This is a genomic window from Vibrio campbellii CAIM 519 = NBRC 15631 = ATCC 25920 (genome assembly GCF_002163755.1).
Lineage (GTDB): Bacteria > Pseudomonadota > Gammaproteobacteria > Enterobacterales > Vibrionaceae > Vibrio > Vibrio campbellii.
This window is the reverse complement of record NZ_CP015863.1, coordinates 3112568-3170238: the sequence shown is the minus strand read 5'-3', so window position 1 is coordinate 3170238 and position 57671 is coordinate 3112568. Positions and strand designations below refer to the sequence as shown.

General features: G+C 47.4%; 38 protein-coding genes, 2 tRNA genes and 6 rRNA genes (2 of these 46 running past the window's edge). 22 read left to right on the top strand and 24 right to left on the bottom strand.

Translation table 11 applies throughout. From position 1 onward, the window contains the following. Positions 1 to 1150: the end of a DNA-directed RNA polymerase subunit beta gene (rpoB, locus tag A8140_RS15215; RefSeq protein ID WP_005533793.1), read on the top strand. Its footprint begins 2879 nt before the window's first position; 1150 of the gene's 4029 nt are visible here — the last part of the coding sequence; its start codon lies off the left edge, out of view; it ends in the stop codon at positions 1148 to 1150. Positions 1151 to 1256: 106 nt separating this feature from the next. Beyond that, a complete protein-coding gene (rpoC, locus tag A8140_RS15210) occupies positions 1257 to 5459 on the top strand; it encodes a DNA-directed RNA polymerase subunit beta' (RefSeq protein ID WP_005533794.1) in 4203 nt (1400 codons plus the stop codon). Positions 5460 to 5913: 454 nt separating this feature from the next. Here the strand turns inward: rpoC and A8140_RS15205 are convergent, their stop codons facing one another. Continuing rightward, positions 5914 to 6405: an Rsd/AlgQ family anti-sigma factor gene (locus A8140_RS15205; protein WP_005533808.1), complete on the bottom strand. Its 492-nt coding sequence runs from the start codon at positions 6403 to 6405 to the stop codon at positions 5914 to 5916. A gap of 178 nt (positions 6406 to 6583) precedes the next feature. Here A8140_RS15205 and nudC point away from each other — a divergent pair, with 178 nt between their 5' ends. Continuing rightward, positions 6584 to 7381 carry an NAD(+) diphosphatase gene (gene nudC / locus A8140_RS15200; RefSeq protein ID WP_038862990.1) on the top strand — a complete coding sequence of 266 codons (798 nt, stop codon included), beginning with the start codon at positions 6584 to 6586 and terminating at the stop codon, positions 7379 to 7381. Between the two features lie 247 nt (positions 7382 to 7628). Next, positions 7629 to 8696: a uroporphyrinogen decarboxylase gene (gene hemE / locus A8140_RS15195; RefSeq protein ID WP_005533809.1), complete on the top strand. Its 1068-nt coding sequence runs from the start codon at positions 7629 to 7631 to the stop codon at positions 8694 to 8696. A gap of 240 nt (positions 8697 to 8936) precedes the next feature. Here hemE and A8140_RS15190 read toward each other — a convergent pair whose 3' ends face one another. Both A8140_RS15190 and A8140_RS15185 read right to left on the bottom strand, forming a co-directional pair. Then, a complete protein-coding gene (locus tag A8140_RS15190) occupies positions 8937 to 9509 on the bottom strand; it encodes a uracil-DNA glycosylase family protein (RefSeq protein WP_005533810.1) in 573 nt (190 codons plus the stop codon). Between the two features lie 7 nt (positions 9510 to 9516). Further along, positions 9517 to 10440: a D-2-hydroxyacid dehydrogenase gene (locus A8140_RS15185; protein ID WP_005533811.1), complete on the bottom strand. Its 924-nt coding sequence runs from the start codon at positions 10438 to 10440 to the stop codon at positions 9517 to 9519. 66 nt (positions 10441 to 10506) lie between these two features. Here A8140_RS15185 and A8140_RS15180 point away from each other — a divergent pair, with 66 nt between their 5' ends. Further along, positions 10507 to 11094 (top strand): YjaG family protein, encoded by a 588-nt coding sequence (locus A8140_RS15180; protein ID WP_005433631.1) that lies wholly within the window; start codon positions 10507 to 10509, stop codon positions 11092 to 11094. A gap of 80 nt (positions 11095 to 11174) precedes the next feature. Here the strand turns inward: A8140_RS15180 and A8140_RS15175 are convergent, their stop codons facing one another. Beyond that, positions 11175 to 12308, bottom strand: coding sequence for a CNNM domain-containing protein (locus A8140_RS15175; RefSeq protein ID WP_005533812.1), 1134 nt, complete (start codon positions 12306 to 12308; stop codon positions 11175 to 11177). A 253-nt stretch (positions 12309 to 12561) separates the two neighbouring features. On the opposite strand from A8140_RS15175, the gene hupA reads away from it, so the two are divergent. Both hupA and A8140_RS15165 read left to right on the top strand, forming a co-directional pair. Next, a complete protein-coding gene (hupA, locus tag A8140_RS15170; RefSeq protein ID WP_005433627.1) occupies positions 12562 to 12834 on the top strand; it encodes a nucleoid-associated protein HU-alpha in 273 nt (90 codons plus the stop codon). 39 nt (positions 12835 to 12873) lie between these two features. Beyond that, positions 12874 to 13572 carry a DUF1481 domain-containing protein gene (locus A8140_RS15165; RefSeq protein WP_005533817.1) on the top strand — a complete coding sequence of 233 codons (699 nt, stop codon included), beginning with the start codon at positions 12874 to 12876 and terminating at the stop codon, positions 13570 to 13572. Between the two features lie 84 nt (positions 13573 to 13656). On the opposite strand, the gene purD is transcribed toward A8140_RS15165, so the two are convergent. Next, positions 13657 to 14946: a phosphoribosylamine--glycine ligase gene (gene purD, locus A8140_RS15160; RefSeq protein ID WP_005533819.1), complete on the bottom strand. Its 1290-nt coding sequence runs from the start codon at positions 14944 to 14946 to the stop codon at positions 13657 to 13659. 118 nt (positions 14947 to 15064) lie between these two features. Further along, positions 15065 to 16657, bottom strand: coding sequence for a bifunctional phosphoribosylaminoimidazolecarboxamide formyltransferase/IMP cyclohydrolase (gene purH / locus A8140_RS15155; protein ID WP_005533820.1), 1593 nt, complete (start codon positions 16655 to 16657; stop codon positions 15065 to 15067). 33 nt (positions 16658 to 16690) lie between these two features. Between purH and A8140_RS25410 the strand changes: the two genes are divergently transcribed. The 13 genes from A8140_RS25410 to rrf (A8140_RS15085) all read left to right on the top strand — a co-directional run bounded on the left by A8140_RS25410 (position 16691) and on the right by rrf (A8140_RS15085) (position 34725). Further along, the gene (locus A8140_RS25410) at positions 16691 to 16867 is read left to right on the top strand and encodes a hypothetical protein (RefSeq protein ID WP_005533821.1); all 177 of its coding nucleotides are present in this window, start codon (positions 16691 to 16693) and stop codon (positions 16865 to 16867) included. Positions 16868 to 16924: 57 nt separating this feature from the next. Further along, a complete protein-coding gene (gene zntR, locus A8140_RS15145; RefSeq protein WP_005433620.1) occupies positions 16925 to 17323 on the top strand; it encodes a Zn(2+)-responsive transcriptional regulator in 399 nt (132 codons plus the stop codon). Between the two features lie 165 nt (positions 17324 to 17488). Then, positions 17489 to 19060 carry a lysine decarboxylation/transport transcriptional activator CadC gene (gene cadC, locus A8140_RS15140; RefSeq protein WP_005533822.1) on the top strand — a complete coding sequence of 524 codons (1572 nt, stop codon included), beginning with the start codon at positions 17489 to 17491 and terminating at the stop codon, positions 19058 to 19060. Between the two features lie 768 nt (positions 19061 to 19828). Then, on the top strand, positions 19829 to 21175 hold the full coding sequence (gene cadB / locus A8140_RS15130) for a cadaverine/lysine antiporter (protein WP_005533823.1): 1347 nt from the start codon (positions 19829 to 19831) through the stop codon (positions 21173 to 21175). Between the two features lie 117 nt (positions 21176 to 21292). Beyond that, positions 21293 to 23428, top strand: coding sequence for a lysine decarboxylase CadA (locus A8140_RS15125; protein WP_005533824.1), 2136 nt, complete (start codon positions 21293 to 21295; stop codon positions 23426 to 23428). A gap of 819 nt (positions 23429 to 24247) precedes the next feature. Beyond that, positions 24248 to 25800: ribosomal RNA gene (locus tag A8140_RS15120) — 16S ribosomal RNA — on the top strand. Positions 25801 to 26073: 273 nt separating this feature from the next. After that, positions 26074 to 28963 (top strand): 23S ribosomal RNA (locus tag A8140_RS15115). An 87-nt stretch (positions 28964 to 29050) separates the two neighbouring features. Beyond that, positions 29051 to 29167, top strand: a 5S ribosomal RNA gene (rrf, locus tag A8140_RS15110). Between the two features lie 353 nt (positions 29168 to 29520). Next, positions 29521 to 31073: ribosomal RNA gene (locus tag A8140_RS15105) — 16S ribosomal RNA — on the top strand. A gap of 67 nt (positions 31074 to 31140) precedes the next feature. Continuing rightward, positions 31141 to 31217: transfer RNA gene (locus tag A8140_RS15100), tRNA-Ile, on the top strand. Positions 31218 to 31260: 43 nt separating this feature from the next. Next, a tRNA-Ala gene (locus tag A8140_RS15095) sits at positions 31261 to 31336 on the top strand. 295 nt (positions 31337 to 31631) lie between these two features. Next, positions 31632 to 34521, top strand: a 23S ribosomal RNA gene (locus A8140_RS15090). An 87-nt stretch (positions 34522 to 34608) separates the two neighbouring features. Beyond that, positions 34609 to 34725 (top strand): 5S ribosomal RNA (gene rrf, locus A8140_RS15085). The 16S, 23S and 5S rRNA genes sit together here with 2 tRNA genes alongside, the layout of an rRNA operon. A 367-nt stretch (positions 34726 to 35092) precedes the next feature. On the opposite strand, the gene A8140_RS15080 is transcribed toward rrf (A8140_RS15085), so the two are convergent. From A8140_RS15080 to A8140_RS15035, 10 genes are all read right to left on the bottom strand, one after another. Then, on the bottom strand, positions 35093 to 36082 hold the full coding sequence (locus A8140_RS15080; RefSeq protein WP_005530864.1) for a sensor domain-containing diguanylate cyclase: 990 nt from the start codon (positions 36080 to 36082) through the stop codon (positions 35093 to 35095). A 227-nt stretch (positions 36083 to 36309) separates the two neighbouring features. Beyond that, positions 36310 to 36606 (bottom strand): DNA-binding transcriptional regulator Fis, encoded by a 297-nt coding sequence (fis, locus tag A8140_RS15075; RefSeq protein ID WP_000462885.1) that lies wholly within the window; start codon positions 36604 to 36606, stop codon positions 36310 to 36312. A gap of 23 nt (positions 36607 to 36629) precedes the next feature. Then, positions 36630 to 37598: a tRNA dihydrouridine synthase DusB gene (gene dusB, locus A8140_RS15070; protein WP_005530866.1), complete on the bottom strand. Its 969-nt coding sequence runs from the start codon at positions 37596 to 37598 to the stop codon at positions 36630 to 36632. A gap of 139 nt (positions 37599 to 37737) precedes the next feature. Continuing rightward, complete coding sequence (gene prmA, locus A8140_RS15065) at positions 37738 to 38625, bottom strand: 50S ribosomal protein L11 methyltransferase (protein ID WP_005530868.1); 888 nt, start codon at positions 38623 to 38625, stop codon at positions 37738 to 37740. A 130-nt stretch (positions 38626 to 38755) separates the two neighbouring features. After that, entirely contained in the window at positions 38756 to 40099 is a 1344-nt protein-coding gene (gene accC, locus A8140_RS15060) for an acetyl-CoA carboxylase biotin carboxylase subunit (protein ID WP_005440401.1), read from the bottom strand. Between the two features lie 14 nt (positions 40100 to 40113). After that, the gene (gene accB, locus A8140_RS15055) at positions 40114 to 40578 is read right to left on the bottom strand and encodes an acetyl-CoA carboxylase biotin carboxyl carrier protein (protein WP_005530870.1); all 465 of its coding nucleotides are present in this window, start codon (positions 40576 to 40578) and stop codon (positions 40114 to 40116) included. 60 nt (positions 40579 to 40638) lie between these two features. Next, a complete protein-coding gene (aroQ, locus tag A8140_RS15050; RefSeq protein ID WP_005530872.1) occupies positions 40639 to 41088 on the bottom strand; it encodes a type II 3-dehydroquinate dehydratase in 450 nt (149 codons plus the stop codon). A gap of 307 nt (positions 41089 to 41395) precedes the next feature. Further along, the gene (gene acs / locus A8140_RS15045) at positions 41396 to 43348 is read right to left on the bottom strand and encodes an acetate--CoA ligase (RefSeq protein WP_005428764.1); all 1953 of its coding nucleotides are present in this window, start codon (positions 43346 to 43348) and stop codon (positions 41396 to 41398) included. A gap of 218 nt (positions 43349 to 43566) precedes the next feature. Beyond that, entirely contained in the window at positions 43567 to 44199 is a 633-nt protein-coding gene (locus A8140_RS15040; protein WP_005530874.1) for a 3'-5' exonuclease, read from the bottom strand. Positions 44200 to 44234: 35 nt separating this feature from the next. Next, positions 44235 to 46061: a DUF294 nucleotidyltransferase-like domain-containing protein gene (locus A8140_RS15035; protein ID WP_005530877.1), complete on the bottom strand. Its 1827-nt coding sequence runs from the start codon at positions 46059 to 46061 to the stop codon at positions 44235 to 44237. Positions 46062 to 46302: 241 nt separating this feature from the next. Here A8140_RS15035 and A8140_RS15030 point away from each other — a divergent pair, with 241 nt between their 5' ends. After that, the gene (locus tag A8140_RS15030; RefSeq protein WP_005530879.1) at positions 46303 to 47493 is read left to right on the top strand and encodes a 3-phenylpropionate MFS transporter; all 1191 of its coding nucleotides are present in this window, start codon (positions 46303 to 46305) and stop codon (positions 47491 to 47493) included. Positions 47494 to 47636: 143 nt separating this feature from the next. Beyond that, a complete protein-coding gene (locus A8140_RS15025) occupies positions 47637 to 51068 on the top strand; it encodes a hybrid sensor histidine kinase/response regulator (RefSeq protein WP_005530881.1) in 3432 nt (1143 codons plus the stop codon). A gap of 57 nt (positions 51069 to 51125) precedes the next feature. On the opposite strand, the gene A8140_RS15020 is transcribed toward A8140_RS15025, so the two are convergent. From A8140_RS15020 to A8140_RS14985, 8 genes are all read right to left on the bottom strand, one after another. After that, positions 51126 to 52511 carry a class II fumarate hydratase gene (locus A8140_RS15020; RefSeq protein ID WP_005530884.1) on the bottom strand — a complete coding sequence of 462 codons (1386 nt, stop codon included), beginning with the start codon at positions 52509 to 52511 and terminating at the stop codon, positions 51126 to 51128. Between the two features lie 16 nt (positions 52512 to 52527). Further along, positions 52528 to 52908, bottom strand: coding sequence for a hypothetical protein (locus A8140_RS15015; protein WP_005530885.1), 381 nt, complete (start codon positions 52906 to 52908; stop codon positions 52528 to 52530). A 214-nt stretch (positions 52909 to 53122) separates the two neighbouring features. Further along, the gene (locus A8140_RS15010; protein WP_005428765.1) at positions 53123 to 53608 is read right to left on the bottom strand and encodes a hypothetical protein; all 486 of its coding nucleotides are present in this window, start codon (positions 53606 to 53608) and stop codon (positions 53123 to 53125) included. A gap of 94 nt (positions 53609 to 53702) precedes the next feature. Continuing rightward, complete coding sequence (locus A8140_RS15005; protein WP_005530887.1) at positions 53703 to 55430, bottom strand: sodium:solute symporter family protein; 1728 nt, start codon at positions 55428 to 55430, stop codon at positions 53703 to 53705. Between the two features lie 12 nt (positions 55431 to 55442). Continuing rightward, a complete protein-coding gene (locus tag A8140_RS15000; RefSeq protein WP_005530890.1) occupies positions 55443 to 55706 on the bottom strand; it encodes a DUF4212 domain-containing protein in 264 nt (87 codons plus the stop codon). 200 nt (positions 55707 to 55906) lie between these two features. Beyond that, on the bottom strand, positions 55907 to 56533 hold the full coding sequence (locus tag A8140_RS14995) for a MarC family protein (RefSeq protein ID WP_005428797.1): 627 nt from the start codon (positions 56531 to 56533) through the stop codon (positions 55907 to 55909). A 129-nt stretch (positions 56534 to 56662) separates the two neighbouring features. After that, positions 56663 to 57298 carry a response regulator gene (locus A8140_RS14990; protein WP_005428786.1) on the bottom strand — a complete coding sequence of 212 codons (636 nt, stop codon included), beginning with the start codon at positions 57296 to 57298 and terminating at the stop codon, positions 56663 to 56665. A gap of 195 nt (positions 57299 to 57493) precedes the next feature. Next, on the bottom strand, positions 57494 to 57671 hold the 3' end of the coding sequence (locus tag A8140_RS14985; RefSeq protein ID WP_005530892.1) for a protein-disulfide reductase DsbD. 1658 nt of this gene lie beyond the right edge of the window; only the last 178 of its 1836 coding nucleotides appear in the window; the start codon falls outside the window, past its right edge; its stop codon occupies positions 57494 to 57496.

Sequence of the window (57671 nt, the reverse complement as noted above, 5' to 3'; positions counted from 1 at the left end):
AACTGAAGAATTCCAGATTCTTGAGGGTGGCCTTCTAAACCGTGTTCGCGCTGTATTGATCGATGGCGGTTACTCTGAAGCGAAACTAGACACAACTGATCGTAAGAAGTGGCTAGAACTAACGCTAGAAGATGACGCTCTACAAACTCAGCTAGAGCAACTTGCTGAGCAGTGGGACGAGCTAAAAGCTGACTTCGATAAGAAATTCGAAACTAAGCGTCGTAAGATCACACAAGGTGATGATCTAGCACCTGGCGTACTGAAGATCGTTAAGGTTTACCTAGCGGTTAAACGTCGCATCCAGCCTGGTGATAAGATGGCGGGTCGTCACGGTAACAAGGGTGTAATCTCTAAGATCAACCCTGTTGAAGACATGCCATACGATGAAAAAGGTCAGCCTGTAGACATCGTACTTAACCCACTGGGTGTACCTTCGCGTATGAACATCGGTCAGATCCTAGAAGTACACTTAGGTCTGGCAGCGAAAGGTATCGGTGACAAGATCAACCAGATGGTTAAAGAGCAGCAAGAACTAGCGAAATTCCGCGAGTTCCTTCAGAAAGTTTACGATCTAGGCGAAACTCGCCAGAAAGTAGACATTGCTTCTCTATCTGATGACGAAGTTCGTACTCTGATCAAGAACCTACGTGGCGGTCTACCAATCGCGACTCCAGTATTTGACGGTGCACCAGAAGCGTCTATTAAAGCGCTACTGAAACTAGCAGACCTACCAGAATCTGGTCAGCTAAAACTGTTTGATGGTCGCACAGGTGACCAGTTTGAGCGTCCTGTAACTGTAGGTTACATGTACATGCTGAAACTGAACCACCTTGTTGATGACAAGATGCACGCTCGTTCAACTGGTTCGTACAGCCTAGTAACTCAGCAGCCACTTGGTGGTAAAGCTCAGTTCGGTGGTCAGCGTTTCGGTGAGATGGAAGTATGGGCACTAGAAGCATACGGTGCTGCTTACACTCTACAAGAAATGCTAACGGTTAAGTCGGATGACGTTAACGGCCGTACTAAGATGTACAAAAACATCGTAGACGGTAACCACAGCATGGAACCTGGTATGCCAGAATCGTTCAACGTATTGTTGAAAGAGATTCGCTCGCTAGGTATCAACATCGAGCTAGAAGACGAAGAGTAATCTCTTTCTCTCTCGACCAAGGTTGAGAGAGATATAAAGCGATTATTTGGTAGAAGGTGCTCACTTTAGCGGGTGAGCTCCTTTTAACTCCTTACAGGAGCTGATTGTGAAAGACTTATTAAACTTTCTAAAAGCACAGCATAAGACCGAAGAATTTGATGCAATCAAAATCGGTCTATCTTCTCCGGACATGATCCGTTCATGGTCTTTCGGTGAAGTTAAAAAACCTGAAACGATCAACTATCGTACGTTCAAACCTGAACGCGATGGTCTGTTCTGTGCGCGTATCTTTGGTCCAGTTAAAGACTACGAATGTCTTTGTGGTAAGTATAAGCGCCTGAAGCACCGTGGTGTTATCTGTGAGAAGTGTGGTGTAGAAGTTACACAAACTAAAGTTCGTCGTGACCGCATGGGCCACATCGAGCTAGCTTCACCAGTAGCTCACATCTGGTTCCTAAAATCGCTACCGTCTCGTATCGGTCTACTAATGGATATCCCTCTACGTGATATCGAACGTGTTCTTTACTTCGAAATGTACGTAGTAACAGAACCAGGTATGACTGATCTAGAAAAATCTCAGATGCTTACTGAAGAAGAGTATCTGGATCGTCTAGAAGAGTGGGGCGACGAGTTCACTGCTAAGATGGGTGCAGAAGCAATCAAGGACCTACTAGGTTCTATGGATATGCACGCTGAAGCAGAACAAATGCGTGAAGAGCTAGAAACAACTAACTCTGAAACTAAGCGTAAGAAAGTAACTAAGCGTCTGAAACTGGTAGAAGCGTTTATTCAATCTGGCAACAACCCAGAGTGGATGATCCTTACTGTACTTCCAGTTCTTCCGCCAGATCTACGTCCTCTAGTACCACTAGATGGCGGTCGTTTTGCGACTTCAGATCTGAACGACCTATACCGTCGTGTGATCAACCGTAACAACCGTTTGAAGCGTCTTCTAGAGCTAGCTGCTCCGGACATCATCGTACGTAACGAAAAACGTATGCTGCAAGAGTCTGTTGATGCGCTACTAGACAACGGTCGTCGTGGTCGTGCGATCACAGGTTCTAACAAGCGTCCTCTGAAATCTCTTGCTGATATGATCAAGGGTAAACAAGGTCGTTTCCGTCAGAACCTTCTGGGTAAACGTGTAGACTACTCTGGCCGTTCTGTAATCACAGTAGGTCCATACCTTCGTCTACACCAGTGTGGTCTTCCTAAGAAGATGGCACTTGAGCTATTCAAACCATTTATCTACAGCAAGCTAGAGACTCGTGGTCTTGCGACTACAATCAAAGCTGCTAAGAAAATGGTAGAGCGTGAAGAAGCGGTAGTTTGGGATATCCTAGACGAAGTAATCCGTGAACACCCAGTACTATTGAACCGTGCACCTACACTTCACCGTCTAGGTATCCAGGCGTTCGAACCAGTACTAATCGAAGGTAAAGCGATCCAGCTACACCCACTAGTGTGTGCGGCGTACAACGCGGACTTCGATGGTGACCAAATGGCGGTTCACGTACCTCTAACTCTAGAGGCACAGCTTGAAGCTCGTACTCTGATGATGTCGACAAACAACATTCTGTCGCCAGCGTCAGGTGATCCGATCATCGTACCTTCTCAGGACGTTGTATTGGGTCTGTACTACATGACTCGTGACAAGATCAACGTGAAAGGTGAAGGCATGTACCTTTCTGGCCCAGCAGAGGCTGAGAAAGCATACCGCACTAAGCAAGCTGAACTTCACGCACGCGTTAAAGTACGTATTACAGAAACAGTTGTAGACGAAGACGGCAACAGCACAACAGAGACTAAGATGGTTGATACAACTATCGGTCGTGCAATGCTATGGCAAATCGTGCCAGCTGGTCTACCGTACAGCATCGTTAACCAAAAGCTAGGCAAGAAGCAAATCTCTAACCTACTAAACGAGGCGTACCGTAAGCTAGGTCTGAAAGACACTGTAATCTTCGCTGACCAAATCATGTACACAGGTTTCGCATACGCGGCACTATCTGGTGTATCTGTTGGTATCGACGATATGGTTGTACCGCCAGCTAAGTACACTGAAATCGCAGAAGCGGAAGAAGAAGTACGTGAAATCCAGGAACAATACCAATCTGGTCTTGTTACTGCGGGCGAACGATACAACAAAGTTATCGATATCTGGGCATCGACCAACGATCGCGTAGCGAAAGCGATGATGGCAAACCTTTCATCTGAAACGGTAGTTAACCGTGACGGTGAAGAAGAGCAACAAGAATCGTTTAACAGCATCTACATGATGGCTGACTCGGGTGCTCGTGGTTCTGCAGCTCAGATTCGTCAGCTAGCTGGTATGCGTGGTCTGATGGCTCGTCCGGATGGTTCGATCATCGAAACGCCGATCACTGCGAACTTTAAAGAAGGTCTAAACGTACTTCAGTACTTTATCTCAACGCACGGTGCTCGTAAGGGTCTTGCGGATACGGCACTGAAAACAGCGAACTCGGGTTACCTAACTCGTCGTCTAGTAGACGTTGCTCAAGACGTTGTTGTAACTGAACATGACTGTGGCACTCACGAGGGTGTTGACATGATGCCTCACATCGAGGGTGGTGATGTTAAAGTTGCACTAACTGAGCTAGCGCTAGGTCGTGTAGTAGCTGAAGACGTTCTTAAGCCAGGTACAGAAGATGTTCTGATCCCACGTAACACTCTAATTGATGAGAAGTGGTGTCAGATCATGGAAGAGAACTCAGTAGACAGCATGAAAGTGCGCTCTGTAGTTACTTGTGATTCTGACTTCGGTTGTTGTGCACAGTGTTACGGTCGTGACCTAGCACGTGGTCACCTAGTGAACCAAGGTGAAGCAGTAGGTGTTATCGCTGCTCAGTCTATCGGTGAACCGGGTACACAGCTTACGATGCGTACGTTCCACATCGGTGGTGCAGCATCTACCGCAGCAGCAGAGAACAGCATCCAAGCGAAGACAACTGGTACAGTTAAACTGCACAACGCTAAGTTCGTAGTCAACAAAGATAAGAAGCTAGTAATCACGTCTCGTGCATCTGAGCTAACTATCATTGATGAATTCGGTCGTACTAAAGAGAAGCACAAACTTCCTTACGGTTCGATGCTAAGCAAAGGCGACAACGACGCAGTAACAGCTGGTGAAGTTGTTGCTAACTGGGAAGCGCACACCATGCCAATCATCACTGAAGTGGCAGGTCGCATCCAGTTCGTAGACATGATCGACGGTGTTACGGTTTCTCGTCAAACAGATGACCTAACAGGTCTATCTTCAAGCGAAGTGACTGACCCAGCAGCTCGCCCAGCAGCAGGTAAAGATATGCGTCCAGCTATCAAACTTGTTGATGAGCAAGGTAACGATGTAATGATCCCTGGTACAGAAATGCCAGCTCACTACTTCCTACCTGGTAAAGCGATTGTAAACATCGAAGATGGTGCTGAAGTTGGCATTGGTGACACACTATCTCGTATCCCTCAGAAATCTGGCGGTAACAAAGATATCACCGGTGGTCTACCACGCGTAGCTGACCTATTCGAAGCTCGTAAGCCTAAAGAGCCTGCGATCCTTGCTGAGCACACAGGTACTGTGAGCTTCGGTAAAGAAACGAAAGGTAAGCGTCGTCTAGTTATCACTCGCGACAGTGGTGATACTTACGAAGAGATGATTCCTAAGCATCGTCAGTTGAACGTATTTGAAGGTGAGCGTGTTGAACGTGGTGACGTGATCGCAGATGGCCCAGAGTCTCCACATGACATCCTACGTCTACGTGGCGTACACGCTGTAACTCAGTACATCGCTAACGAAGTACAAGAAGTTTACCGTCTACAAGGCGTTAAGATTAACGATAAGCACATCGAGACTATCGTTCGTCAAATGCTACGTAAGTGTACAATTACTCACGCTGGTGACTCTGAGTTCCTACCTGGTGAGCAAGTTGAATACTCACAAGTTAAGATTGCTAACCGTAACCTAGAAGCTGAAGGCAAAGAGCCTGCACGTTTCGAGCGTGAGCTACTAGGTATTACTAAGGCATCTCTAGCGACTGAGTCGTTCATCTCTGCGGCATCGTTCCAGGAGACAACTCGCGTACTAACAGAAGCTGCGGTTTCTGGTAAGCGTGATGACCTACGTGGTCTGAAAGAGAACGTAATTGTTGGTCGTCTGATCCCAGCTGGTACTGGTTTCGCATACCACCAAGATCGTCAAGCTAAACGTGCTGAAGCGCAAGAAGGTCCATCTGCTGAACAAGCAACAGATAACCTAGCTGCACTTCTAAACGCAGGCTTCTCTTCTGACGAGTAATCGTTAAGAGCTTAAAAGAAAAGGCACCCGAGGGTGCCTTTTTTGTTTCTTGGAGGCCAAATAGAACGCTTACGTTCCGAGAGTCGAGAGCGCTCGCTTTAGGAGTCGAGGAGTGTTTGTTGGAGGGGGTTACAAGAAGCTTGCTCTCGAAAGGTGTTGACAGGACTTGTTCCTAAAAAGTCAAAATAGAGCCGAATCCCGAATCCCGAATCCCGAATCCCGAATCCCGAATCCCGAATCCCGAATCCCGAATCCCGAATCCCGAATCCCGAATCCCGAATCCCGAATCCCGAATCCCGAATCCCGAATCCCAAAAACCAAAAAGGGTTGACGTGCACACGCCAACCCTCAAGAATTTTCTCGCTTCTCGCTTCTCGCTTCTCGCTTCTCGCTTCTCGCTTCTCGCTTCTCGCTTCTCGCTTCTCGCTTCTCGCTTCTCGCTTCTCGCTTCTCGCTATGCGCCAGGCGGCATTGCTAAACTGTCGGCAATCAACTGAATCAAGTGGTCTTCTACCGCGAAACGTGTCTCAATGATTTCCCCGATCAAAGACATGTCCTGATCAAAATCAGCCAGTTCATCTTCGGCTGAAACATCAGAGTATTTGTCGGTAAAGTTCAACAACGGCTCAGTAGTGAGGACGATCTTCGCATAAGTCTGATTAATTTCATCTGTCGCGACAAAGCCAGTGGCTTTCCACTTATCCATCACCATATCGTAGATTTTAAAGTGACCTTCAGAGATATAATCAACGAGGTGTTGGCAGAAGTGCTGAAGTTCGTCAGGAGAAGGGAGTTCAATGACATTGGATTTCGAACAAGGTTGCAGTGCTGCAAGCTTACAATATTCGACAATCAGAGATTGTCTCGTTTCCAGCCAATGGTCGATAACGTCACTGGAGCCGCCCCATTGGTCTTGTGTTTGTTTGAATTTTTTTAGCATGACCATGCCCTCATGATCTGATCGCCCATTGGCGAACGTATCCTTTGCAAAGCAAAGTTAGTAAAGTGATTACAAACTCTTGTCCTTACTAGAATTTATAGTTGCAAAATTGGCGAACGACAAACTCTGGTATGAAATTAGATTGCCAGTAAAATGAATGAACTTCAAGCAAAGGGATGCTGTAATGTTAAGAAAAGGTGAAGTTAACCGTACGAAAAACGCCCATTGGTGTGTTGTTTCAGGAAGCGATGTTTGGCTGGTGGATGGTGCTATTCCTTTCGGAAGTGCAGAGCAGTACTCACTGCCAGAGGGCAGCGCAAGGCAGATAGGTGAATACCAAGGTGCCCCAGCAATGTGGATCAACCTGTCGGATGTAGACCATGATTTAGAACTGGTTTCTCTGCGTGATTGCCTGCATTTTCCAGAAGCGCTTTTCTTACTGATCAGCAAAGCGATTCAATATGGCCACATGACACAGAGCCTACGTTTTTGCCCACAATGTGGCGGTCGTAACTTCCTCAATAACAATCAACTGGCGATGCAGTGTGGAGAGTGCCGTACTTTGCACTATCCGCGTATTTTCCCGTGCATCATTGTCGCTGTACGCAAAGGTAGCCAGATTTTATTGGCACAGCACCCTCGTCACCGAAATGGTATGTACACCGTGATTGCGGGCTTTTTAGAGGTTGGTGAAACCTTAGAGCAATGTGTGGCTCGTGAGGTGCACGAAGAAACGGGCATACATGTGAAAAACATTCGTTACTTTGACAGCCAGCCGTGGGCGTTTCCATCTAGCATGATGATGGCTTTTCTGGCCGATTTTGACTCTGGTGAATTGAACCCTGACTACACTGAGTTATCCGATGCGCAATGGTTTGGTGTTGACGAGATGCCGCCAGTCGCACCAGAAGGAACGATTGCAAGAGCACTTATCGAGCAAACGCGACAAGATATCGAGTCTAATCAGCTGAAATGTAGATAAAAAAAACCCTCCGAGAGGGAGGGGGTAAGTAAGATGTCGTTATGAGATGCTGAGTACCGGGTACTCAGTTTATAATTGTAGTTTTCGCTAGCGAACAAATTTTTAACACTGATACCGATTGGGTGCAAATTAAGCACTGATTTAAAAGTTAATAACTTGATCCAGGTTGCAAAGCACACAGCTATTAGCCTTAAATCAGTGATAGAATACCCCCTTTCAAAGAAAGCCTAACAATTGGAATTACGGAATGACTGAATTAAAAAATGATCGTTATCTGCGTGCCCTTTTAAAAGAGCCAGTAGATTACACGCCAGTATGGATGATGCGTCAGGCAGGTCGTTACCTACCAGAATACAAAGCAACTCGTGCGCAAGCGGGCGATTTCATGTCTTTGTGTAAAAACGCGGAGTTGGCGTCAGAAGTAACGCTTCAACCACTACGCCGTTTTCCTCTTGATGCAGCGATCTTGTTCTCTGACATCCTAACTATCCCAGATGCAATGGGCTTAGAACTTCGCTTTGCTGCGGGTGAAGGTCCGGTTTTCGATAAGCCTATCACTTGCAAAGCAGACGTAGAAAAGATCGGTCTGCCGGATCCAGAAGGCGAGCTGCAATACGTAATGAACGCAGTGCGTCAAATCCGCAAAGATTTGAACGGTGACGTTCCACTGATTGGTTTCTCTGGTAGCCCATGGACACTGGCGACTTACATGGTTGAAGGCGGCAGCTCGAAAGCGTTCACCAAGATCAAGAAGATGATGTACGCAGAACCACAAACGCTACACCTACTTCTAGATAAGTTAGCAGACAGCGTTATCGAGTACCTAAACGCGCAAATTAAAGCGGGTGCACAGTCGGTGATGGTATTTGATACATGGGGCGGTGTACTGACACCTCGTGACTACAACCTGTTCTCACTACAATACATGCACAAGATTGTAGATGGTCTGATTCGTGAAAACGACGGTCGCCGTGTGCCAGTAACGTTGTTCACTAAGAACGGTGGTATGTGGCTTGAGCAAATCGCAGCAACGGGCTGTGATGCGGTAGGTCTAGACTGGACGATCAACATCGCAGACGCAAACGCACGTATCGGCGATAAAGTGGCTCTACAAGGTAATATGGACCCATCAATGCTTTACGCTTCACCAGAGCGTATCCGTGAAGAAGTCGCGGGTATTCTAGAAGGCTTTGGCGATGCAGGTACTGGTCACGTGTTCAACCTAGGGCACGGTATCCACTTGGATGTGCCGCCAGAAAACGCAGGCGTATTTGTGGAAGCGGTACACGAGCTATCTAAGCCATACCATAAGTAACTTCGAATTTTTGAAATCAAATACCGGCCTTCAGTGCCGGTATTTTTTTACCTAAAATTCAGCTTTTATATCTGAAACGCAAGGTTGTACAGCTCTGATAGCATTTGGTCTACCATGATCTAATTACTACTCGAGCTGTTCAGTTGCTGCTTAAGGTTTTTATAAACAATAACTTAGAGTCTTGCTGCTTGTGCGAAAATTTTCTTGTACAGATAAACAAGCAATTAGATCATAGGTAACCTAAAGCATCGAATGGACACGCTTTTTAAGGTATGGCACGACGTCAGATTCAAACCAAGGGTTCTTCTTTAACCACAATGTGTTGCGTGGAGAAGGGTGAGGAAGTGGGATAAAGTCAGGCTCCCAGTCCTGCCATTGCTGAACAGTTTGCGTGAGTGTTTTTGGTTTGTTGGTGAGATAGTACTGTTGTGAGTACTGACCAATCAGTAGTGTCAGCTCTATATTGGGCAACTGATCTAGAATCTTTTTATGCCAAGCAGGCGCACACTCTTTGCGAGGAGGCAAATCGCCAGAGTTCCTCTTGCCTGGATAGCAGAAGCCCATCGGGACAATGGCTATTTTGTTTGGGTCGTAGAAAGTGTCTTTGTCGATATCGAGCCATTGGCGTAACCGATCGCCGCTTGGGTCATTCCAAGGTATCGAGGTTTTGTGTACGCGCGTCCCCGGTGCTTGTCCGATGATTAGGATGCGTGCGTCTTTTGCTGCTTGTACGACAGGATTTGCACCCAAAGGTAAATCGTCTGCGCAGATCTGGCAGGCTCGTACTTGCTTTAGCAATGTTTCTAAAGACATAAGATGGTTAATACCCTTTATCGAAATCAACCTGATTATTTAGAGAGAACCCGTCTCGCCAACTCAAGTAGTTGTCTGCAAAAATGTCGACCACTTGCTCAGGGAAACTCAATGCTGCGATGTGGGGTGTGATGGTTACTTGCGGAAGTTTCCAAAACGGATGTTGCGGTGAGAGTGGCTCTTGTTCAAACACATCGAGAAAAGCATGTTCGACCCAACGATTCTTGAGCGCGAGCAATAGACCAGTATCATCAATCACATCACCTCTTCCGACATTAAATAACAGTGCCTGATTAAGGTGGCTTAGCACCTCGCTGTTGAGTAAGCGTTGAGTGTCTGGCGTGCTCGGCAGTGTATTTACCACAATGTCCGCTTGATGAAATGCGCTTGCCAGTTCATTGATATGAAAGGTTTGAGTAAATTCGCCACCAGAAGTTGGGATTCCAGTACGATTGATCCCTATGGTTTTCATGCCCATCAATTGTGCCGCTTTACCCAAGTGGCTACCTATGCTGCCTGTACCAAGAATCACCATGGTTTTGTTTTGCAGCGAGGTGTACAGATGCGGTTGCCACTGCTTGTTCTGCTGTTGCTGGTGGTATTGCATAAAGTGGCGGAAGTGAGCAATGCAGTAGCCAATTACGTACTCGGCAATTAATGGGCCGAAAATACCGCGTACGTTGGTCAGAGTGTAATCTTGACGCAGATCCGGTGACATTAGAGCGTTCACCCCTGCAAATGTGGATTGCACCCACTCAAGCTGTGAAAACTCGTCTAACCTTTGTGGTAGTAATGGTGGATCCGCCAGTACGATCTGAGCTTCTTCAGGTTGGTCGGTGAGGCAAAGATCGGGCAGATTTTTCTCTGCCAGTAACGTTTCGTAGGTGTCGCGATGCTCTAAGAGCAGGAAAATCTGATTTGGATGCTGCATTAACTTTTTTCCCTGTGATGAATCAAGTACACTTTCGCTGTTTTTTTCTTCAATGATTGAGTGACTATGCTTAAGAATCCTCTTCAGGTTCGTTTGGAAAAACTAGAACCTTGGCAACAAATTACCTTCATGGCGTGTCTGTGTGAACGCATGTATCCAAACTATGCGATGTTTTGTGAGAATACAGAATTTGCTGAGCCACGTGCTTACCGAGCGATTCTTGATAGTGTATGGGAAATTCTGACGGTTAAGAACGCGAAAATTAACTTTGAACGTCAATTAGAGAAGTTAGAAGAGTTGTTCCCAAGTGCGGATGAATTCGATTTTTACGGTGTTTATCCAGCGATGGATGCGTGTCAGAGCTTGTCGACGCTGTTGCACGGTCTGTTGGATCGCGACTACCTTTTCGATTCAATGCTTAAAGTGAGCCAACAGTCGGTAAAAACCGTGGCTGACCTAGAACAAGCACAAGGTTCAGAGCCAATCACCAACGACAATCAAAAAGAAAATGAAGCCGTATGTGAAGAGTGGGATGTTCAATGGGCTATCTTCCGCCCACTGCGTGAAGCGGTAGAGCGCGACATCTGCTTGATTAAAGATTTGCGTGAAGAACTACGCGAAGAAGCCGTGAGTAACATCGGCATCGCACTTTAATCGTTGAATAGATAAAACAAAGGCATCCAGATTGGATGCCTTTTTTGTTTTTGCGTTTGAGCGATTACGCTCCATGCTGATTACGATTCTTTAGATTCTGGTTTGGTTGGCTCTTGAGCTTCTGGCTCTTTGTCCTGTTTCTCCAGTTCTTCCTCTTCTTCATCGTCATCGCGGCTTTCAATTACGCCGTGCTTTTCTTTCCAGCTTTCCCAGCGTTGGTAAGCCAGTTCTTGCATGTCAGTGCTCTTATCCGCTTCATCGATGATCTCTTCACCCAATAGGTGCTCAAAGATGTCTTCTAGCGTTACCAAGCCTTGTACTGTGCCGTATTCGTCAACCACAAGCGCGAGCTGCAGGCGGTGAGTCATCATCTGGTCGAACACTTTAGGTAGAGCTGTGTTGTTCAGTACCACTTGGATAGGACGCATGACCGAGCCAAGTTGTTTTTGGCCGCTGCCTGATTGTTGCAACTTGAACAGCTCTAGACGGTGCGCAAAACCAATGATGTTATCTTTCTGCTCGCTGTAAACCAGTGGGCGAGAGAAAGGTGTCTCTTTATGCTTCTCTAGAAAGTCATTGATGGTCATGGTCGCGTCAACGCGAAATACTACTGGGCGCGGAGTCATGACTTGTGTTACTGGCACATCTTGAATACCAAGTAGGTTGCTTAGAATCTTTGATTCACCTTCTGCGAACTCACCGCTTTCTTTTGCCAGAATAGCCATAGCAGACAGCTCATCACGCATTTTTGGTGCTTCGTGGTTACGAGCTAGACGCTTGGTGATTTGCTCAGAGAACCATACGAATGGTGTTAGTGCCCATACCATCCAGCGTAGCGATACCGCCGCAGATGGTGCAAGTTGGCGCCAGTAAGTTGCACCAATCGTCTTAGGTACGATTTCTGATAGAACAAGAATCGCCAGTGTCAATACCGCAGAGAAGATACCAAGCGCTTCGCTACCGAACACTACCGCCGCTTGTGCACCTGCCGTTGCTGCACCGATAGTATGAGCAATGGTGTTCAGCGTCAGGATCGAAGCCAGTGGTCGGTCGATGTCTGCTTTCAGTTTTTCTAACTGAGCAGAAGCAGGGTGCCCCTGTTGTTTGAGCTGCGCAATGTAGCTCGGACTGATACTAAGAAGTACCGCCTCCAGTACCGAACAGATAAACGAAATGCCGATAGCAATAGAGATATAAATGGATAACAGCAGCATAGTTGCCCTTGAATGTAATGTGATAGTCGGGATTTTAAGCGATTATAACCGCAAAAGCGCCCTATAAATCGTTCTTATTGCAGTAGAAAGCAAGAGCTTTCCCCGTACAAGTAGTAACAAATTGTGAGTTATTACTCATATTATGGCTAAAACTACGTCAGAAAATCGAAAGATCGCTTACAAACCTTTGCCAGATGGGGCATTTATGTTTTAGAGTGAGATGAATTCGATAACATATGAGAAGGGAAACCTAATGAACAAGACCCAATTAATCGACTTTATTGCAGAGAAAGCAGACCTATCTAAAGCACAAGCTAAAGCTGCTCTTGAAGCAACTCTTGAGGGTGTTACTGGCGCTCTTAAAGAGGGTGACCAAGTTCAACTAATTGGTTTTGGTACATTCAAAGTAAACCACCGTGCTGCACGTACTGGTCGTAACCCTAAGACTGGTGACGAGATTCAAATCGCAGCAGCTAACGTACCTGCATTCGTAGCAGGTAAAGCGCTGAAAGAATCAGTAAACTAAGTTAAAATGCACCGAGGTATCCCGCCTCGGTGCAATTTCATGAAAAAACATCTACTCACTTCACTCCTTCTATCAAGCCTCGCTCTTGTTGGCTGTTCTTCTGTTGAAACCCCAAATCTTGACCAATTTACCCATTTCTCAGACGGGAAAATCATGGGTGATGCAACTAGTTTATATTGGATGACAGAGCGTCTTACACGCGTCAGTACGGCAGCAGACTATGTCACGATGGGGGATTACGGCTCGTACCAGAGTGATTATCGCTGGGATGATGGTGAGCTAAGAGAGTTGATTCGAAAAGGTAAGCAACTCGATGCCAAACAAGGATTGGTGCCTTTTCAAATCCACATTCGATTCAATAAAGATGGTGACGCGGTCTATCAGCAGTACCGTGTGAATGGGAAAGTGCTGCCCTTACAGCGCGACCAGTTAGAGCGTTACAAGCAAGAGGCGAACGATGTCGTTACGTCTATCAAGAAACAATCTCGTGATGGCCAGAGCCTAATCCAAGGTTATTGGGATGGTGAAACGTTCGAAACCTGCAAAGGGCGAGAGTTTACGACGTTGGAATTCAATCAGACCCTACCTAAGTTTGTGATTGATAGATTGGCGTCAGTGGACAGTTACATTGCGTTTATTGGTAAAGAGTCGCGTAATGCGGCGACCGTTGATGAATTGCTGATGCTCAATGATGATGACTTTGATTGTGTACCACGACCAAAGTTGATCTCTGAATAGACATGGCTTCGAATTCTTTCGAAAAAGAACAATAAAAAAGGCGCTGAGTGCGCCTTTTGTCTTTTTAGTCAACTGAAGTTGTTTTTATTTTTCTTGCTCACGTGCTATCGCACGGTAGCCGATGTCGTTACGATGGAACATACCATCCCAACTGATCTGTTTTGCAAGCTCGTAAGCACGCTGCTGCGCTTCTGATACGCTGTTGCCAAGTGCCGTTGCACAAAGAACGCGGCCACCGTTTGTCACGATGTCGCCGTCTTTGTTATCTGTACCAGCATGGAAGGCTTTTTCGCCTTCAATTTCAACTTGTGGCAGCCCCGAAATTACGTCGCCTTTGTTGTATGCTGCTGGGTAACCACCGGCTGCTAGCACGATACCAATCGATGCTCGTGGATCCCACTTCGATTCCGCTTGATCCAGTTTCTCGTCGATTGCCGCTAGGCACAGATCAACAAGATCCGATTCCATACGCATCATGATAGGTTGCGTCTCAGGATCACCGAAGCGGCAGTTGTACTCGATCACTTTCGGAGTGCCGTCTTTGTCGATCATCAGACCCGCGTATAGGAAACCAATGTAAGGGTTACCTTCAGAAGCCATGCCGCGTACCGTTGGGTAAATCACTTCTTCCATGATGCGGTTGTGGATTTCTTGTGTCACCACTGGAGCAGGAGAATATGCACCCATGCCACCTGTGTTAGGACCGGTATCTTTGTCGCCTACGCGTTTGTGATCTTGGCTGGTGGCCATTGGCAGAACGTTCTCACCATCCACCATCACGATGAAGCTTGCTTCTTCGCCATCTAGAAACTCTTCGATAACGACACGACTACCAGCATCACCAAATGCGTTACCTGCTAGCATGTCTTTGATTGCATCTTCCGCTTCTTCTAGTGTCATCGCAACGATAACGCCTTTACCAGCAGCAAGACCATCAGCTTTCACCACAATCGGCGCACCTTGTTCACGTACGTAAGCAAGGGCTGGTTCGATTTCAGTGAAGTTCGCGTATGCGCCCGTTGGGATTTGGTGACGAGCAAGGAAGTCTTTGGTAAACGCTTTAGAGCCCTCAAGCTGCGCTGCTGCTTGTGTTGGGCCGAAGATTGGCAGGCCTGCTTCGCGGAAAGCATCCACAACACCGATAACCAGCGGTGCTTCAGGACCGACAATAGTCAGCTCGATAGCTTTCTCTTTTGCAAAAGCAACCAAGCCAGCGATGTCTTCTACTGCGATATTTACGTTCTCTAGTTTAGGCTCAAGTGCTGTGCCTGCGTTACCTGGAGCAACGAAGATAGTCTCAACATTTGGGTTTTGCGCCGCTTTCCAACCTAGTGCGTGTTCACGACCGCCTGAACCAATGATAAGAATATTCATAATATTTCCTTTGATTTCGCTCCTCCCCTTATAAATGGGAGGTTGGGAGGGGTAAGTCGTGTACGTACAACAGACCCCCTCTAACTCCCCCTTGGTAAGGGGGAGGACCAAAAACTAATTAGTGGCGGAAGTGACGCATACCTGTGAAGATCATCGCCATGCCGTGCTCATCTGCTGCTGCGATAACTTCGTCATCACGCATAGAGCCACCCGGTTGGATAACACACTTAATGCCAGCCTCTGCTGCTGCATCGATACCATCACGGAATGGGAAGAAAGCGTCAGATGCCATTACGCTACCTGCAACTTCTAGACCTTCGTCTGCAGCTTTGATGCCTGCAATCTTCGCAGAGTAAACACGGCTCATTTGGCCAGCACCTACACCGATAGTCATGTCACCTTTTGCGTAAACAATCGCGTTTGATTTCACGTATTTCGCTACTTTCCAACAGAACAGTGCATCTTTCAGCTCTTCTTCTGTTGGTTGACGCTTAGAAACCACTTTTAGGTCGTCTAGGCTTACCATGCCTTGGTCGCGGTCTTGAACGAGTAGACCGCCATTCACACGTTTCACGTCAAAGCCAGTTGTCTTAGTTGTCCATTCGCCACACTCAAGTAGACGCACGTTCTTCTTCGCTGCAACCACTTCAATCGCTTCAGCAGAAACTGAAGGTGCGATGATTACTTCAACGAATTGACGCTCAACAATAGCGGTTGCCGTTTCTGCATCTAGCTCTTGGTTGAATGCAATGATGCCGCCGAATGCAGATGTTGGGTCAGTTTGGTAAGCGCGGTTGTACGCTTCTAGGATATCCTCACCTAGAGCTACACCACATGGGTTCGCGTGTTTTACGATCACACATGCTGGCTCGTTGAACTCTTTTACACACTCAAGTGCTGCGTCAGTATCTGCGATGTTGTTGTAAGAAAGGGCTTTACCCTGGATTTGGCGAGCAGTAGAAACAGATGCTTCTTGTGGGTTTGCTTCTACGTAGAAAGCTGCGGCTTGGTGACTGTTCTCACCATAGCGCATGTCTTGCTTCTTCTCGAATTGCTGGTTGAACGTGCGAGGGAATTTAGACTCTTCATCACCTTCTTTGTTCTCACCGTAAGATGGAACCATAGTGCCGAAGTAGTTTGCGATCATGCCGTCGTAAGAAGCCGTGTGTTCGAATGCTGCGATAGCAAGGTCGAAGCGAGTTTTTAGTGTTAGAGATTTGTCGTTCGCGTCCATTTCAGCGATCACGCGGTTGTAGTCGTGAGCGTTCACAACGATAGTTACGTCTTTGTGGTTTTTCGCTGCAGAGCGAACCATTGTTGGACCGCCGATGTCGATGTTCTCAACTGCATCAGCAAGCGTACAGCCTTCTTTAGCAACGGTTTCTGCGAATGGGTATAGGTTAACAACAACCATATCGATAGGGTTGATGCCGTGTTTTTCCATCACGTCATCATCTTGGCCACGACGACCCAGCACACCACCGTGAACTTTCGGGTGAAGCGTTTTAACGCGACCGTCCATCATTTCTGGGAAACCAGTGTAGTCAGAGACTTCTGTTACAGCGATGCCTTGTTCTGCAAGTAGACGAGCCGTACCACCAGTAGATAGGATATCGACACCGCGCTCAGCAAGAGCTTGTGCAAACTCAACAATACCTGTTTTGTCTGATACGCTGATAAGCGCACGGCGAATAGGACGAGCGTTGTTCATGCTTCCATTTTCCTCAAATTCACGGAGTTAAAGATGTTTGCCAAAAATGAACTTGTTTTTACCTCTTGGGGTAAAATATTGGCCAGTTTTGGTAAAGACCTTTGCGGGGCGTTTTCATGCTTAGAAAACAGTCTCCACTATTTGATGGCGCGTATTCTAACCAATTTATTACAAAAAAGCTCGCGCAATCGTTTGGCATCTCAAAAATAATTGCAAAAAACTCGATCTTTGGCTTTAAAAGTAACGAGATAGTTAATAAGGAAAGTTATGTTTCAGATAGGTGAACTGGCGAAACGCTGTGGTGTGACTGCCGATACACTGCGATTCTATGAGAAAAATGCGCTCATTAAACCCGCAGGGCGAAGTGATTCGGGCTATCGCCTGTATAACGAAGAGAACCAAAAGCAGGTGCGTTTTATTCTCAAAGCGAAAGAGCTTGGCTTGAGCTTAGATGAGATCAAGGAACTTCTTGGGATCAAATTAGAGGCAACAGAACACAGCTGTGCGGAGGTAAAAGCCATTACTTCTGCAAAGTTAACTTTAATTGATGAGAAGATTGCTGAACTAACTAAAATTCGCACGGCATTAAAGAAGATAAACGACGCGTGTTGTGGTCATAACAACGACGATGCAAGCCACTGCTCGATTTTGGCAGCCCTTGAATAGTCTCACTTTTGCATCATTTAATTTAAGTTTGCATTTTTGGCGGCTTGCGTTTCTAGGTTCAAGCCGTATTCCCACCTATAATCTCGGCTTTAGTCGACTGCAAGAATGTGTAGTTCTATCTATTCCTAAAGCGACGCTGTCTATCTGATACGAGAGTTTTCATACATGGTTGGAGTCTATTTTCAAATCAATGACTGGGTTTTGAGCGTTGATGAAAATAAGCTGTATCGACAAGACAGGGAAGTTACCGTTGAGCCTCGCTTAATTAATTTGCTGCATTTTCTTGCTGAGCACGCTAGTGAAGTGTTCAATCGCGAAGAGCTGATCCAATACGTTTGGGCGGGCGCGATTGTGACGGATCAAGTCGTAACACAGTCGATCTTCGAACTGCGCAAACTTCTGCGAGATGGTCGAGAAGAAAACACCAGCTACGTGATCACTGTGCCTAAGCGTGGTTACAAGCTGGTGGTGAATGTGACCCCAATGACACACGAGGAATTCCTTGCAAGTCGTAATTGCAATGCCGAAATCCTTCCCCCTATTGTTGAAGAAGCAGAAGAGGAACAGCCCGAAGCGCCTGTTCCATCCATTGCATTTCCTGCCGGACCATTAACTCGCGCTGTGTGCGAGATGTCGAAAGAAAAAAAAGCGCCGCGTAAACCAAATAAGATTAGCCCTTGGCGACTGGGATTAATGAACTTCATTTGGATCAGTATTTTGGTTGTGGTGATGGGCGTGTTTACCTACAAGCAATCAGAAGTGCGCATTACGCAAGCTATTGATACTCACCTTATCGAATTCAAGTTTCAGGATAACTTCAACAAAGAAGGCCGCAGCTACGACTTAGCTGACGGGTTTGCACAGAAGTTGATGGCAGATGTAGCTCAAGTCAGTGATTATCGAGTGATGCTGAAAAAGGCGACCTTTACGACGGGTATTGTGCCGGGTAAATCTGTGGTGGTGCGCGTCAAAGAAAACGATGGTGGTAGCTTCCTTGAGGTGGAATATCGCAATAACTCTTCAGAAAAGGTTTTGTTCAGCCGCCAATACGCGTTAACCAATAGCCATTTGAAGTCGGTTATGCAGCAAGCCTCTCTAGATTTGATGCACGCATTGAAAGTGCCAGACGCAAAATTGAAATCAAAAGTGCTGGTGGCGGGTATGCCAATGAACCCTGACGCGGTAGAGTTGTTTGTTGAAGCAAACCACTACTTAAACGTGTCCGATGCGAATCAATTCCAGCATGGCATCGACTTGATGGAGAAAATCCTTGAGCTTGAACCAGATAATGCTTATGTACAGGCTGAACTGCTGATTGCCTATCATGTACAAAATGCGCTTGATCCGGCATTAGCACTACGGCAGGGGAGAGTTCAGCAACTGAGTGAGAAGTTGGAAACCAACACGAAAATGATGGTAGGGCCAATTCAACCACGAATTTATGAAGCTCTCGCTCTTAATGAAACCATTGCTGGCGATATTGATTTAGCTAAGCAGCATTTGAACCAAGCACTTGAGATTCGGGATTCAGTTCTGTCTTACGTGATTCGAGGTAAGCACGCTGAATTAGATGGTGATTTGGATTGGGCAAGTGAGTCCTACAGCGAAGCCTTCTATATTGATACATCCGTAGAGACTTACTTATTGTGCGAGAACTTGGTTTTTCCAAGTAACATGAAGGCGATTGATTACGCTATGTATCGCGCAGTTCACCCTTCTGTAGTGCGTATGCTGTAATAAACCAGCTCTTGATGAGTAAGATACTTAGCCCTTCATTTCGGTGAGGGGCTTTTTTGTATCTGCCTCTATTTCTACTAATGACGCTTGTTATATAAGAGGAGAGGGCTTTTCATTCTCTATTCTCTATTCTCTATTCTCTATTCTCTATTCTCTATTCTGATATGACCCCAATAAAGTAGACACTCAATATTGGAATTTGAGTGCGATGAAAGTAAAAACTGTCCGAAAACATTCAGAAAGATTCAGCATCAAAAGTAAGTCTCAATCCAGTAGCCTTGATTCTTCAATCCGTCCTCTATTGCTCAGTGATTTAGTAAAAAGAGGGCTTGTATTCGAGCTCCTCTTATTAATAGAGGTAAGGAAGTTTGATGTAAGTCAATTGTCGAATAACGGTGGGGAAGGGCGACATCAACAGTTCAGGTAATTAGCTGGTTCTTGTCTTGATGTTGATAGTCGTTGATAAGATTGATGGAAAATTTGTTGAGGTTGATGTTTTTAGTTTTTCAGTATGGGCATTTTAGGTTTTGTTTATAAGTTGCTGTATATGCAGCATTTATGTTTTTTAGCTTATCAGGTTTATCTCAACTTTATAGCGATGGGCTAATTGTTTTATTGATAACCCCAAGTTTATTTTTTTCCCAGTTTTTGGGCGTAGTCTTCACTTCGAAATTTAGCGAGGTCGAGCAGATTCCTCCTCAGAGCATCTCGCTAATAACCATTCAGTTTGAGTCATGTTGACTCGAGTAGAATAGATTTGGAGATGTTATGTCATCGAATGCGAAAAAAATCGGCCTTATTGCCTGTACGGGTGTCGTAGCCGGTAACATGATGGGTAGTGGTATTGCACTATTACCTTCTAGTCTTGCCTCTGTAGGCTCTGTTTCAATCTTCAGTTGGCTGATCTGTTTGGTCGGTGCACTGAGTCTGGCGTTCGTTTACGCTCGTCTGGCAACCAAAAACCCACAAGAAGGTGGTCCGATCGCTTATGCTGGCGAAGTGTCTCCGGTATTTGGTTTCCAAACGGGCGTTCTTTATTACCACGCGAACTGGATTGGTAACCTGGCTATTGCCATTACAGGTGTTTCTTACCTTTCAGTATTCTTCCCTGTGCTTAATAACCCAGTCCCAGCAGGTATTGCGACGATTGCATCGGTATGGATCTTCACTTTCGTCAACCTACTTGGTGGTAGCTGGGTAAGCCGTCTATGTACGCTTGGTCTAGTACTTATCCTTATCCCTGTTGTTGGTACCGCCGCATTTGGTTGGACGCACTTCGATACTGCGCTTTACAGCCAAAACTGGAACGTATCAGCAGGCACTGACAGCCACGCAGTAGTAACAGCGGTTCTTATCTGTCTATGGTCATTCGTTGGGGTGGAATCAGCGGCGGTATCTACAGGTATGGTTGAAAACCCTAAACGCACAGTACCACTAGCAACTATGTTGGGTACGGCTATCGCAGGTGTTATTTACATCCTATCTACTCAAATGATCAGCGGTATGTTCCCAGCATCAGAGGTAGCAGCATCAGGTGCACCATTCGCGCTAGCAACCATTGAGCTATTCGGTAGCTGGACAGCACCATTCGTATCAGCATTCACAGCACTAGCATGTTTCACTTCGCTAGGTTCTTGGATGATGCTAGTAGGTGAAGCGGGTAAACGCGCAGCAAACGACGGCAACTTCCCTAAAATCTACGGCGAAACAGACAAAAACGGTGTGCCTAAGAAAGGTCTAATTCTTGCGTCAATCAAGATGACTGCGCTAATGGTAGTACTGATGTTCTTCAGCTCTAAAACAGCACACGCATCAGACCTGTTCAACCAGCTAACAACTGACGCAGTACTACTAACTATGCTGCCTTACTTCTACTCAAGCATTAACTTGATTCGCTTCGAAGGTATGACAACACGTAACGGCTTCGTAATGCTGTTCTCTGGTGTGGCTTGTTTGTTCTGCTTCATTGCACTAGCAGGTGCAGAGGGCGGTACGCTAACAGCAACCTTTATCGTGTCTCTTGTTATCTTGATGTTCTACAGCAAAAAAGCAGGTCTAGCTCAGTACATGAAGCTTCATGCTGACGAAGACGTAGCTGCTCAAGCAAGCAACTAATCCCCAAAACGCTGGCACTTCGGTGCCAGCCCATAAAACTCAAATTCACGCGGCGCTCACCTTACTCATTGCCTGTAAATGGCAAAGAGCGCCCTCATTCGCCTTGGAGATGTCCAAATGAATATATTCGCTATCTTGAACCACATGGGTGTGTTCTTTAAAGAAGAGCCAGTTCGTCAACTTCACGCTGCTCTTGAGAAAGCGGGCTACGAAGTGGTTTACCCAGTAGATGATAAAGACTTGATCAAAATGATTGAGATGAACCCACGCATTTGCGGTGTGCTGTTCGACTGGGATAAATACTCACTAGAGCTATGTGAACGTATTAGCCAAATCAACGAGAAACTACCTGTTCACGCATTTGCTAACGAACAGTCTACTCTAGACATTTCACTAACAGACCTACGTCTAAACGTGAGCTTCTTCGAGTATGCTTTAGGTATGGCTGACGACATCGCTATCAAAATCAACCAAGCGACTGAGGCATACAAAGATGCCATCATGCCTCCATTCACTAAAGCGCTATTCAAATACGTAGAAGAAGGTAAATACACCTTCTGTACTCCAGGTCACATGGGTGGTACTGCATTCCAGAAAAGTCCTGCTGGTAGCATCTTCTACGATTTTTACGGTCCAAACACATTCAAAGCGGACGTATCAATCTCAATGCCTGAGCTAGGTTCTCTACTAGACCACTCAGGTCCACATAAAGATGCAGAAGAATACATTGCACGTACATTCAATGCAGACAGCTCTTACATCGTAACTAATGGTACGTCTACATCGAACAAAATCGTTGGTATGTACTCAGCGCCTGCAGGCAGCACAGTACTGATTGACCGTAACTGTCACAAGTCTCTGACTCACCTAATGATGATGAGCGACGTGACACCAATCTACTTCCGCCCAACTCGTAACGCATACGGCATTCTTGGTGGTATTCCACAAAGTGAATTCAGCCGTGATGTCATTGCAGAGAAAGTGGCGAAAACACCAGGTGCAAAAGCGCCAAGTTACGCAGTAGTGACTAACTCAACTTACGATGGCCTGCTGTACAACACGCAATTCATCAAAGAGTCGCTAGATTGTAAACACATCCACTTCGACAGTGCTTGGGTGCCTTACACTAACTTCAACCCAATTTACGAAGGTAAATGCGGTATGAGTGGTGAAGCGATGCCAGGCAAAGTGTTCTACGAGACACAATCAACACACAAATTGTTGGCAGCGTTCTCACAAGCTTCAATGATTCACGTGAAAGGTGACTTTGATAAAGAGTCTTTCAACGAAGCATTCATGATGCACACTTCAACTTCACCTCAGTACGGCATTGTTGCTTCTACTGAAACAGCAGCGGCAATGATGCGCGGCAACACTGGTAAGAAGTTGATGCAAGACTCTATCGATCGCGCAATCCGCTTCCGTAAAGAGATCAAACGCCTAGAAGCAGAAAGTGACAGCTGGTTCTTCGATGTATGGCAACCAGAAAACATCGATAGCACTGAATGTTGGAAACTAGACCCTAGCGACACATGGCACGGCTTCAAGAACATGGATGACAACCACATGTATCTTGATCCAATCAAAGTAACGCTACTGACTCCAGGGATGAATAAAGAAAGCGAACTAGAAGAATCAGGTATTCCTGCTTCGCTGGTGGCTAAATTTCTAGACGAGCGCGGCATCGTGGTAGAGAAAACAGGTCCATACAACTTGTTGTTCCTATTCTCAATCGGTATCGACAAATCAAAAGCAATGCAATTGCTACGCGGCCTAACTGAATTTAAACGTGGCTACGACTTGAACCTAACCATCAAGAGCTTCCTACCTTCGCTATACAACGAAGACCCAAGCTTCTATGAAGGTATGCGTGTTCAAGAACTAGCACAAGCAATTCACAACCTAACTAAGAAATACAACCTACCAGAGCTAATGTACAAAGCGTTCGATGTTCTTCCTGAAATGAAAGTAACACCACACGCAGCATGGCAAGAAGAGCTTCGCGGTAACGTAGAAGAAATCAAACTGGAAGAAATGGTTGGTCGCGTAAGTGCGAACATGATTCTTCCTTACCCTCCAGGTGTGCCATTAGTACTTCCTGGTGAAATGGTGACTCAAGAGTCTCGCCCTGTGCTGGACTTCCTAGAGATGCTTTGTGAGATCGGTGCGCATTACCCAGGTTTCGAAACCGACATCCACGGTCTATACCAACAAAAAGATGGTAGCTACACCGTAAAAGTATTGAAGAACTAAGTTCCTCTCGAAGATGACGTCATTGGGAATGCAAGCATGCTCCACTCTTACGAGCTCAATGCGTCATCGAACAATAACGACATTTAGATATACCCCTAACTAATCTGTCGTAAAGAGAAGGGCAAGGATGCTCTGATCTTTTCTTCTATATATAGAAGAAGCACTTTTCCAAGACTTCACCTGAAGTACCCCAAATAAAAAGCAAAGACCAAAGAGCAGTTCGTCATCGTTCTGCTCTTTTTTTTCGCCTTTATATAGATAGAAAGAGAAAAAAGAACCAAGAGAGATAAGATCAGCAACCGAAATCACAAAGAAATCGGCGATCTTTTAATGCGGAAGTCAGGTGTTTCTTCATGAAAAGATCCTCTGCAACCCGAAATATTAGACAAGATCGTTGAGTATCTATGCATAATGCTCGTTATTTGTGCGGTTGAAAGTTTTTTTGCAAAAAAGGCTTGTGCTAATTTCTCAACCCCCTATACTGCGCATCCACCGACACGGAGTGAGACGAAAGTCACACAGCGAGTCAGGAAGAGAGAAAAAAGAATTTGAAAAAAATGCTTGACTCTCTCGCGGTGTGAAGTAAGATACGCACCCCTAACGACGAGCAACTAAGTTGCTGAAAATGTTAGAAAAGCTCTTTAAAAATAAGAACCTATCAATCTGTGTGGGCACTCGTTGATGATAATCCAATTAGAAGCTTCGGCTTCAAATTAGGTTTCAATGAAACGAAGTGACCATTGAATCGAAAGATTCAGCACAGTCAATTCAAACATTACTTTATGTAATGTTCAGTATTCATTGAGCCGACAAAATCTTAAATTGAAGAGTTTGATCATGGCTCAGATTGAACGCTGGCGGCAGGCCTAACACATGCAAGTCGAGCGGAAACGAGTTATCTGAACCTTCGGGGAACGATAACGGCGTCGAGCGGCGGACGGGTGAGTAATGCCTAGGAAATTGCCCTGATGTGGGGGATAACCATTGGAAACGATGGCTAATACCGCATAACGCCTACGGGCCAAAGAGGGGGACCTTCGGGCCTCTCGCGTCAGGATATGCCTAGGTGGGATTAGCTAGTTGGTGAGGTAAGGGCTCACCAAGGCGACGATCCCTAGCTGGTCTGAGAGGATGATCAGCCACACTGGAACTGAGACACGGTCCAGACTCCTACGGGAGGCAGCAGTGGGGAATATTGCACAATGGGCGCAAGCCTGATGCAGCCATGCCGCGTGTGTGAAGAAGGCCTTCGGGTTGTAAAGCACTTTCAGTCGTGAGGAAGGTAGTGTAGTTAATAGCTGCATTATTTGACGTTAGCGACAGAAGAAGCACCGGCTAACTCCGTGCCAGCAGCCGCGGTAATACGGAGGGTGCGAGCGTTAATCGGAATTACTGGGCGTAAAGCGCATGCAGGTGGTTTGTTAAGTCAGATGTGAAAGCCCGGGGCTCAACCTCGGAATTGCATTTGAAACTGGCAGACTAGAGTACTGTAGAGGGGGGTAGAATTTCAGGTGTAGCGGTGAAATGCGTAGAGATCTGAAGGAATACCGGTGGCGAAGGCGGCCCCCTGGACAGATACTGACACTCAGATGCGAAAGCGTGGGGAGCAAACAGGATTAGATACCCTGGTAGTCCACGCCGTAAACGATGTCTACTTGGAGGTTGTGGCCTTGAGCCGTGGCTTTCGGAGCTAACGCGTTAAGTAGACCGCCTGGGGAGTACGGTCGCAAGATTAAAACTCAAATGAATTGACGGGGGCCCGCACAAGCGGTGGAGCATGTGGTTTAATTCGATGCAACGCGAAGAACCTTACCTACTCTTGACATCCAGAGAACTTTCCAGAGATGGATTGGTGCCTTCGGGAACTCTGAGACAGGTGCTGCATGGCTGTCGTCAGCTCGTGTTGTGAAATGTTGGGTTAAGTCCCGCAACGAGCGCAACCCTTATCCTTGTTTGCCAGCGAGTAATGTCGGGAACTCCAGGGAGACTGCCGGTGATAAACCGGAGGAAGGTGGGGACGACGTCAAGTCATCATGGCCCTTACGAGTAGGGCTACACACGTGCTACAATGGCGCATACAGAGGGCAGCCAACTTGCGAGAGTGAGCGAATCCCAAAAAGTGCGTCGTAGTCCGGATCGGAGTCTGCAACTCGACTCCGTGAAGTCGGAATCGCTAGTAATCGTGGATCAGAATGCCACGGTGAATACGTTCCCGGGCCTTGTACACACCGCCCGTCACACCATGGGAGTGGGCTGCAAAAGAAGTAGGTAGTTTAACCTTCGGGAGGACGCTTACCACTTTGTGGTTCATGACTGGGGTGAAGTCGTAACAAGGTAGCGCTAGGGGAACCTGGCGCTGGATCACCTCCTTATACGATGATTACTCACGATGAGTGTCCACACAGATTGATAGTTCACAAGCGAAAGCTTGTAGCTAACATAGCTCTTTAACAATTTGGAAAGCTGACAAAACAATCTTTAAGATTGTTTGTAAAGTTCTCAAAGTATTCTTAATTGAATACTCCAAACAACACATTCAAGTGTTCTTGGAATTTGAGTCCGGCAAAATCGAGTCTGCATCATGTATAAAAATTGCAGACAACTTTGGTGATTTGACTTCAACTCGAAACTCCTTCGGGTTGTATGGTTAAGTGACTAAGCGTACACGGTGGATGCCTTGGCAGTCAGAGGCGATGAAGGACGTATTAACTTGCGATAAGCCCAGATTAGGTAGTAAAAACCATTTGAGTCTGGGATTTCCGAATGGGGAAACCCACTAGCATAAGCTAGTATCGCTGCGTGAATACATAGCGCAGCGAGGCGAACCGGGGGAACTGAAACATCTAAGTACCCCGAGGAAAAGAAATCAACCGAGATTCCGAAAGTAGCGGCGAGCGAAATTGGACTAGCCCTTAAGCTTTTTATGCGTCAGGTGAAACTTCTGGAAAGTTGTGCGATACAGGGTGATAGCCCCGTAACCGGCAACGCATTTAAAGTGAAATCGAGTAGGGCGGGACACGTGATATCCTGTCTGAATATGGGGGGACCATCCTCCAAGGCTAAATACTACTGACTGACCGATAGTGAACCAGTACCGTGAGGGAAAGGCGAAAAGAACCCCTGTGAGGGGAGTGAAATAGAACCTGAAACCGTGTACGTACAAGCAGTAGGAGCACCTTCGTGGTGTGACTGCGTACCTTTTGTATAATGGGTCAGCGACTTATATTCAGTGGCAAGGTTAACCATCTAGGGGAGCCGTAGGGAAACCGAGTCTTAACTGGGCGTTCAGTCTCTGGATATAGACCCGAAACCAGGTGATCTAGCCATGGGCAGGTTGAAGGTTGAGTAACATCAACTGGAGGACCGAACCGACTAATGTTGAAAAATTAGCGGATGACTTGTGGCTAGGGGTGAAAGGCCAATCAAACCTGGAGATAGCTGGTTCTCCCCGAAAGCTATTTAGGTAGCGCCTCGGACGAATACTACTGGGGGTAGAGCACTGTTAAGGCTAGGGGGTCATCCCGACTTACCAACCCTTTGCAAACTCCGAATACCAGTAAGTACTATCCGGGAGACACACGGCGGGTGCTAACGTCCGTCGTGGAGAGGGAAACAACCCAGACCGCCAGCTAAGGTCCCAAATTACTACTAAGTGGGAAACGATGTGGGAAGGCTCAGACAGCCAGGATGTTGGCTTAGAAGCAGCCATCATTTAAAGAAAGCGTAATAGCTCACTGGTCGAGTCGGCCTGCGCGGAAGATGTAACGGGGCTAAGTAGTAAACCGAAGCTGCGGCAATGCACTTTAGTGCATTGGGTAGGGGAGCGTTCTGTAAGCGGTTGAAGGTGTGTGGTAACGCATGCTGGACGTATCAGAAGTGCGAATGCTGACATGAGTAACGATAAAGGGGGTGAAAAACCCCCTCGCCGGAAGACCAAGGGTTCCTGTCCAACGTTAATCGGGGCAGGGTAAGTCGACCCCTAAGGCGAGGCCGAAAGGCGTAGTCGATGGGAAACGGGTTAATATTCCCGTACTTCTTACAATTGCGATGGGGGGACGGAGAAGGCTAGGTGGGCCTGGCGACGGTTGTCCAGGTTCAAGTGCGTAGGCTGAGAGATTAGGTAAATCCGGTTTCTCTTAAGGCTGAGACACGACGTCGAGCTACTACGGTAGTGAAGTCATTGATGCCATGCTTCCAGGAAAAGCCTCTAAGCTTCAGATTGTAAGGAATCGTACCCCAAACCGACACAGGTGGTCGGGTAGAGAATACCAAGGCGCTTGAGAGAACTCGGGTGAAGGAACTAGGCAAAATGGTACCGTAACTTCGGGAGAAGGTACGCTCTCGACGGTGAAGTCCCTTGCGGATGGAGCTATTGAGAGTCGCAGATACCAGGTGGCTGCAACTGTTTATTAAAAACACAGCACTGTGCAAAATCGTAAGATGACGTATACGGTGTGACGCCTGCCCGGTGCCGGAAGGTTAATTGATGGGGTTAGACTTCGGTCGAAGCTCTTGATCGAAGCCCCGGTAAACGGCGGCCGTAACTATAACGGTCCTAAGGTAGCGAAATTCCTTGTCGGGTAAGTTCCGACCTGCACGAATGGCGTAATGATGGCCACGCTGTCTCCACCCGAGACTCAGTGAAATTGAAATCGCTGTGAAGATGCAGTGTACCCGCGGCTAGACGGAAAGACCCCGTGAACCTTTACTACAGCTTGGCACTGAACATTGACCCTACATGTGTAGGATAGGTGGGAGGCTTTGAAACTAGTACGCCAGTATTAGTGGAGCCGTCCTTGAAATACCACCCTTGTAGTGTTGATGTTCTAACGTCGACCCCTTATCGGGGTTGCGGACAGTGCCTGGTGGGTAGTTTGACTGGGGCGGTCTCCTCCCAAAGCGTAACGGAGGAGCACGAAGGTGGGCTAATCACGGTTGGACATCGTGAGGTTAGTGCAATGGCATAAGCCCGCTTGACTGCGAGAATGACAATTCGAGCAGGTGCGAAAGCAGGTCATAGTGATCCGGTGGTTCTGAATGGAAGGGCCATCGCTCAACGGATAAAAGGTACTCCGGGGATAACAGGCTGATACCGCCCAAGAGTTCATATCGACGGCGGTGTTTGGCACCTCGATGTCGGCTCATCACATCCTGGGGCTGAAGTCGGTCCCAAGGGTATGGCTGTTCGCCATTTAAAGTGGTACGCGAGCTGGGTTTAGAACGTCGTGAGACAGTTCGGTCCCTATCTGCCGTGGGCGTTGGAAGATTGAAGGGGGCTGCTCCTAGTACGAGAGGACCGGAGTGGACGAACCTCTGGTGTTCGGGTTGTGTCGCCAGACGCATTGCCCGGTAGCTAAGTTCGGAATCGATAACCGCTGAAAGCATCTAAGCGGGAAGCGAGCCCTGAGATGAGTCTTCCCTGATACTTTAAGTATCCTAAAGGGTTGTTCGAGACTAGAACGTTGATAGGCAGGGTGTGTAAGCGTTGTGAGGCGTTGAGCTAACCTGTACTAATTGCCCGTGAGGCTTAACCATACAACACCCAAGGGGTTTTGATGGACTCAAAGCAAGAACGAATTGAATGTGTAAGAACTGAAACAGCTTTCCGAATTAAAGAATTTGCTTGGCGACCATAGCGATTTGGACCCACCTGACTTCCATTCCGAACTCAGAAGTGAAACGAATTAGCGTCGATGGTAGTGTGGGGCTTCCCCATGTGAGAGTAGAACATCGCCAGGCTTTTAATTTTCTTTTCACTTTTTAAAAAAGTGAAGACAAAATAGCGCACTTGCTTATTTAATAAGCAAGTCACCATAAAGTTCTAAATTATTTTAGAGTTTTATGTTGACTTTCAAAGTGTAAAGCGTATTATACGCACCTCGCTTAAGTGCTAAGGCACTGAAAGCCAAGCTCTTTAACAATATAGACCTATCAATCTGTGTGGGCACTCGTTGATGATAATCCAATTAGATACTTCGGTATCAAATTAGGTTTCAATGAAACGAAGTGACCATTGAATCAAAAGATTCAGCACAGTCAATTCAAACATTACTTTATGTAATGTTCAGTATTCATTGAGCCGACAAAATCTTAAATTGAAGAGTTTGATCATGGCTCAGATTGAACGCTGGCGGCAGGCCTAACACATGCAAGTCGAGCGGAAACGAGTTATCTGAACCTTCGGGGAACGATAACGGCGTCGAGCGGCGGACGGGTGAGTAATGCCTAGGAAATTGCCCTGATGTGGGGGATAACCATTGGAAACGATGGCTAATACCGCATAATGCCTACGGGCCAAAGAGGGGGACCTTCGGGCCTCTCGCGTCAGGATATGCCTAGGTGGGATTAGCTAGTTGGTGAGGTAAGGGCTCACCAAGGCGACGATCCCTAGCTGGTCTGAGAGGATGATCAGCCACACTGGAACTGAGACACGGTCCAGACTCCTACGGGAGGCAGCAGTGGGGAATATTGCACAATGGGCGCAAGCCTGATGCAGCCATGCCGCGTGTGTGAAGAAGGCCTTCGGGTTGTAAAGCACTTTCAGTCGTGAGGAAGGTAGTGTAGTTAATAGCTGCATTATTTGACGTTAGCGACAGAAGAAGCACCGGCTAACTCCGTGCCAGCAGCCGCGGTAATACGGAGGGTGCGAGCGTTAATCGGAATTACTGGGCGTAAAGCGCATGCAGGTGGTTTGTTAAGTCAGATGTGAAAGCCCGGGGCTCAACCTCGGAATTGCATTTGAAACTGGCAGACTAGAGTACTGTAGAGGGGGGTAGAATTTCAGGTGTAGCGGTGAAATGCGTAGAGATCTGAAGGAATACCGGTGGCGAAGGCGGCCCCCTGGACAGATACTGACACTCAGATGCGAAAGCGTGGGGAGCAAACAGGATTAGATACCCTGGTAGTCCACGCCGTAAACGATGTCTACTTGGAGGTTGTGGCCTTGAGCCGTGGCTTTCGGAGCTAACGCGTTAAGTAGACCGCCTGGGGAGTACGGTCGCAAGATTAAAACTCAAATGAATTGACGGGGGCCCGCACAAGCGGTGGAGCATGTGGTTTAATTCGATGCAACGCGAAGAACCTTACCTACTCTTGACATCCAGAGAACTTTCCAGAGATGGATTGGTGCCTTCGGGAACTCTGAGACAGGTGCTGCATGGCTGTCGTCAGCTCGTGTTGTGAAATGTTGGGTTAAGTCCCGCAACGAGCGCAACCCTTATCCTTGTTTGCCAGCGAGTAATGTCGGGAACTCCAGGGAGACTGCCGGTGATAAACCGGAGGAAGGTGGGGACGACGTCAAGTCATCATGGCCCTTACGAGTAGGGCTACACACGTGCTACAATGGCGCATACAGAGGGCAGCCAACTTGCGAGAGTGAGCGAATCCCAAAAAGTGCGTCGTAGTCCGGATTGGAGTCTGCAACTCGACTCCATGAAGTCGGAATCGCTAGTAATCGTGGATCAGAATGCCACGGTGAATACGTTCCCGGGCCTTGTACACACCGCCCGTCACACCATGGGAGTGGGCTGCAAAAGAAGTAGGTAGTTTAACCTTCGGGAGGACGCTTACCACTTTGTGGTTCATGACTGGGGTGAAGTCGTAACAAGGTAGCGCTAGGGGAACCTGGCGCTGGATCACCTCCTTATACGATGATTACTCACGATGAGTGTCCACACAGATTGATACGGTTTATACGAAAAAGAGACGATACTGGGTCTGTAGCTCAGGTGGTTAGAGCGTTCGCCTGATAAGCGAGAGGTCGGTGGTTCGAGTCCACTCAGACCCACCAATTCCCTTCCCAAGGAATTGGCATACAGTATCGACACCTTGATGGGGCTATAGCTCAGCTGGGAGAGCGCCTGCCTTGCACGCAGGAGGTCAGCAGTTCGATCCTGCTTAGCTCCACCATCTTTAAGCGCATTCGATGAGTGCTTTTAAAAATGGTTTTCATTAGAAAATCTAGCTCTTTAACAATTTGGAAAGCTGACAAAACAAACTTTTAAGTTTGTTTGTAAAGTTCTCAAAGTATTCTTAATTGAATACTCCAAACAACACATTCAAGTGTTCTTGGGTTTTGTTTTACTGTTTAAGTAAAACGAAACATATTTGAGTCCGGCAAAATCGAAAGCTATCTCGCTCATTCAAATAATGAGATAGCAACTTTGGTTGTTTAACTTCAATTCGAAACTCCTTCGGGTTGTATGGTTAAGTGACTAAGCGTACACGGTGGATGCCTTGGCAGTCAGAGGCGATGAAGGACGTATTAACTTGCGATAAGCCCAGATTAGGTAGTAAAAACCATTTGAGTCTGGGATTTCCGAATGGGGAAACCCACTAGCATAAGCTAGTATCGCTGCGTGAATACATAGCGCAGCGAGGCGAACCGGGGGAACTGAAACATCTAAGTACCCCGAGGAAAAGAAATCAACCGAGATTCCGAAAGTAGCGGCGAGCGAAATTGGACTAGCCCTTAAGCTTTTTATGCGTCAGGTGAAACTTCTGGAAAGTTGTGCGATACAGGGTGATAGCCCCGTAACCGGCAACGCATTTAAAGTGAAATCGAGTAGGGCGGGACACGTGATATCCTGTCTGAATATGGGGGGACCATCCTCCAAGGCTAAATACTACTGACTGACCGATAGTGAACCAGTACCGTGAGGGAAAGGCGAAAAGAACCCCTGTGAGGGGAGTGAAATAGAACCTGAAACCGTGTACGTACAAGCAGTAGGAGCACCTTCGTGGTGTGACTGCGTACCTTTTGTATAATGGGTCAGCGACTTATATTCAGTGGCAAGGTTAACCATCTAGGGGAGCCGTAGGGAAACCGAGTCTTAACTGGGCGTTCAGTCTCTGGATATAGACCCGAAACCAGGTGATCTAGCCATGGGCAGGTTGAAGGTTGAGTAACATCAACTGGAGGACCGAACCGACTAATGTTGAAAAATTAGCGGATGACTTGTGGCTAGGGGTGAAAGGCCAATCAAACCTGGAGATAGCTGGTTCTCCCCGAAAGCTATTTAGGTAGCGCCTCGGACGAATACTACTGGGGGTAGAGCACTGTTAAGGCTAGGGGGTCATCCCGACTTACCAACCCTTTGCAAACTCCGAATACCAGTAAGTACTATCCGGGAGACACACGGCGGGTGCTAACGTCCGTCGTGGAGAGGGAAACAACCCAGACCGCCAGCTAAGGTCCCAAATTACTACTAAGTGGGAAACGATGTGGGAAGGCTCAGACAGCCAGGATGTTGGCTTAGAAGCAGCCATCATTTAAAGAAAGCGTAATAGCTCACTGGTCGAGTCGGCCTGCGCGGAAGATGTAACGGGGCTAAGTAGTAAACCGAAGCTGCGGCAATGCACTTTAGTGCATTGGGTAGGGGAGCGTTCTGTAAGCGGTTGAAGGTGTGTGGTAACGCATGCTGGACGTATCAGAAGTGCGAATGCTGACATGAGTAACGATAAAGGGGGTGAAAAACCCCCTCGCCGGAAGACCAAGGGTTCCTGTCCAACGTTAATCGGGGCAGGGTAAGTCGACCCCTAAGGCGAGGCCGAAAGGCGTAGTCGATGGGAAACGGGTTAATATTCCCGTACTTCTTACAATTGCGATGGGGGGACGGAGAAGGCTAGGTGGGCCTGGCGACGGTTGTCCAGGTTCAAGTGCGTAGGCTGAGAGATTAGGTAAATCCGGTTTCTCTTAAGGCTGAGACACGACGTCGAGCTACTACGGTAGTGAAGTCATTGATGCCATGCTTCCAGGAAAAGCCTCTAAGCTTCAGATTGTAAGGAATCGTACCCCAAACCGACACAGGTGGTCGGGTAGAGAATACCAAGGCGCTTGAGAGAACTCGGGTGAAGGAACTAGGCAAAATGGTACCGTAACTTCGGGAGAAGGTACGCTCTCGACGGTGAAGTCCCTTGCGGATGGAGCTATTGAGAGTCGCAGATACCAGGTGGCTGCAACTGTTTATTAAAAACACAGCACTGTGCAAAATCGTAAGATGACGTATACGGTGTGACGCCTGCCCGGTGCCGGAAGGTTAATTGATGGGGTTAGACTTCGGTCGAAGCTCTTGATCGAAGCCCCGGTAAACGGCGGCCGTAACTATAACGGTCCTAAGGTAGCGAAATTCCTTGTCGGGTAAGTTCCGACCTGCACGAATGGCGTAATGATGGCCACGCTGTCTCCACCCGAGACTCAGTGAAATTGAAATCGCTGTGAAGATGCAGTGTACCCGCGGCTAGACGGAAAGACCCCGTGAACCTTTACTACAGCTTGGCACTGAACATTGACCCTACATGTGTAGGATAGGTGGGAGGCTTTGAAACTAGTACGCCAGTATTAGTGGAGCCGTCCTTGAAATACCACCCTTGTAGTGTTGATGTTCTAACGTCGACCCCTTATCGGGGTTGCGGACAGTGCCTGGTGGGTAGTTTGACTGGGGCGGTCTCCTCCCAAAGCGTAACGGAGGAGCACGAAGGTGGGCTAATCACGGTTGGACATCGTGAGGTTAGTGCAATGGCATAAGCCCGCTTGACTGCGAGAATGACAATTCGAGCAGGTGCGAAAGCAGGTCATAGTGATCCGGTGGTTCTGAATGGAAGGGCCATCGCTCAACGGATAAAAGGTACTCCGGGGATAACAGGCTGATACCGCCCAAGAGTTCATATCGACGGCGGTGTTTGGCACCTCGATGTCGGCTCATCACATCCTGGGGCTGAAGTCGGTCCCAAGGGTATGGCTGTTCGCCATTTAAAGTGGTACGCGAGCTGGGTTTAGAACGTCGTGAGACAGTTCGGTCCCTATCTGCCGTGGGCGTTGGAAGATTGAAGGGGGCTGCTCCTAGTACGAGAGGACCGGAGTGGACGAACCTCTGGTGTTCGGGTTGTGTCGCCAGACGCATTGCCCGGTAGCTAAGTTCGGAATCGATAACCGCTGAAAGCATCTAAGCGGGAAGCGAGCCCTGAGATGAGTCTTCCCTGATACTTTAAGTATCCTAAAGGGTTGTTCGAGACTAGAACGTTGATAGGCAGGGTGTGTAAGCGTTGTGAGGCGTTGAGCTAACCTGTACTAATTGCCCGTGAGGCTTAACCATACAACACCCAAGGGGTTTTGATGGACTCAAAGCAAGAACGAATTGAATGTGTAAGAACTGAAACAGCTTTCCGAATTAAAGAATTTGCTTGGCGACCATAGCGATTTGGACCCACCTGACTTCCATTCCGAACTCAGAAGTGAAACGAATTAGCGTCGATGGTAGTGTGGGGCTTCCCCATGTGAGAGTAGAACATCGCCAGGCTTTAAATTTGAAGAAGCCCACTCGAAAGAGTGGGCTTTTTTGCATTTGGAGCAAAGTAAATTCATTCCAATGACAAGACCTTGTTAAAGGCGCTTCTAAACTTCTTTTACCATTGTTCACTATTCTTTGTTCCGCCTAAACAACTGGCTGCGATGTAGTGCTAACGCACTACTTCTCCGCATCTCACCTTGTTCGACTCCGCAATAACTTATAGGCCTTTCTGAGGCTAACCCACAAACTGTATTAAGAAAGTATCCTCGGTTGTATAGAGCTCGCGAGAAGGCCGTGTATAACAGTTTTTAAAGAGAGAAGGTGTATAGAGTGAAATGGGTATGGGGTTGATTAATTTGAAATAAGACAGAGAAAGTTAAGAAACCTTTTGGATTCTTAAGTTGGTAGAGTGCTGTAGTTTCACATCAGGAATACTACCGTGGTGAAGCGTTACTTGGTTGCGCCCCGAGTGCTTCGAGTAATACATAGCTTTATCGGCGTTAACCATGAGCTCCATAGTGCTAGATACTTGCTCATCATATTCTGCGACGCCAATGCTTACAGTTGTACTGATCTCAATACCATCAACTTTACATGGCGCATTTTGAATCGCCTCTCTTATCCTCTCTGCTACATCATAGGCTTGTATTGCACTAGTGTTAACTAAGATCACAGCAAACTCTTCTCCTCCTAAGCGACCAATAAAGTCACTACCGCGAATTGCTCGCTGGCAGATCTTGGCTACGTGATGGATCACTTGATCCCCAGAGAAGTGGCCGACTTGATCATTAATCTCTTTAAAGTGGTCGATATCGATCATTATGCAGGAGAGTGTTTGAGACGGTCGCAAATGTGAGCTCATAGCCTTATCTAGGCTGGTTAAGAATGCTCGTCGATTCAATACACCAGTTAGTTCATCGGTCTCTGAGAGCTCTTTCAAGCGCTTTTCAAGTAGGTGGGTTTTCGTAACGTCACGGACAGACCAAATTACCCAATTCTCGCCACTTTGTAGGCTTTCTACAGGCTTGATGATTGCTTCAAACCAGGTCTCTTCTGGATTGTTTAACGCCTCCAGTTCTTCTATTGGCATTAGTAGGTGATCTTGCAGTGCGATACTGTATTTGACGACTTTTGGCTCGTTAGAGTGGAGTACATCACCAATATAACCAAGCAACTCAGCGGCTTTGCTTGTCGACAAAACATCGTTCAACTTGAGGTTGGTATAGCTTTGCGCACTGAAGTACTTTGAATGGTAAGTGCCACCGAAACTTTCGATATAGCGACCTTGTTCATTGAGGATAAAGACATGATCAGGGAGGCTATTCAATATGGCATGGAGCCAATCTTCCCTTTCTTTGTAAATCACGAGGTTAGTTCCTTTATCCAATGTAAGTCTTTGATTATATCTGTTTATATTGAGTTCACAATCAATACCGATCACAGTTCAATGTATCAGATTTGACTAATGTTTACACAGAATATGAGGAGCGCAGAGCTGGATGGCTTAAAAATACCTGAAGATTCTTGAAGGCAATAAAAAAGGCTTAACCATTGCTGGCCAAGCCTTTTTTACAAAAATACTGTATGAACGTATTAGTTCATGCCGTATTTTTTAAGTTTCTTGCGAAGAGTACCGCGGTTGATACCCATCATAGTTGCTGCGCGAGTTTGGTTACCGCGAGTGTACTGCATGATGGTATCTAGTAGTGGCTGTTCAACTTCAGCTAGAACTAATTCGTATAGTTCTGTTACTTCCTGGCCGTTTAGTTGAGCTAGGTAGTTTTTAAGAGACGCTTTAACAGAGTCACGTAAAGGCTTTTGAGTAATCTGGTCTTGTGACGTTACTGTAGTTACTGTTAATGCTTCTGAAGTCAGATTTTGTTCGAACATATTCGGTCTAGCTCTTCTCTTAATTATGATGCAACGTTATCAAAATAACCCTCTAACGCCTCAAGTTGCAGCTCAGCTGCGTCGATAGCGTTGAAGGTACGGCGAAACTCACTTGCTTGCTCATGCTCTTTTAGATACCACCCAACGTGCTTGCGCGCGATACGTGGACCTAAGAACTCTCCATAGAAACCATGCAGAGCGTTAACATGACCAAGCATAATGGCTTTCACTTCCTCACTTGGAAGCTCATCCATTGTGGTGCCGTTTTCCAAATAGTGATGGATTTCCTGGAAAATCCAAGGACGACCTTGGGCAGGACGTCCAATCATTAAAGCGTCTGCACCGGTGTACTCCAGTACAAACTTCGCTTTCTCCGGGCTATCGATATCACCGTTTGCGATAACCGGAATGGATATAGCTTGTTTAACCGCTTTAATGCTGTCGTATTCGGCCTCACCTTTGTACATACACGCTTTTGTTCTGCCATGCAGTGCAAGAGCCTGTATGCCGCAGTCTTCGGCTAATTTAGCGATGTGAACACAGTTTTTGTTTTCTGTGTTCCAGCCAGTACGGGTCTTTAACGTTACAGGAACGTCTACCGCGTCCACTACCGCAGTCAAAATCTCTTTGATTATGTCTGGGTATTGAAGCAGCGCAGAACCCGCCAGCTTCTTATTCACTTTCTTTGCTGGGCAGCCCATGTTGATGTCGATGATTTGTGCACCGTTTTCAACACTGAATTGAGCTGCATCGGCCATAAGCTGTGGATCGGAACCGGCAATCTGTACAGAGCGAATGCCCGATTCGCCTTCATGCACCATGCGCTGTTTCGACTTTGACGTTCCCCATAGCTTCGGGTTAGCAGACATCATTTCACTGACGGCCATTCCCGCACCATAGCGAAGACACAACTCGCGAAACGGTCTATCCGTTACACCAGCCATAGGGGCTACGATTAGATTGTTCTTAAGTTGATAGTTTCCGATTTTCAAAACGTCATCACAGTTCTGTACCAGCAAGGGCGCGCATTTTACGCATTTTTTTACTGCGTGAAAAGACTAATATTTGAGCATTTACAAATTGTTTTTGTAATTTGTATGAAATTCAAACAATTAGCCCTGAAAACCTTATCTAGCCTTGCTTACGACCAGAGATGCGACACCATTCACTTTGCTCTGCGATTGGGTCAATGTGAAGCTCGTCACGGTAATGGTTCGCTACATCTTCTGCTTGAGTGTCTAAAACCCCCGACATTGCAAGGTCGCCATTTGGCTTCACTAGACCTTTAATGATTGGTGCTAGTTCACGTAGTGGGCCTGCAAGAATGTTTGCAACCACAACGTCTGCAATTAGACCTTCAGGTTGGTTTTGAGGTAGGAACACTTCAAGTTGATCGGCTACACCATTACGTTCAGCGTTGTCGCGAGATGCTTGCAGTGCTTGAGGATCAATGTCGATCCCGATAACTTTTTCAGCGCCTAGTTTGATCGCTGCGATCGCTAGGATGCCTGAACCACAGCCGAAGTCGATTACTGTCTTACCTGATAGATCGAGACCCTCTAGCCACTCAAGACAAAGTGCTGTCGTTGGGTGAGTACCTGTACCGAATGCAAGGCCTGGATCGAGCATTACGTTTACTGCGTCTGGCTCTGGAATTTCACGCCAGCTTGGGCAAATCCATAGACGTTCGCCGAACTTCATTGGGTGGAAGTTTTCCATCCACTCGCGTTCCCAGTCTTTGTCTTCTAGCTGTTCTACTTTGTAAGCAAAATCGTCCGCTAGCATGTTGCTTGCTTTGATTTGAGTGATGATGAAGTTTGTATCAGCTTCTGCATCGTACAGTGCCAGAATGTCAGTATCGCCCCATAAGCGAGTCTCGCCAGGTAGAGGTTCGAATACAGGCGTATCCTGCGCGTCTAGGAATGTTACAGACAGCGCACCAGTCTCTTCCATTAGCATGTCGCCGATTTGCTCAGCGTTTTCATTGGTCGCATTGAGTTTGATTTGAATCCAAGGCATTTGTTTTTGCTCTTAAAGTGAATGAAGTGGCGCAGAGTTTACCAGAACTCTACGATTTGTTTGAGTATAGACTTTATACAAAACAAAAATGCCCACAGATGTGGGCATTTATTATGAGGTTAGCGGAGGCTTATTGTAGGCCTAGCTTCTTCTCTAGGTAGTGAATGTTTGCACCACCGTGCTGGAAGTTCTCATCATTCATGATTGACTCTTGTAGAGTAACGTTAGTCTTGATGCCTTCAATGATCATCTCGCCTAGTGCGTTCTTCATACGTGCAATCGCTACATCACGGTTCTCACCGTAAGTGATCAGTTTACCAATCATTGAATCGTAATGAGGTGGTACTGTGTAGCCTGTGTAAATGTGAGATTCCCAACGAACACCCATACCGCCTGGCGCGTGGAAGCGTTCAATCTTACCCGGTGAAGGTAGGAAACGCTCTGGGTCTTCTGCGTTGATACGACACTCAATCGCATGGCCGCGGATCTTGATGTCATCCTGAGTGAATGACAATGGCTGACCTGCTGCTACGCGTAGCTGTTCTTTAATTAGGTCAACGCCGGTAACCATTTCTGTTACTGGGTGCTCAACCTGAATACGAGTGTTCATTTCGATGAAGTAGAATTCACCGTTCTCGTATAGGAATTCGAACGTACCTGCGCCGCGGTAACCGATTTCCAGACATGCACGAGTACAACGTTCACCGATGTACTTACGCATCTCTTCTGTGATACCTGGTGCTGGTGCTTCTTCAACAACCTTCTGGTGACGACGCTGCATAGAACAGTCACGTTCACCTAGGTGGATAGCACCGCCTTGGCCATCAGCAATCACTTGTACTTCAACGTGACGAGGGTTTTCTAGGAATTTCTCCATGTAAACCATGTCGTTGTTGAACGCCGCTTTTGCTTCTGCACGCGTCATAGCGATAGCTTGAACAAGTTCCGCTTCAGAACGTACAACACGCATACCACGACCACCGCCGCCACCAGAGGCTTTGATGATTACTGGGTAGCCGATACGCTTAGCGTGAGCTTTGTTTTTGTCTTCGTCGTTATCTAGTGGACCGTCAGAACCTGGTACACAAGGAACGCCTGCTTTTTTCATTGCGTTGATTGCTGACACTTTGTCACCCATCATGCGGATGGTGTCTGCTTTAGGACCAACGAAGATGAAACCGCTGCGCTCTACTTGCTCAGCAAAGTCTGCGTTCTCAGATAGGAAGCCGTAACCCGGGTGAATCGCAATTGCACCCGTCACTTCTGCTGCAGAAATGATACGAGGGATGTTTAGGTAGCTGTCGATACCACGAGCAGGACCGATACATACGGTTTCGTCTGCAAGTAGTACGTGCTTAAGATCGCGGTCAGCTGTTGAGTGCACTGCCACAGTCTTAATGCCTAATTCTTTACAAGCGCGAAGGATACGAAGTGCAATTTCACCTCGGTTCGCGATGACTACTTTATCTAGCATAAGGCAAGCCCCGCTTATTCGATTACAACTAGTGGTTGGTCGAATTCAACTGGCTGGCCGTCTTCAACTAGGATTGCAGTTACAACACCTGATTTGTCCGCTTCGATTTGGTTCATCATTTTCATTGCTTCAACGATACATAGTGTGTCGCCAGCATTTACGCTCTGACCAACTTCAACGAATGATTTCGCGTCTGGACTTGGAGAGCGGTAGAAAGTACCAACCATTGGAGAAAGAACTTGGTGACCTGCAGGAACTGCTGCTGGTGCTTCTGCTGCCATTGCTGGTGCGTCTGCTACTGGGGCTGCTGCCACTGGCGCAGGTGCTGCTACTGGAGCTGCTGCGTAATGAACTGGAGCTGGAGCTGCAGGGCCACTACGGCTGATGCGCACTGACTCTTCACCTTCAGAGATTTCTAGCTCAGCAATGCCAGACTCTTCAACTAACTCGATTAGCTTCTTGATTTTACGAATATCCATCTTTTCTTTCTCTTTTATCTTGTGATTAAGACAACCCAAAAGGGCTGCAGAGTGTTTGGTTTACTTTGCCTGCAATTTCGCGATTGCTGCAGACAGAGCGAATTCATAACCTTGTGCACCTAAGCCACAAATCACCCCTTCTGCTTTATCAGACAGATAAGAGTGATGACGGAACGGCTCACGAGCATGAACGTTCGATAGGTGCACTTCGATAAATGGGATGGCTACGCCAAGTAATGCATCACGCAGCGCGACACTGGTATGAGTGAAAGCCGCTGGGTTGATGATAATGAAGTCCACTTTGCCGTACGCAGCGTGGATAGCTTCAATCAGTTCGTACTCACGATTCGATTGCAGGTGTTCAACTTCCACCCCAGAGTTGTGAGCTTGTTCAGTCAATGCGTCAACAATCTGTGCTAGGGTGTTGTTACCGTAATGTGTCGGTTCACGCAGACCTAATAGATTAAGATTTGGTCCGTTTAGAACTAGAATCCGTGACTTTGCAGACATTATGTTGCCATCTTCCTTTATCGTGAGTGGAACGTTTATATTCCCAAATATACGATAATTCAGCACGATTTTTTTGTTAAAACCGAGCAAATTTTAAAAAATCGACCAAGATTATAGCTAATTCACAGCAATTAGCAGCAATTTACTGGTCTAATCTCCCAATAGCCCCCGTCGTTTCTGTAACCAAGTTAACAAAAACAACATAATTGCCACGTGCTTTTTGTGGTTTATTTTGCGTCCACGCACAAAAAAGCCACCATATGCAATGGTGGCTTTTAGAGCTAGCGTTTAAAACGGAGGCTGGGTGTTATGCCAGTTCTGCCTTCTCTGCAATTAGCTTGTCTACAACACTTGGATCGGCCAGTGTTGAAGTATCACCTAGGTTGCTGGTATCACCCGTTGCAATCTTACGTAGGATGCGACGCATGATTTTACCGGAGCGTGTTTTTGGTAGAGAGTCTGTCCAGTGCAGTACGTCTGGCGTTGCGATTGGGCCAATCTCTTTACGTACCCAGTCTTTCACCTCTTTGTGCAGCTCAGCTGATGGGAATTCACCATCATTAAGCGTGACGTATGCGTAAATTGCCTGACCTTTGATGTCATGAGGGATACCGACAATCGCCGCTTCCGCAATTTTATCGTGTGCAACGAGTGCTGACTCAATCTCTGCGGTACCCATTCGGTGACCAGAGACGTTCAATACGTCATCTACACGACCTGTAATCCAGTAATAGCCATCTTCGTCACGACGAGCACCATCACTGGTGAAGTACATGCCTTTGAAGGTAGAGAAGTAGGTTTGCTCAAAGCGCTCATGGTCGCCGTAAACGGTGCGCATCTGACCTGGCCATGAATCAAGGATCACCAAGTTACCTTCTGCTGCGGTTTCTTCGATGATGTTCCCCATGTTGTCCACCAGCGCTGGTTGTACGCCAAAGAATGGGCGAGTTGCAGAACCTGGTTTCAGGTCTGTTGCTCCCGGTAGTGGCGCAATCAAGATACCGCCTGTCTCTGTTTGCCACCAAGTATCAACGATCGGTGAGTTTTCATTACCGATGGTCTTGTAGTACCACTCCCATGCTTCAGGGTTGATAGGTTCACCTACTGAGCCCATTACACGCAAACTTGAACGAGATGTTCCGGCTACCGCTTCGTTACCTTTCGCCATTAGGGCGCGAATCGCTGTTGGTGCAGTGTAGAGAATGTTTACTTGATGCTTATCAACCACTTCACTCATGCGAGCTGTGCTTGGGTAGTTTGGTACACCTTCGAACAGAATGGTTTTCGCACCGTTCGCTAGTGGACCGTAAATGAGGTAAGTGTGACCTGTAATCCAACCCACGTCCGCCGTACACCAGAACGTTTCACCTTCTTGGTAATCGAACACGTACTTGAAGGTCATGGTCGCGTACACTAGGTAACCACCTGTGGTGTGCAGCACGCCTTTTGGCTTACCTGTTGAGCCTGAAGTGTAAAGAATGAACAGAGGGTCTTCCGCTTTCATCTCTTCTGGTGGACATACGTCAGAAACAACAGCCGTTGCTTCGTGCCACCAAACGTCACGGTGCTCGTGCCAATCAATGTCACCGCCCGTACGTTTTAGAACGACAACTTTGTCGATGGTTTTTACTTCTGGGTTTGTCAGTGCTTCATCAACGTTTTTCTTCAGTGGCACTGCGCGACCACCACGAACGCCTTCGTCAGCAGTGATAACGATTTTCGCATCTGAGTCGATGATACGACCGGACAGGGCTTCTGGCGAGAAACCACCAAATACCACGGTATGAACCGCACCAATACGCGTACATGCCAGCATTGCGATAGCCGCTTCTGGCACCATTGGCATGTAAAGACAAACCACGTCGCCTTTGTGCACGCCTTGTTCTTTTAGTGCGTTAGAGAACTTACACACTTCTTTGTGCAGTTCATTGAATGTGAGGGTTTTGTCGTCGGCAGGATCATCGCCTTCCCAGATGATCGCGACTTCATCGCCACGCTCGGCAAGGTGGCGGTCAATACAGTTTGCAGATACGTTCAGCGTGCCGTCTTCGAACCAACGAATGTCGACGTGACCAGTATCGAACGAGGTGTTTTTAACTTGAGTGAATGGCTTAATCCAATCGACAACTTTACCGTGTTCGCTCCAGAAGCCTTCAGGGTCGCTTACCGACTGCTGATACATGGCTAGGTAAGTGTCATTATCCGCATGCGTATGGTTTTTAATGTTTTCTTTTACCGGATAAACGTGGGCTTCGCTCATGGCTTCTCTCCTTGTGCCTTTAATTCTCGACCTTCGTCTTTTGTAGGGCGGTTTCCGTTCTTTCGTCTGTGATTCATCAAGAACGTTGCTGTGCATATAACTGTCAGTCACAGCGCGTATTTCCACAATTAGACTTTAGGATGAGAGTGAGGAATGCGCCGCGATATTGCTGAATTTAAAGCGAATGTGGGAGGTGGATCGAAAGCTGAGTATTGAACCTATTGGGTATAAGGCACGCTCAGGTTTGGTAAATCGCCTTTGGTGAGACGCACATACACTAAAGCGGCGGATTTTGCATCCTGCAGGGCATCGTGTTTGTCTTGAATCGGCAGTTCAAGGTGCTTACAAATCGCATCAAGACTTAAGTCGAAGTAGGCGTTAGGCAAATGACGTTCGAGCTTATCGTGATAAACCTGGCTTACTTCGATGAGCGGGTTCGGTAGTGGAAAGCCTAAATGCCTCAGACAAGCGAGGTCGAGGATCTTTTTGTCGTAGCGAATGTGGTAGCCAACTAAAGGACGATTGCCGATAAAGTCGAGCAGCTTGATGAGTGCTTCTTTTTCGCTGATGCCATCCACCAAATCTTGGTGGCGGATATGGTGAATTTTCACTGAACCTGAATCGAGTGATTGCGGGGCGCGCAGTCGAACTTCGAACGGTTTACTGGTGATGATTCGATTATCGATGATTTTGGTCGCAGCGATGGTGACCAGCTCGGCTCTATTTGAGTCCAAGCTGGTGGTTTCGCAATCGAGAGAGACAAACTCACCTTTTTGCGGCGAACAAAACAGTGGCTGATAAGGTGAGCCCTTCAGTTTGTAATGCCAGTATTTCCTTTGTAGCCAATTCATCCCTGTTACCTCTCGTCTTATTTGCCTAAAAGACTCTAATCACGGATTTGATAATGGAAGCCTAAGAACTGCTTAAACTTCTTCACCACATGTAAGCTGTGGCGCAGCAGGTCTCGTTCTGTTCGGTCTAACTGTTTGATGTCGATATTGTTCAGTGCTTCCTGCTTACTCAATTGCTGGTTCAAGCGGATCTTGAGGAACAGCTTCAGTGCCTCATTGAGGTTATCGGCGGTTTCTGGTTCTAAGATGCGTTTGTTTCTCAGTGCTTCGATACGCTCGAGGGTGTTCTTCTCTTCAATCGCGTATTCCAATGCCAAAGTGCGAATGCCATGCACGATTGGAAAGATGCCGCCGCGCTTTATATCCAGCCCATCTTTAGCACTTTTTACGTTACCAAACAGAGTAAGAGGCACGGAAAATTGCAGAGCAGGGCGAGTGAAATCGGACAGAATCAACATACGATCTTTCATGCTATCTCTGAGGTGCTCGGCGATAGGCGTGAGCAACTCTCGATTGCCTGCGACCGCATGGGCATCACTGAAGATGGCTAAATCCATGATTTGTTCAGGCTGTGCTTTAGCAATCCAACCATCGAGCGCTTTAATCCATTCTTGCTGCGTTCGAACCCACTTCGGATTGTTAACCATGACTTTGCCAGGGCAGAGTGGGTAACCCAGTTGCTGCAAGGTGTGTGTGAGGGTTTGCATCACTTCGGCGCAGTGTTCCCATTCCAGCCCATCTTGGATGATCAGTGCATTATCTTGATCGGTCTTGAGGATTTGTTCTCCACGACCTTCCGAGCCAAGCACAATCAGACAACAGTGATCGTGCAGTGCTGGTGGCACCACGAGCTCAAACGCTTTTTCGATGATTTGTTCATTTACAGCAGATATCAGCTCCATGATGAAGCGAGTGCGGATACCATTGGTCAGCAAGCTGTCCACCAACTGACGCTGTCGATTGGAAGCAAGGGCTAACTCTTCCACGCTGCTAGCTCTCGCTATGCTGAGTGTCAGTACGTGTGAGTGAGTGGAAAACGCACTGAGGATTTGCGTCATGTCCAACATACCGACCGCTTGATTGCCTTCGCACACCATTAGACGTTTCATGCGATTGCGTGTCATGGTGATCATGGCGTTAAACAAGAAGTCATCATCATCCACGTGATAAACAGGGAAGGTCGCAATCTCACTCACTGGCGTATCGAGTGGGTGGTCGTCAAGCATCACGGCATGGAGCATATTGGTTCGCGTCACTATCGCGTAGGGATGCGCCGATGGATGTTGCTCTAGGCGTGGGTCAGCTTGGTTAAGCTGAACCAAAGCTGCGTCAATGCCATTGTCTTTGAGTGTTTTGGTGACCTGATTAATTGGCATATCAGCAGCTAATAGCATCGGTGGATGATAGATGCTGCTATCGACTTTAGTCAGAATGAATTCGGCAAGGTTTTGCTGTTGCTGAGCCGCTTCAATGAGGGCTTGGCGTTTGGATAAGTTGTTATCGAAGTAGGCGGCGAATTGTCCGTTCTCGTTATACAGCTCAAGAAACACGTCCTTGGGCAGCAAGTACGACAGGGTATCCTCCAGTGCCACATACTGATGGCGGACGCTTTCTTCAAACAAAGAGCGCACATCAAACATGTCGTCATTAGCGTAGTGAGCAAACACTTCGTCATGATCTTTTGAGCGCTCTTCTACAGCGCCTTTAATTAGCACGTGTAGGTGAGGGTTGTCTTGCCCACAAGCTAATATGACATCTCGCGTTCGGTAGTACGCCACATCAAGAGACGAGCGCAATCGATTTTGCTGCGAGTCAGTTAGGCGGTCGAACGGTGGAGATTGCATGTTAAATTTGTCAGGCATGAGAGCACCTAAATTTGGTAGGAACACATTCCCAAGTCTGACCAATTTCCCTGCCGAAGCCAGACGACTTTGGTCTAAATCGTCACAATCTAATTTTGCATTTCGAGATCCTGTGCCATTGAGGAAACGGTAAGTTGCCGATTCTTCCCTTTTTCTATTACGCATTGCGATCCATAATTCCGCGTCCCAAACGTTTACGTGTCGGAAGTCGTTAGTTTTTTCGTTTTTTAGGATGTCAGTGATGTTGAAACCCTCTCCGTATGGCTGGATTTCCCAGTACTTTCTCGGATTCTTTTTTGCGTATGGCGTGTATCTGCCATTTTGGTCGTTGTGGTTTAAAGAGCAGGGTGTTTCTCCGACAGATATTGGTCTGTTGGTTGGTTTGGGCTTAGCGACGCGCTGTGTGGCGAACATGGTACTTACGCCACGTTTGCATAAGGTTGAGCACATTATGCCAGCGCTACGCTGGTTCAGTTTTGCTGCCCTCATTTTTGTTGGTTTCCACTTTTTCACTGGCGGTAATTTCTGGTTAATGGCGCTTGCCACCGTCTTGTTTAACTTATGTTGTGGTCCTGTCGTGCCTCTGTCTGATGCTATGGCGAACTACTACGCTCGTTTGAAGATGCTCGATTACGGTCGCACCCGTTTATGGGGTTCGGTTGCCTTTATTGCTGGCTCGACAGTGGTGGGTTACTTGGTAGCAGAGTTTGGCTCGGACATGATTTTGTACACGGCAATGGTCGGTGTGTTTGTCTCGCTCTTGTTTGCGATGCGTAACACCAATCCAATGCCGGTGACACGTGGCGGTCAACATTCTGAGCGTCCAAAACTCTCAGCATTGCTGACGGACAAGCCAGTCGTGAAGTTCCTGGTGCTGATGGCGTTAATCCAAGGCAGCCATGCGGCATACTACGGTTTTAGTGCGATTCACTGGAAAGCGGCTGGTCACTCAGAAGACGTGATTGGTTACTTGTGGAGCCTAGGCGTCGCAGCTGAAGTTGCTGTGTTTGCTCTGAGTAAGCGTCTATTCGCTGGCTGGTCTCTGCGTACTCTGTTTGTCGTGGCGGCTGGTGGTGTGATGCTACGCTGGGGAATGACAGCTGCAACAACCTCTATTTTGGCGCTGGTAGTGGTGCAAATGCTTCACGGCGTGACGTTTGCAATGGCGCATATTGCTGCGATTCAATACATCCAAAACTCAGCAGAGAACAAGATGGTGGCATTACAGGCATTGTACAACGCGATTCCACTGGGTGCGTTTATCGCGCTGATGACGGTGATCAGTGGCTGGGGTTACGAGCACTGGGGCGCAAATATCTTCTGGTTGATGGCGGCGATGGGTTTTGTGGCGTTGTTCATCAAAGTTGAGCCTCAAAATGATGAAAGCAACGTGGTTGACCTCTCAGCTAATGCCTCCGAAGCGCAGAATTAAGCTTCTGTGACAGAGATTAAAAACTAACCTTTGTCTCTGTTGTGAAAGCAGTGTTAAATGAAACCTCTCCCTTATGGAGAGGTTTTTTTATTCCTTGCTTGAAAAACAGCAAGAAAGGCGAGAAAAGTAAGAAAGGATATCGGATGCAAGGGTGGCTAGTGATTCCCGTTTCTTTGGCGTATTTGGGAGTCCTGTTTTTAATCGCTTGGTACGGTGACAAACAAAAGAGATGGTTAGCGCGTTGGCGACCATGGATCTACAGTTTGTCGATTGCAGTGTACTGTACATCGTGGACCTTTTACGGCACGGTCGGACAGGCGAGCAACAACCCTTGGTCCTTCCTACCCATCTATATCGCGCCGATCATCGTGTTTACCATCGGTTGGCGCGTGCTCGCTCGGCTGATCTTGATTGCCAAGCGCGAGCACATCACCTCCATTGCCGATTTCATTGCCGCCCGCTATGGTAAATCACAAGGTTTGGCGGTGGTTGTCACCTTAATCGCCGTGGCCGGCATTCTTCCATATATCGCTTTGCAATTGCGTGGCATCACTATGGGGTTGGAGATCATCGCGCCAGATTTAGCATCTGATCTCAGTTATCAAAACTATAGCGTGTCTTGGTTTGTGGTGGGGGCGATGGCGATCTTCACCATGCTGTTTGGTACGCGTCATATCGATAACACCGAACATCACCGCGGCATGATGATGGCAATCGCGTTTGAATCAGTACTCAAGCTGGTGGCGTTTTTAGTGGTGGGCGTGTTTATTGTTTGGCTTGCGATGGATACCGAGAGCTTCCATCTCGTCGATATTGCCGCTGAAACCTATGAATCACCCAATATTCCGACTTTGTTGATTCATACCATTCTGACTATGCTGGCGATTGTCTGTTTGCCACGTCAGTTCCACACCATGGTGGTCGAGAATGAACGCGCGCAAGACTTGCACGTCGCTCGTTGGTTGTTCCCACTGTATCTGATTCTGATGGGCGTTTTCGTTCTGCCAATCGCGTGGGTAGGGCAAAGCCTATTGAGTGGTAGCCCTGCCGATACGTACGTGATCAGTGTGCCGATGGCGGTGGGTGCGAATGACATCGCTTTGCTGGCATTTTTGGGCGGTACTTCGGCGGCAAGTGGCATGGTCATCGTCTCGACCATTGCCTTAGCGATCATGGTATCGAACGATTTGGTGATGCCGCTGATTCTGCGTCGGATGAAGTTATCAAAGCGTAATCATCACCATTTTTCTAAGCTGTTATTACGTATACGTCGCGGACTTATTCTACTTCTTTTGATTGGTGCATGGGGCTTTTATCAGGCTTTAGATAGTATCCACTCACTCTCTGCGATAGGTTTTCTCTCGTTTGCTGCGATTACCCAGTTCGCTCCGTCTCTGCTTGGCGGTATGTACTGGCGTCAGGGCAACAAGAAAGGCGTGTATGTCGGTTTGCTGGTGGGTTTCACCATTTGGTTGATTACTTTGATGAGCCAAACCGACATGCTGGCGGGCGATGCAACCAACAACTTGCTGATTTGGCTGATCACGCCACCGGATTTATTGGCAGGCTTTGATATTGCCGTTTCTGACTGGGGTATGATCCTCAGCGTGGTGGCAAATGCTGCCTGTTTTGTCGCGGTATCATTAGCTACGCGTCCAAGCATAAGTGAACGCTTACAATCGGCTTCATTCGTTGGTACGCCGTTGCCTGAAAGTGAAAACATCAGTTTGTATCAGAGCCGTGTGACGGTCAGTGAGCTGGAGATGTTAGCGTCACGATTTGTCGGCCGCACGCGAGTGAAATCTGCCTTCCAAACCTATTGGAGTCAGCAACGCGAAGAGCTGCTTCCCAATCAACAAGCCCCCTCTACCTTAATTCGACACACCGAACGTGTACTTGCCGGTGTGTTTGGTGCTTCTTCAGCTAAGTTAGTACTTACTTCTGCTTTACAAGGCAGAAACATGCAGCTTGAGGAAGTGGCGACCATCGTTGATGAAGCCTCAGAACTGTATGATTTCAGTCGTGGCTTACTGCAAGGGGCGATTGAACACATTGGACAAGGCATCGCAGTGGTCGACAAGCAATTAAGGCTGGTAGCGTGGAACCAACGTTATCTGGAGTTATTTGTTTTCCCGCCGGGATTGATTCAGGTCGGGCGTCCGATTGCAGATGTGATTCGTCATAATGCTGAGCAAGGTTTATGTGGTCCGGGTGACCCTGAAGATCACGTTCGTCGCCGTGTTTATCACCTTGAACAAGGCACGAGACATACCTCTTCCCGTGTGCGTCCAGATGGTCGCGTAATTGAAGTGCAAGGCAACCCAATGCCTGGTGGTGGTTTCGTTATGAGCTTTACCGATATCACCGTCTTCCGCGATGCAGAGCAAGCTCTGAAAGACGCTAATGAGACACTAGAAGAACGCGTTCGTGCTCGTACTCGTGAGTTGGAACAACTGAACAAACAACTAGTGGCAGCGACGCAACGTTCTGAACATGAGTCGCAGTCTAAGTCGCGCTTCTTAGCCGCGGTGAGTCATGACTTGATGCAGCCGCTGAATGCCGCACGACTGTTTGCTTCTTCGTTGTCGGAAGTGGCCAAAGACAGTGAAACCCAAAAGCTATCGACCCACATTGAGAGTGCGTTGGGGGCGGCGGAAGATTTGATTGGTGACTTGCTGGATATTTCACGTTTGGAATCGGGCAAGTTGGACGTCAATGTGCATGGCTTTGCAGTCAATGATGTATTAGCTAACTTGAATGCTGAATTCAGCGCACTAGCGAAACAACAAGGTATTGAGTTCACCATGATCCCATCGTCTTTGATGGTGAAATCCGACCCGAAATTGCTGCGCCGTGTGGTACAGAACTTCCTTACCAATGCATTCCGTTATAGCCCGAGTGGTAAAGTAGCGCTTGGTGTGCGTCGCGTACAAGGCCGAGTGCGTATCGATGTGTGGGATAACGGCATGGGCATCGAAGAAGAGAAGCAACAAGAGATCTTCGAAGAATTTAATCGCGGTACTCAAGTCCGTTCAGACCAAGGTTTGGGGTTAGGTTTGGCTATTTCGAAAGGTATTGCTCAAGTACTAGGGCATGAAATCTCGATGCGTTCTTGGTTCGGTAAAGGCAGTGTGTTCTCGATTACCTTAGATAAGGCAGAGAAGGTGCACATTCCGGCGGTCAAAGCGGTGAAGAGTGCACAATCCGATTTAAGCCATATTCGTGTCCTATGTGTTGATAACGAGCCGGATATTCTTGTTGGGATGGAAAACTTACTCTCGCGCTGGGGCTGCGACATTCGCATTGCGACTGATATTGTCGAGAGTCTTAAAACATTGGAAGACGACTGGCTGCCGGATGTGATTTTCTCCGATTACCGTTTAGATAATGGTCGGACGGGATTGGAAGTGTTGCAGCAATGTCGTTTGCGTTTTGGGGACCGCTTTGAAGGGGTGATCATCAGTGCCGATCGAACCGATGACATGATGGAAGGCATTAAAGCCAATGGGTTCAGTTTTATCGCCAAACCGGTGAAACCTTTGAAACTGCGCTCGGTACTCAATCGAGTCGCCTAGAAAAAAAAGACCTCCGATTGGAGGTCTTTTGCTTTAAAGGGGTAATCGGCCAGTGACTTATTCTGCCACCCCGCCTTGAGTCAGTTTGGCTGGATCGAGCAGTCTTTCTAATGTTGCACGATCCAAGTCTGTTTCTTCTTCTGCGACATCAATGATAGCGCGACCTTGTTTGTAGGCTTTCTTCGCTACTTCGGCTGCTTTTAGGTAGCCAATCACGGGGTTAAGTGCGGTGACCAGAATCGGGTTCTTCGCCAGTGCAACATCAAGGTTGTCTTGGCGCACTTCAAACGTCGCGATGGCTTTATCTGCCAAAGCTACGGCGCTGTTCGACAACAGTTCAATGCTTTCTAGTACATTGTGCGCAATCACTGGCAGCATCACGTTTAGCTGGAAGTTACCCGATTGACCGGCAACGGTAATGGTCGCGTCGTTACCAATCACTTGTGCAGACGCCATGGCTGCTGCTTCTGGAATCACAGGGTTTACTTTGCCCGGCATGATAGAAGAGCCCGGTTGCAAACCTTGCAGTTCAATTTCACCTAAGCCGGCTAGTGGGCCTGAGTTCATCCAGCGAAGATCGTTTGCGATCTTCATGATCGCAACTGCTGCTGTTTTGAGCTGTCCCGATAGGGCGACGATCGCATCCTGACTGCTGAGATTGAAGAAGAAGTTTTTGCTTGAAGCAAACTCGATGCGCGTTGATTGCGTTAGGTTATCAGCAAAAAGATCGGCGAAGCGTGGATCGGCGTTGATCCCTGTGCCCACCGCTGTTCCACCTTGGGCTAACGCTTTCACTGCTGGCAGTGTTTGCTCAATAGCTTGCTTAGCATGTTCAATTTGGAACTGCCAGCCGCCAAGCTCTTGGGCGAAGGTAATTGGCATCGCATCCATGAGGTGTGTGCGACCTGTTTTCACCACATCTTTTAGTGCTTGCTGCTTAGTCTCTAGTGTTTCACTTAAGTGAGACAGTGCAGGCAGTAGCTGTTTTTCAATCGCAATTGCAGAGCTGACTTGAATTGCAGTAGGCACTACGTCGTTACTGCTTTGACCCATGTTGACGTGATCATTTGGATTGACCGTTCCGCCTAGGTGCTCAGACGCCAATGTTGCAATCACTTCGTTGGCATTCATGTTTGAGCTGGTGCCTGAGCCGGTTTGGAATACATCGATAGGGAATTGGTCGAAGTGTTTACCATCAATGATGGCTTGCGCAGCATCGGCGATGGCATTGGCAATATCACCTTCTAGCAAGCCAAGTTGGGCATTGGTGAGCGCTGCGGTTTGTTTGATGTGGGCGAGTGCTTGGATAAAGCCCGTCGGCATGGTGTGTTTGCTAAAAGCAAAGTTATCGACAGCGCGTTGAGTTTGGGCTTGATACAAAGCGTTGGCAGGGACTTTGACTTCGCCCATGCTGTCCGCTTCGATACGGAATTCCGTGGTCATGTTAGGTTCCTTTTGTTTAATCGAGAGGCGTCTGTATCAGACGTAATTGTTGTTGTAATGAGAGAAATTTCACGTCGCCATCCTCAAATTGGTAGTAGTAACGTTTGAGGCAAAGTAGCGGTGTGTGAATAGAGTCGAGGCAGACTCGGCGGAAGATGCGGCTACGGGTTGGGTCTTGAATGGCATCCAGTAGATGGAAGTAGACTCGGCGTAAATACAGCTCACACAGCAACAGATTCTGGTGCTCTGCATCGTGATCGTAAATGGATGACAGCACCATTCCCCAATGGACGTAATCATGAATCACATCGGGTTCGAAACCGCTTGGAGCATACACGTGTAGGAATCGGTCTTGCGCTTTAAAAAATGCATTGTAGATGGCTTGGCTGCTGTCCATATTTACCTCGACACTCTAGATAATGATAATTATTATCAATAAATTGTCGATTAGCAACCACAGCTTTTTTAAGGAAATAACACAACAAAAAAAGCCGATACTCGGACTCAGTATCGGCTGAAGTAAATGAGCTCAATCCCTACAACTGAGCTCGGTATTTTTCGCGAGATAGGGCCGACCTCAAACAGCAGTGCTTGTTCAGAGGCCGATAAACTTACTGCTCTGTAAACAAGGTCTCGTATTTCACAAACGCGGTTTGCGTTTCACCGTAGTAAAGTGTGCCTTCCGATTGAATCGCAACACGTAGCCAACTGTCTGCTGATGCTGGCTTAGGTAAAGTGATGATCCAGTTTTGCCCGTCTTGGCCCGCTGGCGTCATATCGATTGGCTGTGCGTTTTGCTCTTGGCTATCCACCACTGACAGCTTCACCCCTTCCAGTGGATAAGCCGCATGCAAAGACAACTCCAAGCTATCTTGCGTCAGCTTTTCTGAGCGAAACTTCACTTTAAAGTCACCGTTCTCCATATCACACAAGCCACTGGTATAACGGCAATTCGATTTGCTGATCAGCTTGTAGCTTTCCCCTTCTTTAGCGGCATGAGGCTTTTCACTCAGAGCCATGTCTGTACCGAAATAAGCGATCAAAGACAAAATTGGGGCGATCAGCAGAGCGATAATAAAGTGCTTGTTTTTGAACATGTTGGCTTCCTTGCTACAACGTCATAAGGTTAAATTAACCTAATCTAGCGAATAAAAAAGCCCCAAGCGGGGCTTTTGTGGTTTGGGTTATATTTTAGTGGTCTACCGCACCGCCAGCGCCTGCTGGTACACGTACGTGCTCGACAAGGTCTTTTACTTCTTGTGGTGTTTCTGCTGTTACTCTTGATACAGCGAATGCCACGACAAAGTTAAATACCGCACCAATTGCACCAAATGCGTTTGGCTCGATGCCTAGGAACCAGTTCTGACCCCAGCTTTGTAGGTAAGTCCAGTCAGATACAAACAAGATGCCTTTGTGCTGGAACACGTAGAATAGCGTGATACTGATACCTGCAATCATACCTGCGATTGCGCCTTCTTTGTTGATGCTCTTACTGAAGATACCCATCATCAATGCAGGGAAGATGGAAGATGCTGCCAGACCGAAGGCGAGGGCTACCGTACCTGCGGCAAACCCTGGTGGATTCAAGCCTAAGTAACCGGCGACTGCGATGGCGACTGCCATGGAGATTCGACTCGCGAGTAGCTCTTTCTTCTCGGATATATTCGGATTTATCACACCTTTGATTAAGTCATGGGATATTGCGGACGAGATGGCTAGTAGTAGGCCTGCCGCCGTCGATAGCGCTGCCGCGAGACCACCTGCTGCTACAAGTGCGATTACCCAGTTAGGTAGCTTAGCAATCTCTGGGTTTGCCAATACCATGATGTCTCGGTCAACTTTCAGCTCGTTGGTTGCTGGGCTTGACGTGTACTCAATCAGACCGTCGCCGTTCTTATCATCAAAGCCTAGTAGACCTGTTTTCTCCCAGTTCTTGAACCAGTCAGGGCGCTCATCATAAGCAAGGTGCTGACCAGGAGCTGGGTTAACGGTATCCATTAGGTTTAGACGCGCCATTGCAGATACTGCAGGTGCTGTTGTGTAAAGGATAGCGATGAAAACAAGTGCCCAACCGGCTGATGTACGAGCATCACGAACCTTAGGTACAGTAAAGAAACGGATGATTACGTGTGGTAGACCCGCAGTACCGATCATCAGTGACATGGTGTACACAAACATGTTTAGTGTGTCGCCACGAACTTGGGTGGTGTATTCACTAAATCCGAGCTCGGTAACCACTTGGTCGAGCCTATCGAGCAGATAGACATCGGTACCTTGAATGGTACTGCCTAGACCGATTTGTGGTAGTGGGTGACCTGTGAGTTGCAGAGAGATAAAGATTGCAGGAATAGTGTAAGCTAAAATGAGTACGCAATATTGAGCAATCTGCGTGTAGGTAATGCCTTTCATGCCACCCATTACGGCGTACATGAATACGATACACATACCGATCAGTAGACCCGTTGAGTAATCCACCTCTAGGAAACGACCAAACGCCACGCCTACGCCTTTCATCTGACCGATAACGTAAGTCACCGATGCGATGATCAGACACACAACCGCTACGATACGCGCTGCGTTAGAGTAGAAGCGTTCGCCCACGAATTCCGGCACAGTAAACTTACCGAACTTACGTAGGTATGGGGCAAGCAGGAGTGCAAGCAGTACGTAACCGCCTGTCCAGCCCATTAGAAATACCGAACCGCCGTATCCCATGAAGGCAATCAAGCCCGCCATTGAGATGAACGATGCTGCTGACATCCAGTCTGCTGCGGTTGCCATGCCGTTAGCGATCGGGTTGACACCGCCACCTGCTACATAGAATTCTTTGGTTGAGCCCGCACGTGCCCAAATTGCAATACCGATGTAGAGGACGAATGTCGCGCCAACCACTAGATAGGTAATAGTTTTCAAATCCATCTGAGTTACTCCTTACTCATCTACGCCGAATTCACGGTCGATTTGGCGCATCTTCCACGCGTAGTAGAAAATAATACCTAGGAAGGCATAGATGGAGCCTTGCTGAGCAAACCAGAATCCTAGTTTGTATCCACCTAATTGAAATTGATTGAGTTCGTCGACAAATAAAATGCCGCAGCCGAAAGACACCACGAACCAGATGACCATCAGGGTAATCATGAGCTTCACGTTCTTGTCCCAGTAGGCTTTGGCTCTTTCTTCGCTTTCAAATGCCATTGCCGTCTCCTTACGATTGGTATTGTTGTTAAAAAAATGTTTCAACATGAACATTAGCAAGGTGCTGGCAAGAACTCTTTTCAACTTTAGTCGGGACGCTAAAAAGCAAAAACGCCCATTTTTAGGGCGTTTGAGAGGAGGTGGAGATAAAAGTGTGATGTTAATTTGATGTTAAATTAGCCAAAGGTCTAAGAGTTTTATCAATTAACATAGAAATCTTTTATACCAAGCAGCAAATTATTCAGTGCTACGGCAGCAAGGATAAGTCCCATTACGCGGCTGATGATGGCTGCGCCAACGTTACCAATCACTTTTTGAATTGTGTTTGCACCTAGCAACAAGAAGAGGGTAACCAGAAGGACTGCCATCATGACGCCTGCGGTCATCGCCTGGTCGACAAAAGAGTAGCGGTTATTATCGGTGAGCATCACGATGGCCATCATTGCTCCCGGTGACGCAATCGAAGGGATAGCTAGAGGGTAAACGGCTAAGTCAGCAAGATCAGAGTGGCTGACTTCTTCACCCAGCTTTTGTTCTTGTTCTGGTTTGCTCTCACCAAAGATCATCGACAGTGCAAACAGCAATAGCACTAAACCACCAGCGGCTTGAAAGGCAGGTAATGGGATTTGCATTGCTTCCAGTAACAACTGACCGGCAATAAGAAAGAACAGCAATACACCCATCGAAATGGCAATGGCTTTTAACGCGACGAGACGACGCTGTTTTGCCGTGAGGTGTTGAGTTTGTGATAGGTAAACGGGTACTGAACCAATCGGGTCGATGACGGCCCAGAGAACGACGAATTGAGTGACGAGAATACTTAGCAAAGTATGACCTCCCAGAGTTAGCGGTTTAACAGAGGGATGAAAAAGGCTGCGTGGTGCAGCCATATTATTTTAACGTTTGTTGTTCTTTTTGCGTCATATAAATGTGAATTAGATATATTTACTAACACATTACTGCTCGGGTTCCATTTGCTGCAGTAGGATGACGGCTTGAGTTCGGTTCTTCACGCCCAGTTTGCGGAAAATTGCGGTCATGTGCGCTTTGATGGTGGCCTCAGAGACATTGAGCTCGTATGCGATTTGCTTGTTGAGTAAGCCATCCGATAGCATGCCTAGCACTTTGTATTGCTGAGGGGTAAGTGCGGCAATTTTCTCTGCCAAGTCATTACACGCTGCGTTATTGGTGATCAAGCCTTCTGGGAAGTATGGGTCGCCATTAAGAACTTGGTTGAGGGCATTGACCAGCTCACGCATGTCACTCGATTTTGGAATAAAGCCAAATGCACCGTGGCTTTTCACTTGTGTGACCACGCTTGACTCTTCGCTGGCAGATACCACCACCACCGGGATGTCTGGGTATTCAGCACGAAGGTGAATCAACCCCGACATGCCATTTGCGCCGGGCATTTTGAGATCCAATAACACCAAATCTGGCTCTTCTTCTTTTTCCAGCAACGCGAGTAGAGCATCCAGCGTATCCGCTTCGAGTAGGTTGGCACCACTCACTGCCATGTGTACCGATTGGAACAAGGCATTGCGGAACAGGGGGTGATCATCAGCGATGATAATGGTGTAGGTCGAATCCATGACGTTAAACACTTTTGACTATTTAGTTAATGGAATTATTGTCCACCTTTAAGAAGGTGGACAATATTTATCCGCTAAAAGTCTGAACTAAATCGACTTTTATTAGAAAAATTGCATATAAACGCAACTTTTGCGGTTTTATTGGAACAACAAAAAACGCCAGTGAACAATCACTGGCGTTTGAATGACTCATAATCAGAATCGATTAATGTGCTCTAAGAAAGGCTCGGCTTGCATAAAGCCCGTCAAACGAGCGTTTGAAACGTGCTCGCCATTGGCATCCCAGAACTCAATCGTTGGTAAACCAAGTACATTCATATGTTTAAGCAGCTCGATGTCTTGCAATTGGTTCTTGGTTACGTCGGCTTGCAGA

What these genes read in the sequence shown, in the direction of transcription:
- A8140_RS14990 (WP_005428786.1), bottom strand. Translation starts at nt 57,298, where the DNA reads ATGGATTCGACCTACACCATTATCATCGCTGATGATCACCCCCTGTTC.
- A8140_RS15000 (WP_005530890.1), bottom strand. Translation starts at nt 55,706, where the DNA reads ATGGCATTTGAAAGCGAAGAAAGAGCCAAAGCCTACTGGGACAAGAAC.
- prmA (WP_005530868.1), bottom strand. Translation starts at nt 38,625, where the DNA reads ATGCCTTGGATTCAAATCAAACTCAATGCGACCAATGAAAACGCTGAG.
- cadC (WP_005533822.1), top strand. Translation starts at nt 17,489, where the DNA reads ATGGTTGGAGTCTATTTTCAAATCAATGACTGGGTTTTGAGCGTTGAT.
- A8140_RS15165 (WP_005533817.1), top strand. Translation starts at nt 12,874, where the DNA reads ATGAAAAAACATCTACTCACTTCACTCCTTCTATCAAGCCTCGCTCTT.
- purD (WP_005533819.1), bottom strand. Translation starts at nt 14,946, where the DNA reads ATGAATATTCTTATCATTGGTTCAGGCGGTCGTGAACACGCACTAGGT.
- A8140_RS25410 (WP_005533821.1), top strand. Translation starts at nt 16,691, where the DNA reads ATGTTTGCCAAAAATGAACTTGTTTTTACCTCTTGGGGTAAAATATTG.
- A8140_RS15040 (WP_005530874.1), bottom strand. Translation starts at nt 44,199, where the DNA reads ATGAATTGGCTACAAAGGAAATACTGGCATTACAAACTGAAGGGCTCA.
- fis (WP_000462885.1), bottom strand. Translation starts at nt 36,606, where the DNA reads ATGTTCGAACAAAATCTGACTTCAGAAGCATTAACAGTAACTACAGTA.
- cadB (WP_005533823.1), top strand. Translation starts at nt 19,829, where the DNA reads ATGTCATCGAATGCGAAAAAAATCGGCCTTATTGCCTGTACGGGTGTC.
- A8140_RS15185 (WP_005533811.1), bottom strand. Translation starts at nt 10,440, where the DNA reads ATGCAGCATCCAAATCAGATTTTCCTGCTCTTAGAGCATCGCGACACC.
- A8140_RS15175 (WP_005533812.1), bottom strand. Translation starts at nt 12,308, where the DNA reads ATGCTGCTGTTATCCATTTATATCTCTATTGCTATCGGCATTTCGTTT.
- A8140_RS15010 (WP_005428765.1), bottom strand. Translation starts at nt 53,608, where the DNA reads ATGTTCAAAAACAAGCACTTTATTATCGCTCTGCTGATCGCCCCAATT.
- A8140_RS15190 (WP_005533810.1), bottom strand. Translation starts at nt 9,509, where the DNA reads ATGTCTTTAGAAACATTGCTAAAGCAAGTACGAGCCTGCCAGATCTGC.
- hupA (WP_005433627.1), top strand. Translation starts at nt 12,562, where the DNA reads ATGAACAAGACCCAATTAATCGACTTTATTGCAGAGAAAGCAGACCTA.
- A8140_RS15180 (WP_005433631.1), top strand. Translation starts at nt 10,507, where the DNA reads ATGCTTAAGAATCCTCTTCAGGTTCGTTTGGAAAAACTAGAACCTTGG.
- nudC (WP_038862990.1), top strand. Translation starts at nt 6,584, where the DNA reads ATGTTAAGAAAAGGTGAAGTTAACCGTACGAAAAACGCCCATTGGTGT.
- A8140_RS15205 (WP_005533808.1), bottom strand. Translation starts at nt 6,405, where the DNA reads ATGGTCATGCTAAAAAAATTCAAACAAACACAAGACCAATGGGGCGGC.
- A8140_RS15125 (WP_005533824.1), top strand. Translation starts at nt 21,293, where the DNA reads ATGAATATATTCGCTATCTTGAACCACATGGGTGTGTTCTTTAAAGAA.
- A8140_RS15025 (WP_005530881.1), top strand. Translation starts at nt 47,637, where the DNA reads ATGCAAGGGTGGCTAGTGATTCCCGTTTCTTTGGCGTATTTGGGAGTC.
- A8140_RS15020 (WP_005530884.1), bottom strand. Translation starts at nt 52,511, where the DNA reads ATGACCACGGAATTCCGTATCGAAGCGGACAGCATGGGCGAAGTCAAA.
- A8140_RS15035 (WP_005530877.1), bottom strand. Translation starts at nt 46,061, where the DNA reads ATGCCTGACAAATTTAACATGCAATCTCCACCGTTCGACCGCCTAACT.
- zntR (WP_005433620.1), top strand. Translation starts at nt 16,925, where the DNA reads ATGTTTCAGATAGGTGAACTGGCGAAACGCTGTGGTGTGACTGCCGAT.
- accB (WP_005530870.1), bottom strand. Translation starts at nt 40,578, where the DNA reads ATGGATATTCGTAAAATCAAGAAGCTAATCGAGTTAGTTGAAGAGTCT.
- A8140_RS15030 (WP_005530879.1), top strand. Translation starts at nt 46,303, where the DNA reads ATGTTGAAACCCTCTCCGTATGGCTGGATTTCCCAGTACTTTCTCGGA.
- accC (WP_005440401.1), bottom strand. Translation starts at nt 40,099, where the DNA reads ATGCTAGATAAAGTAGTCATCGCGAACCGAGGTGAAATTGCACTTCGT.
- A8140_RS15005 (WP_005530887.1), bottom strand. Translation starts at nt 55,430, where the DNA reads ATGGATTTGAAAACTATTACCTATCTAGTGGTTGGCGCGACATTCGTC.
- aroQ (WP_005530872.1), bottom strand. Translation starts at nt 41,088, where the DNA reads ATGTCTGCAAAGTCACGGATTCTAGTTCTAAACGGACCAAATCTTAAT.
- acs (WP_005428764.1), bottom strand. Translation starts at nt 43,348, where the DNA reads ATGAGCGAAGCCCACGTTTATCCGGTAAAAGAAAACATTAAAAACCAT.
- A8140_RS15015 (WP_005530885.1), bottom strand. Translation starts at nt 52,908, where the DNA reads ATGGACAGCAGCCAAGCCATCTACAATGCATTTTTTAAAGCGCAAGAC.
- hemE (WP_005533809.1), top strand. Translation starts at nt 7,629, where the DNA reads ATGACTGAATTAAAAAATGATCGTTATCTGCGTGCCCTTTTAAAAGAG.
- purH (WP_005533820.1), bottom strand. Translation starts at nt 16,657, where the DNA reads ATGAACAACGCTCGTCCTATTCGCCGTGCGCTTATCAGCGTATCAGAC.